We start from the raw sequence: 51,068 nt of genomic DNA on the forward strand, positions 1-51,068 counted from the left end.
GAATTTAAGCAAGTACCTCCGTTTGCGCGTCCGAGGGAAATTGAATTACCGGCGCCTTATGGTAAGGCAACGCAGTATATAATCCCGCATTCTGAAACGAATACGTTAGCGAAAGCACTAGAAAGTAAAGGCGTCAAACTGATAGAGACGAGAGGAACTTGGCCAAAGCAAAATATGCAACTCGTACGTGCTTTATATGATTATGGTATATTGCGTAATGATCAAGTTGAAATAAATGGAGAAGCGATTGGCATTATGGATTGTATTTCGAAGTATTTATTGCAATCGAAAGAAGGACAAGAAACGGAAATTTACGGTTACGCACTTCATGTAGAAGTAATAGGTATGAAAAATAATGAGAAACAAAGGCACGTATTATATCATACACACCCGCTATCTGATGGGTCTGTTGTAGGATGGGAAAAATTAAGGGCTTATACGAGAAACGTCGGTATTCCATTTGGGATAGCTACAGAGTTAATCGCAAAAGGGAATGTAAATCAAGCTGGTGTTGTGACACCTGAGGAAGCTTTTCTAAATCCACAAATTATTTTTGATGAACTAAAAAAGCGTGGTATTCATATTCATGAAGAAGTTTTTACTGAAAAAGAAAATTATAACTTTGTATAAGTAAGGCAGTTTATGAGGTAGAAATCAATGGGGTGAGGCTATGTCTGTAGTAGGTGAAGAAAGAAAGCGAACCATTCTTGAGAAGGTAGAGTTTAAAGGGAAAGTAAAAGTTTCAGAGTTAGCGAGAGAATTTGCTGTATCAACAGAGACGATTCGCCGTTATTTAGAAGAATTAGATCGTGAAAAGAAGTTGAAGAAAGTGTATGGTGGGGCTGTACAACTTCCGGGAGCTGGAATAGAGGCACCGATGTTAGAACGAGAGATGCTGCATATAGAAGAGAAGAAGAGAATTGGGTATAAAGCAGCAACATTTGTGGAAGATGGGGATGTTATTGCGATTGATGACGGAAGTACACCGCTTCAAATGGTGCCATATCTTGTCCATCGTAAAAATTTAACGATTGTAACAAGTTCATTTCCAGTAGCGACACAATTAATTTCTTCTATCAATAAAAAGATGTTTCACGGTGAAGTTTTATTTATTGGTGGAAAAGTATCTCCAAAGCATTCACGTGTATCAGGATCTATTTCACAGCAAGTGATCCAGCAATTTCATTTTCATAAAGCATTCGTTTCGATTGATGGATTGTTACCTGGTTTTGGGGTTTCTAGTTTTGAATTAGAAAAGGCAAAACTGTCAGAAGCGATGATGAAATTAGCGGAGAAAACATATATTTTATGTGATCATACAAAAGTAGGGGTAAAAGGGAATTACCGAATAGCAGCGTTTTCACGTATTCAACACGTAATTTGTGATAAGAAAATGCCTTATAGTTTTGAAGAGGAAGTTAGAAAGCATAATATTCAATGGACAATTTGCTAAATAAATTGAACTCCCACCTGATTTTGAGGTGGGAGTTTTACTGCTTGTAAATAGCGAGGATAAAAGATTTGTATTTATGCAAAAAGTGGACACATTTTCTCATCTCTTTCATATAATTTACCAATACAAAAAAAGTTGGTCGAAGGAAAGAAGGGAGAATTATGTCAGAACGGATATATAATAAACTTGTATTGTATGCAAATATTTTGCAAAAAATTGGTGTTATTAATGAAAAAGAAAAAAGTGAAATCCTTCATACGATAAGTAAAAAGGCTCTCTGAATAAAGGGCCTTTTTATTTTTTATCCCGCTATTCGCCGGGCAGTAAGACCCCCGCCTCAAAATTCAGCGAAAGCAAAGAAGTTAGGTGGGGGGGCGGGCTGCCCGTAAAAGCCCGATTGGTGAGGGCTGATTAAAGTTTCACTTTATCTTTGGAAATATAAATTTAATGTAATATTCTCATTGACAATGATAATGATATTCATTATCATTTATTAGTAGTTAGTTGATAAATATTATCAATTACAAAATTTATATATGATAGGGGACATTATTTTGAAAAAAAAATATATGAAGGCGTTAGTAGTAGCCACAACATTAGCAATTCCATTTGCCGCATACTCTACTCCAGCATTAGCAGCACTAAAAGTTGAAGCAAATCAATCAGTCGTAGCAGCGAGTGAACGTACATACGATACTGAGATTAGAATATATAAGGACCAAAAAGACGAGCCATCTATGGTTTCTCAATATATAAAAGATCCTAAAGTAACGATTGCAGACGGGAAAAAAATTGTTACTGTAACAATGCAAGATAGCGATTATTTTCAATATCTTAGAATAGAAGATAGAAACCAGCCGGGTGTATTTCATGATGTGAAAGTTTTGTCAGAAGATAAGAGGAAGAATGGAACGAAAGTAGTTCAATTTGAAATTGGCGAGTTTGAGAAGAAGCACAATATGCAAATGCATATACTTATTCCGGCTATCGGATATGATCACAAATATCAGGTTCAATTTGAAATTAAAGATCCAACTGTAGGTGAGAAAGAAACAGAGAAAACAGATGATAACTCTAATTCAGGCAATACGGAAACGGATAATCCAGTTGATAATCAAAATATGATAACAGATAATAAATTAAGAGAACTCGTTAATAAAAAAGTATTTAATAGAAAAGATTTAAATACACCTATTACGAAAGAAGAGTTATTACAAGTAAAGAACTTGTTTTTAAATACGAATGAGATTCTTGATTATAGTGCATTAAAATATATGCCAAATTTAAAATCTTTAACAGTTGCGAATGCGAAGATAAAAGATCCGTCGTTCTTTGCGAACTTAAAGCAATTAAATCATTTAGCTTTGCGTGGTAATGAATTTTCAGATGTAACGCCACTTGTTAAGATGGAGAATTTAGAATCTCTTGATTTAAGTAATAATAAAATTACAAACGTTGCACCATTAGTTGAAATGAAAAATGTAAAAAGTTTATATCTATCAGGCAACCAAATAGAAGATGTAACAGCATTATCGAAAATGGAACAACTAGATTACTTGAATTTAGCAAATAATAAAATTACAAATGTTGCTCCATTAAGCGCGTTGAAAAATGTAACATACTTAACTTTAGCGGGTAATCAAATTGAAGATATTAAATCGTTATATTCATTACCTTTAAAGGACTTAGTATTAACGCGTAATAAAGTTAAAGATTTATCGGGTATTGAACAAATGAATCAATTAAATAAATTATTTATCGGGAAAAACAAAATAGAAGATGTGACACCACTTGCTAAAATGACTCAGCTTACAGAATTAGATTTACCTAATAATGAGTTAAAGGATATTACGCCATTATCAAGTCTAGTAAACTTACAAAAGCTTGATTTAGAAGCAAATTATATTTCAGACTTATCGCCAGTTAGTAAGTTGAATAAGTTAGTATATTTAAGTTTTGTTGCAAATGAAATCCGCGATGTTAGACCAGTAATAGAACTAAGTAAGAAAGCTTATATTAATGTTCAAAACCAAAAAGTCTTTCTAGAGGATACAGAAGTAAATAAAGAAGTAAAAGTACCGATATACGAAAAAGACGGTAAGGTCTCTACAAAAATCCATTTGAAGAGTGATGGTGGTACGTATAGTAATGGTGTAGTGAAATGGAATACACCAGGTGAGAAAGTATACGAATTTGGAGTGAAAGACCCATTTAATGATACAGGTATTTTCTTCACTGGTTCTGTCATTCAAAAGGTTGTAAATGAAAAAGTAACCGAAGAAGTAGTAGAGTTTAAAGATGTGCCAAAAGGACATTGGTCAGAAGAAGCAATTAAATATTTAGCGAAAGAAAAATTATTTGTAGGCTATGGAAATGGGAAATTTGGATTTGGTGACAATATTACGCGTGGTCAAGTAGCAGTTTTAATACAAAAGTACTTGAAGCTGGAGCGTAATCTAGAACAGAAAGCGAAGTTCACAGATACGGAAGGGAATGCGTATGAAGGGGCTATTGAGGCAGTTACACAAGCTGGAATTATGGCTGGATACGATAATGGCCAGTTCCGCCCAGATGGAGTATTAACTCGATATGAAATGTCAGTAGTATTACAAAAAGTATTTCAGCTAATGGGAAATGAAAAGAGTGTAGTGAGCTTTACGGATGTACCAAAAGGTCATTGGGCAGAAGGATATGTGAAAGCTTTAGCGGATAATAATATATCTAAAGGTGATGGAAACGGAAACTTTTTAGGTGATGATTTCGTAACACGTGAACAATATGCACAGTTCTTATATAACGCAATAACGAAATAAAGATGAGAAAATACGCTATTCTTTAATGTAAAAAGAATAGCGTATTTTTTATGTATAAAATGAAATAGTCAATAGACAGGAGTATAGACATATGAATGGCCCATTTTATAGAAGAGCTGTGAAACTATATTGACAAAAAAGCGTTCTCATGTGATAATTCAATTAAATTTTTAGAATAATCAAAAAATATTCCTTTTACATAGAAAGGATTCGAACATTATATGAATATTACGCCGGGGGTGACGAAATGTTATTTTTTCTAAAGAAATGGAATGAATTAAAAGATGTGAAATCTGAGTTGGCACTTCGTGATTGGTTTTATGGTACAAAGATTAGTTTATCACTCTGTACGTCAAAAGAGCCGTTAACTTTTTTAGTAAACGTTGAGGGAAGAGATAAAGGGTTATTTTCAGAAGAGGATTTTATTGTTGTAAATTGTATGTGTGAGCCAGTATTTGAAAATGAAGAAAAGCCAGCTGTCGAATCATTTATGCATGCGGATATTTATAAAAAAAGTAGTGCAGAATGTATTTTGCAAGTGCAAACTGTAGATAGTCATTTAATATCAGAGTTGTATGGAGAAATAGGAGAAGTAACATTCGATAAACGTAGCGTGGAACGTGTTTTTGGAAAAGAAGGTATAACAGAAATGACAATTCCTATTGTAGAAGATGAGAAAAAATTCGCTGATTTATTAGAAAATAAAGTGCCGAATTTTATTGAAGGTGGGGGTGTAGTTCTCGTTCATAATTATGGCATGATCGTGTGGGGGAAAACTCCAGAATACGCGAAAAAATGGCTAGAGGGTATAGAATATTTAATGAATTATCATGTAAAGTTGTTAATGATAAAAGGTGCAAAGAGCTCTGTTATATAAAGTGTTTGTGACGCTGTTACGATTTAATAAATAAATGAAAGCGTTTTAAAAATAAATTTACTCATAAAATATAGGTCTCCTTATTATATATAGATTACATGTTGACATGTAAGGAGGAACATATTTTGCGAGTTAAATATCATTTTCTGCCAAAACAGCAAGTAACATTTTGTAAACTGAACGATTCAGGTGAAAAGGCTCTGCAAATTATGAATGAAACGGGATTTCGAGCAATCCCTGTATTAGCAGAAGATGAAAAGAAATTCATGGGAATTATTTATAAAGTAGATCTTTTAGAAAAGAAGTGTAATAGCGGATTAGAGGAATTAAGTACGGAACATATGCTGGAAGATTCCGCTGCATTTATTTTTGAAAAGGACTCTTTTTTCAGGGCATTTTATGTTATTCGTCGTCTTCCGTTTTTAGCTGTACTAAATGATTATAATGAATTTGTCGGTATCTTAACGCATTCTAATATATTTGATGTTATTGAAGATTCATTCGGTATGCGGACGGGTGGTTATATATTAACAATTGCAACACAAGATTGTAAGGGAACGATTAAAGAACTTGGGACATTGCTGAAAGCATTTCATATCGGTGGACTATTTACGCTAGATAACGGTGATCAATATATTCGCCGCGTTATCGTAAATATAACAGATGAGTTAAATGAAAAAAGATTAAAGCAATTAATCGAAAAAATAGAGAAAAAAGGATTCAGGGTCAGTCATGTAGATTATATTTAAGATGAAAAAGAGAGCCATTTGCTAAATGCAAATGGCTCTCTTTTTTAGTTTGAGTCATGAATCTTATTTTGAAACAGGAGGCGGAGATAATGCTAAATCGGATAAAAAAATAAAATCTGCATGTTCACGAATGTTAGGAATAGAAGTTTCTATAACACGTGATGTGATTTCACCTGGAGGTCCAACATGTCCGATAGCTACCATAATCGGTTTCTCTTGAATTTTTTTAATGAGTAATTGGGCTTGTTTTGAAATGTGTGCCGCTGTGTACACATCATCAAAAAATAATTGGTTTTCAATAATTGGTACTCCTAATTCTTTCCCGATTTTTGGGACAACACTCTTAGGATTTGTTTTGCTATCTAAATAAAATAAACCGTGTTTTTTACAAGCTGTAAGTATAAGTCGTACAATTCTTTCGTCCGCGGTCACTTTTGATCCCATATGATTGTTCATCCCAATTGCATGTGGTACTTCTTGAATCGCTTGTTCGAGTCGGTTATTTATTTCTTCGTCGCTTAAATCGGTTGTAATTGCTTTTGGTCCCAGCCATTCTTTTTTACCTTTAATAGGTTCCATTGGCATATGTATAATAACTTCGTGCCCTTTCTTATGAGCTGCTATCGCATCTTCCTTTGTGGAAGGGAGGAAAGGCATAACGGCAACAGTAAGTGGAATAGGAAGTGATAACATTTTATCAGTCCCCTTCATATTATTTCCGAAGTCATCAATGACAATAGCTACTTTGTTTGTATGAGCCTTTGCTTGAACAGGAAACAAGAAGGATGGTAAGAACATCGTAAACATAAGCAATGCAATCGTATATTTGCGCATATAAATATTTCCTTTCTATTTTATCCCACTATGTGTGGGTATTGGGGAATGAACAAAATTCCCAATGATTAAATTTGCATTTTATCAATCATCATTATGTTTTGCGTTTTTGTATAAATTAAACAAAAAATGTCGAAGAAAAGTATAGCGAAAATAGAGAATCCGCTATTTAATTGGTGTTTGTAAAAAAAGAAGATGAAAAAAATGTCTATTATTGCGAATGTATTTACAAAGATAGAATAATTTGTAATAATTCTCAAAGTGAGGGTAAAGATTTGTAAATTACAGGGAGAAAATGTTAAATTTTCTGATTCTTCAAATTCAAATATGATTAAGCAGTTAAAAGGCTAATGGAGAAATGAAGTAGAGAGCATGGAAGTATAATAAGGGGGATATGAATGTTTACTGTAAAAAGGAAGTACACATTAGAAAAGCTTTCACGTGATATTCATATGAAACGTGAAGAGATGATTCAATTAGGTTTAACGAGTGGGTTAAATAGTATGGAGACAATTCAAGTTAGTCAAGAATTGGACAAGCTTATTTTACAGTACCAGTGTTATAAAGAAAAGCAAACGCCAAAATGGTTATCCATTATAAAGGTACCTATTTTTCAAATTGGGTATGAAGGGAAATCAAGTAATTTTTGGCGAATGCTTGTTGCTGGTTTTATGAAATAAGTATAATTACCCTTTTGGGATAAGGATAATTATACTATGTGTAATGGAATCTCGATATGAACTGTCGTTCCTTCGTTTTCTAGACTATTAATAAAAATATGCCCATTGTACATCTCTATAATTCGTTTACATATGACAAGTCCAAGGCCTGTTCCAGTATCTTTATTAGTAAAGAACGGATGAAAGAGGTGTTTTTGAATATGTTTTGGAATCCCTTTTCCAGTGTCTATAATTTGCAATTGTGCGTGTGTTTCATTGTTTGTTACGAAAATAGTTAGTGTGTCACCAGAAGTCATGGCTTCAATTGCATTTTTTGTAATGTTTAAAACCACTTGTTTCATATGGTCTTTTGAGCAACGGATATGAACAGGATGGTCTGGCAAATGTAAATTGAATATAATGTTATATAGATTCGCCTCAGATTGAATAATTAATGCTACCTCATTTAGAATGGTTCTCACATCATATGTTTGTTCAATAATAGCAGTTGGCTTTCCAAGAATAAGAAATTCGCTGACAATTTCATTAATCCGTTCTACTTCTTGTTCGATGATGGAAAAATAGAACTGATCTTGTTCATCTTTATATTTCTCTTTTAATAGAGCGACGAGCCCTTTAATTCCAGTAAGAGGATTACGGATTTCGTGGGCTGTACTAGCTGCAAAAGTTCCAACTAATTCAATTTTTTGTAGTTCATTTTGTTGTCTTTCTAGTTTTGTTTGACGTTTTAACAACATATATTGAACAAGTAAAAATAAAATAGACATTAAAAATAAGGTAGCTATACATTCTATTGCAACCCACTGGTATAAAGTTTTGTGATGAATCGGCAATGGAGAAACAGAGACCTTCCAATTTAATCTTTTGAGTGGCGTAGTAAGCATATTAAAATGTGCATCACTTATTTTGTTATTGTCATCGGTTAGAAAAACTACATCATATTTATCAGTTACTTCAAAATGGTATTGTGGCTTAATGGCATTTAAAGATGATGAAATATAGTCAAAGCGTAAACTTGCTAATAATAAGCCTGAGATTTCCTTCTGTTTATTGAAGATGGGAGAAGCAATGATGATAGCTTGATGTCCGAGAACACGATCTGTAATGACTGATGATACAGTTGTTTTCTTCGTTTTTAATACATCTTGAATATATTTCCGATCTGAGACATCAACAGGTGGTCGGTCACCTTCGGATGCAATTGTAATGATGCCCTCTGGAGTAGCGTAATATAGACCAGAAAAGCGTGCATCGTTTTCATCTGTATCATGTACAATTTCTTTAATTCCATTTATATTTCCAGTCTCGGTTTCAACGACCTTTGCAAGCATTTCTAATGCGGAAATTGCTTCGCCAAGGTGATAATCTAAATAGTCTCTATATAAGAAGAGAACCGTGTGAGCAGATAGTTTGTTTTCCTGTTTCATTTTATACGAATGATATGAATAAAATGTAGCGCCAATCCCTATCGTTGGTAGGATAACAAGTAATATATATAAAACTATGCTGTGGAATTTGACTTTCAAATTTGGTACTCCTTCTTTTTTATTATCATTATATATAAACTATGTTAAAATTGTCATGTTTTTATTCAAGAATCATTCATAATATATTGGGGGAGAGGTAATGAATGAGTGAATACTCATTCGGAATTCACATGAAGTACTATTTCTTTCTTTTTATTACTGAGAATTTAAGTGAAGGGTTGAAAGTTGTATGACATCAAATAATGGACGAGAAGAAATTTCTCAATCTTTAAAAGTATTTATTGCATTATCTCGTGTACATCGTTCTGTTATGGATACTACAAATAAATCTATACAAAGTAACGGGTTAAATCCAACTGAATTTGCTGTATTAGAACTGCTATATCATAAAGGCGGTCAACCACTTCAGCAAATTGGTGAGCGTATTTTAATAGCTAGTGGCAGCATTACATATGTTGTGGATAAGCTAGAGAAAAAGGGACTAGTAAAAAGAATTCCGTGCCCGAATGACAGACGTGTTATTTATGCACAATTAACTGAGGCTGGAGAGAACTTTATTGCTTCTATTTTTCCAGGGCATGAACAAGTTATACATCAGTCTTTTGAAATGTTAACGAAAGAGGAAAAGGACGAATTACTGGATTTATTAAAAAAGATTGGAAAGTATGAAAAGTAATAGTATGTTCCAAAGGAGCTTTGGATAAAGAAATCCAAAGCTTTTTTGTTTACATGTAATGTTGGCAGTATATGCCGTATTCTGCTGAAGAATAAGAGGAGATTTGTAAGTAAGCATTGAATTATAGTAAGGATGCATATAATGGAGAGGAGGCTCGTTCATGTCATTTAAAGACTATGAATATAAACGGCCAAATATTGAAGAATTAAAAGAGAAGTTTACGGTTGCTTTAGAGAAGTTTGATAACGCAAAAACTGTAGAAGAACAAAAACAAGTCATCAATTCAATTAACGAAATTCGCAATGACTTCGGTACAATGGGAAATCTTTGTTACATTCGTCATTCTGTTGATACGACAGATGCATTTTATAAGGAAGAGCAAGATTTCTTTGATGAATACTCTCCAGTTGTACAAGGATATGGTACAAAGTATTATAATGCGTTAATTCATTCGCCATTCCGTGAAGAATTAGAAGCGTATTATGGGAAACAATTATTTGCTCTTGCGGAGTGTGATTTAAAAACATATTCTGATGAAGTCGTGAAAGATTTACAATTAGAGAATAAATTGTCTTCACAATATACGCAGTTATTAGCATCTGCAAAAATTGACTTTGCAGGAGAAGAAAGAACGTTATCGCAGCTTATTCCATTTATGCAAGGGAAAGAAAGAAGTGAACGTAAAGCAGCAAGTGAAGCATATTACGGATTTTTAGCTGAGAATGAGGAAGAGTTAGATCGTATTTATGACGAGCTTGTTAAAGTAAGAACGAAAATCGCAAAATCTTTAGGTTTCAAAAACTTTGTTGAACTTGGATATGCAAGAATGTACCGTACAGATTATAATGCGGAAATGGTGGCGAATTATCGTCAGCAAGTGCTAGATTATATCGTTCCTGTTACGACGGAATTAAGAAAACGACAACAAGCACGTATCGGTGTAGAGAAGTTAGCGTATTACGACGAAAACTTTGAATTCCCTACAGGTAACCCAACTCCAAAAGGAGATGCGGATTGGATTGTTAATCATGGGAAAACGATGTATAAAGAGTTATCGGCTGAAACAGATGAATTTTTCAATTTCATGTTAGATAATGATTTATTAGATTTAGTTGCGAAAAAAGGAAAAGCTGGCGGTGGATATTGTACATATATTGAGAATTATAAAGCGCCGTTTATTTTCTCAAACTTTAACGGAACATCTGGCGACATTGACGTATTAACACATGAAGCGGGCCATGCTTTCCAAGTATACGAAAGTCGTAAATTTGAAATTCCAGAATACAATTGGCCAACATATGAGGCGTGTGAAATCCACTCTATGAGTATGGAATTCTTCACATGGCCATGGATGAAGTTATTCTTTGAAGATGATGCAGATAAATATTACTTCTCTCACTTAAGTTCAGCACTTCTGTTTTTACCGTATGGTGTATCTGTTGATGAGTATCAACATTATGTATATGAAAATCCTGAAGCATCACCAGAAGAGCGTAAGACAGCATGGCGTAATATAGAGAAAAAGTATTTGCCGCATCGTGATTATGAGGATAATGATTATTTAGAGCGCGGTGGATTCTGGCAACGTCAAGGGCATATATATAGCTCACCGTTCTACTATATCGACTACACGTTAGCACAAATTTGCGCACTGCAATTTTGGAAACGTGCAAGAGATAATAGACAAGAGGCGTGGGAAGATTATGTGAATCTATGCCAACAAGGTGGAAGTAAATCATTCTTAGAATTAGTAGAAGTTGCAAATTTAACATCTCCATTTGCTGAAGGCTGTGTGAAAAGTGTTATTACAGAAATTGAAGCATGGCTACATGCAATTGACGACACAAAATTGTAAAAAACATGCACTTTTTTCACATGTTTAACATCGACATAACGAGAAAATGATGAGATAATAAAAGAAAATTCAGAATAGTAAAGAGGTGTTTCTAATAAGGAGCACCTCTTTTCACCAACAAAAAGGGGGGAAAGAAGTATGCTTCAATCTAATATGGATGTGAGTTTAGAAAGTTTGGTGAACTCATTACAGTCTACTCGAAGCACGCTATTATCAGAAATTGAAATGTTAAATGATACAGAAGTGAATGTAAAGCCACGCCGTGATAAATGGAGTATTATTCAAATTTTGCATCACTTGCATTTAGTTGAACAATCTGTGACGTCTGCCCTTGTATATGCTTTACAAAAAAACGAAAGAAACACGACTCCATTTAAAGACCTCCAACTTACACTTGATCGCACACATAAACGAGAAGCTCCTCAGCAGATGAAACCAACAGAAACGTTAATGAAAAAACAGCAAGGAATTCAATTACTAGAACATTCACGACAAGAACTATTACACGCGCTTCATAGTGTGATAGATGAAAAAGATTTATTTGAAAATGGATTAAAGCATCCTGTTTTTAATGATTTGAATTTGTATCAGTGGGTTCAATTTCTTGATTTGCATGAACAAAGACATCTTACGCAGTTAAAAGAGGCGAAACACGCAATTTTACAAAGATAATTAGGAAGAAGTGGGAGACCACTTCTTTTTTGATATGTGCATAGTTTTCTTTCTTATTTTGGAATACTACATGGAGAAAGGAAAGAAGGAGTTGAAAAGTATGTCCAAGAAAAAGAAAGAAGAAGAGCGCGCTTGGAAAGCACGTAAAGAAAATCAAAAACCACATGGAAAAGTGAAAGCTTTTGCTGAATTAGTTGAAGGAACAGAAAAAACGTGATGATTATTTCATCACGTTTTTTGTATGAGTGGAAAAGTTAATAAGAAGGTTGTACCGATTCCTTTTTCACTTATAATATCAATTTTTCCATTCATAGCTTGAACTACACTGAATACGACCATCATTCCAAGACCAGTACCTTTCTCTTTCGTTGAGTAGAAAGGGGATCCAAGGCGTTTTACTTGTTCTTGATCCATACCAACTCCTGTATCTTTTATATATAACTGAATATGCTTATGATCAGGAACTAATGTGAAATAAAGATCACCGCCTTTTGGCATGGCCTCAATGCAGTTTTTTAAAATATTTAACAAGCATTGATTTAGTTTTTGTTTTTCTCCCGCGATAAAAAAAGAAGTGCTTTGCTTTATATAATGTGTACGCACATTTGCTAAATTAGCAAGCGGTGTAATTAACGATAATGCATGTAGTAGTTCTTCTTCTAACTGTAATCTTTGTTCTTTTTCAATACTTGGTTTTGCAAAGGTTAAATAATCTGTAAGAACGTGGTTTGCTTGTTCGATTCCGTTGATGGCTATGTCAATATATAATTTTCGCTCCTGCTCAGTACATGTATCTGATTGTAAAAGTTGCAAAAATCCTTTCGTTGAAGTTAATGGATTGCGAATTTCATGAGAGATAGACGCTGCCATTTCACCAATTAAATGAAATTTTTCAGCATTCATAAGTTCGTTTTGGAGACGCACTTGAGTTTGTAATATGTGTAGTAAATATAAAATAAGGATTGTACCAAGTATCGTACATAACTCATACACAATAATATGTGGTATATAATCAGCCTTGTTTGTAACCTTTGAAAGGAAGAAAGGTATCCAACTAAATCCGTATGTGAGACTGTAGATAATAGCAAGTATTATTTTTATACGATTAGAAGTTCGATTGAAAAATTTGTATGTAAATAATAGGACAATAAATAGAAGGATAGAACCGATAATCGATGGGAAAACACCTATTCCTCCTAATAAGAAGCGGTATATATTTAATACAACTAATATAGATCCACCAGCAATAGGACCTCCGGTTAATGTACCGACAATTAATACGATATGACGCATATCAAATTGAAATCCATAATTTGTTTTTGCTGCGAAAGTGATACATAGTATAGTAACGAGGCAACATAATACAATAAATATTGCTGAATTTAATTTAGGAGAACGTTTCCCTTTTTGATTCCAAAATAAATGGTATACGAGCATTGTAACAAGGATGAATAATATATTTAAAAAGAGATAAATAATAAAGGGTTTCAGTGGGATGCCTCCTCTCTTCTCACATTAAATTAATCATACTATAAAATGAAAGAAATGAAATGAGAAATGGCGGAAAAATCAGAAATTTTTTCTGGTAGTATACAATATGTTACAATAACCTTTGTCAATGAAAGAAGGAATTCCGTGCAATGCACGGGAGAGGTTCGCGAACTCCCTCTATAAAAAACTATGGAAACAACAATATCTTTAGGTATTGTTTTGTTTTTTTATTGTGACAGTTCAAGAACGTTCTTTCTTCTTATTCGTAGTAGAGAAGGAGAATGAGTGAAATGAAAAAAGAAAAGGCAGTTGTTGTTTTTAGTGGAGGACAAGATAGTACGACATGTTTATTTTGGGCAATAGAGCAGTTTGCAGAAGTAGAGGCTGTAACGTTTAATTACAATCAACGTCATAAGCTAGAAATTGATTGTGCAGCGGAAATTGCAAAAGAGCTAGGAATTAAACATACGGTACTAGATATGAGTCTATTAAATCAACTTGCTCCAAATGCGTTAACAAGAACGGATATGGAGATTACACATGAAGAAGGGGAATTGCCATCGACGTTTGTAGATGGACGAAATTTACTATTCTTATCATTTGCTGCTGTATTAGCAAAACAAGTAGGAGCACGTCATATTGTAACGGGTGTATGTGAAACTGATTTTAGTGGTTATCCAGATTGCCGTGACGTGTTTGTGAAATCGTTAAACGTTACTTTAAATTTATCCATGGATTATCCGTTTGTAATTCATACACCGCTTATGTGGATTGATAAAGCGGAAACATGGAAATTATCAGATGAACTTGGAGCATTCGAGTTTGTTCGAGAAAAAACATTAACATGTTATAACGGAATCATTGGTGATGGTTGCGGTGAATGTCCAGCATGTCAGCTTCGTAAAGCAGGATTAGATACGTATTTACAAGAACGCGAAGGAGCAAATAACTAATGGATAATTTCTTTGGATTTCGCATCGTAGAAAATTTGCAAAAAATGGACAAGGATATTCAGCGTAAACAGCTTAAATATCATAATAAAAGAGTAATGGTCAGCAAGGAATTTACATTTGATGCAGCACACCATTTACACTGTTATGAAGGGAAATGTAAAAACTTACACGGTCACACATATAAAGTTGTATTTGGGATTAGTGGGTATGTAAATGAAATAGGTCTTGCGATTGACTTTGGAGATATAAAAGAAATTTGGAAGAATGAAATAGAAATTTATTTAGACCATCGTTATTTAAACGAAACGTTACCAGCGATGAATACGACTGCTGAAAATATGGTCGTTTGGATTTACGAGAAGATGGCAGAAGCATTAATAAAAGATAATCGTGTGAACGAATATAAAGGAGCTCGTGTTGAATTTGTTCGTCTATTTGAGACGCCAACTAGTTATGCGGAAGTAAGACGGGAGTGGATGCTCGATGAGTAAAATCCCTGTCTTAGAAATATTTGGTCCGACTATTCAAGGTGAAGGAATGGTTGTAGGACAAAAGACGATGTTTATCCGTACAGCTGGCTGTGATTATAGTTGTGCTTGGTGTGATTCTGCTTTTACGTGGGATGGATCGGCTAAAGATCAAATTAGACAGATGACAGCAGAGGACGTTTGGAATGAGCTTGTAGAAATTGGTGGGGAAAATTTTTCTCATGTTACGATTTCAGGTGGAAATCCGGCATTGCTGAAAAATATTGAGTTTCTCCTTTCTATATTAAAAGAGAATGGAATGCGAACGGCAATCGAAACGCAAGGGAGTAAATGGCAAGACTGGTTACTTCAAATTGATGAGATAACAATTTCTCCAAAACCACCAAGTTCGGCAATGAATACTGATTTTCAAAAGTTAGATGATGTAATTCAGAAACTAGCAGGAAAAGATATTAGTTTAAAGGTAGTAGTATTTGACGATTATGACTTCGAGTATGCAGTTAAGATGCATGAACGTTATCCAGATGTACCATTCTTCTTACAAGTAGGGAATGATGATACAAAAACTGTGGATGATGCGATGTTGATTAAAAAGCTATTAGATAAGTATGAGTGGCTTATTGAAAAAGCAGTTAACTGTAAAGAAATGAATAATGCAAAAGTATTGCCGCAGCTTCATGCGTTAGTATGGGGAAATAAACGCGGAGTATAATGAGAAGGGATGTTTAAAATGGCAGGAAGATTAGATGAAGATTTAAAAGATGTAACATTATTAGGAAATCAAAATACAAAATATTTATTTGAATATAGCCCAGAAATTTTAGAGGTATTTGATAACAATCATCCAAACCGTGATTATTTTGTTAAATTCAATTGTCCTGAATTTACAAGCTTATGTCCGAAAACAGGCCAACCAGATTTTGCAACAATTTATATTAGCTACATTCCAGAACAAAGAATGGTAGAGAGTAAATCTTTAAAGCTATATTTATTTAGTTTCCGCAATCACGGTGACTTCCACGAAGATTGCATGAACGTTATTATGAATGACTTAATTAAATTAATGGATCCACGTTACATTGAGGTATGGGGTAAATTCACTCCGCGTGGAGGGATTTCAATTGATCCTTACTGCAACTACGGTCGCCCAGGGACGAAATATGAACAAATGGCAGACTATCGCATGATGAACCATGATCTATATCCAGAAACAATTGATAATCGTTAATATATAATAGAAAGAAAGGATCTGTATGCCATACAGATCCTTTCTTTCTATTATATTATGCATTTTGATTAATGACAGTATAGTTTTTATGGCTTACAACTGTAAGAGGTTCCATATCTAGTTCTCTAAAATTTTCCATAATTGTTATATCTACAATAACGGAGTTTTGATTTACTTTTTGAACACGGCCTTGCATTCCACCTTTAAATTCAATGATATCTCCAGTTTCTGCGATCTGCATAAGCAACTCTCCTTGTTACAGTTTTCCAAAAAAAGAATAATTTTGGGTTTTTTATTTCCTCTTATTTTGAACCATATTTTCTATTTTGTAAATGTTTCCAAAGTAAAAATTCGAAAAATATTCACTTTTTGTAAGAAAATATGCAAGAATGTCATGTTATTAGAAAAAAAGAAAGGTTTAAATGCAGACATCTTTATATAGGGGTATAATAAAAAAATATACAATAACCTACTAAAGTGGGAGAAATTAGAGGCGGTAAAATGATGTTTGAATTTGTGGGGAGTGTTATAGCGTTAACTTTATTTGTATTTTCTTATATAAATTTAAAAAAGATTCGTCATCATGAAACGACTACATATTTTGATGGGATGGATGGAGTACATGCTGGGGTCACGTATGAGAGTAGCGGGGATATGTAAAGCTGTATAACTTTCTTTTTTTGCGTGGTATGATATGTAAAAATAGTACATAATAGAGTTCGTAAGTGATGAATGGAGAGTGGAAAGAATGAAGATTTCTTTTATTCGTCATGGTCGCTTAGATCGTACTATAGAACCAATGACGGTTACATCCTTTCATGAATGGATGAAAGGATATGACTTACATACTATAATAGAAAAAGCACCTATACCAATGGAAACAAGAGAAGCGGTTGAGGGAGCAAAATTGATTGTAACGAGTGATCAAAGGTGTGCTGTACAGTCAGCAGCTGAATTAGTGGATTCTTTATCCTTTATCCAAAATTCTCTTTTTAGGGAAGCTGAAATTCCGACGAGTTTTTATGCTCCAAAATGGTTGAAGTGTAAACCTAACGTATGGATGTTTATCGGACGAACATTATGGATACTTGGTTACCATAAAGATGTTGAGTCTTATAAGGAAGTAAGAGAGAGAGCAAAGCAAGCGGCTTACGTATTACACCGTTACGCTCTCGTACATGGAAGTGTTGCTCTTGTAGGTCATAATTATGTGAATGTAATGATTGGTGCGGAACTGAGAGCGATAGGATGGTCTGGTACGCCTATTTTGCACAGAGAGCCATGGGGATGTACAACATATACGTTCCACGAAGCGATGAATGGGAATGTATTGAATACGAATTTAACATAAGAGCACACGATTTATATAAATCGTGTGCTTTCTTTTTAAGAGATAGAAATTTTGATGTTTAATGGTTTTACGAGATGCGCATAAGGTTCGCCTACGAGCATAACGATTTGATCTTTTTTGTAACCTAGTTTTTCGTATAGTGAATAGGCACGTTTGTTTTCTAAATTAACAAGTAATGCGATTTTTTCATGCTCCTTTTCAGTTGCATGGATTTCAGCAGCTTCAATTAATTTAGAACCGATCCCTTTTCCGCCATGTGCACTTGAAACGGATAAAGTATCAATGTAATATTCATCAAGTTCAGCTTCTTTTTCTAACGTAATCGATTCATCTTTATGTAATTCTCTTAAGTGATGTACAATTGGTGCATCAAGCGTTGTTGCTTCACTACCGTGATAAGCGACAATAACTCCAACTGCATCCCCGTCTTGCTCATATACAAAACAGTTTTCATAGCTCAGTCGATTTCTCTCTTTTGAGAACCATGTTTCAAGTCCTAGTAATACTTCTGTCTCAACTGTGCTACCTGTGATTTTTTCAGCAATTTCGTGCAGAGCGTTATACAATAAAGGTGCTACCAGTTTCGCATCTGTCTTTTTTGCTTTCCGAATCATAGTATCCCTCCTAGTTCTATTTATATATTGTAGCATAGTGGTATGGAATTTTGCATAATTGAATGTCGAAATGATTGATATAGAGAAGTAGCTATGTTAGTATATGATATTTAGTGGACATATACTAAAGAGATCTTTTTTGAAAAATAATGAAAATGAAATAAAGGTATAGCACCTGGATAATTTTACAGTTGTTGACCTATAAAATATACGATAAAATAAAATATTGCATAGAGGTGAAATACATGGATAAAGAATTAGCAAATACAATTTTGGATCAGCTGAAAAATGGTGAAATAAAGGAGTATGTTGTTACGAAAGATGTATTTTATACGTTCAGAGAAGTTTTAGTAAGTCGAGAAGATTTTAAACATTTCATTGGTAACGCACAGCGCGGCGGACAAGTAATTTATACATATTCAGAAACGCCACGTTCGTAACTAGAAGAATATAGGGAGGAGAATTATGGGCGATTTTAAACAAGGCATATTACCGCATTGGGATTATATGTGGAAAGATAGAGCCGGCAATAGGTTTATGGGGATGGTCATGTATCCAGAGAAACGAAAGTGTTCGGCAAAAATGCTTCAGAAAATAAAAAGAGCATATGAAGAGGCTGTAGAAATTAAAGTAACTGTACAGGTTCAACATACATATCAGTATGTAGAAGGAATGATTGTGTACTTTGATGAAGAAGCTCCTGTATGTACAATGATTGATAAAGATGAAAACCCACATCATATATTTGTAAAAGATATTTTGCGTATTGAGCACTCTGCATAATCTTTTCATAAATAAGTTAAATTTCCATAATAATAATCTTTTTCTATAATAGTTATCTTTTAGTATGTAACGCGAACCGAAAGTATATGTATAATATTTAATAAAGTAAAATTGATAAATGTAATCGTTTTTTAGAACAGATTATCGTTTCATGTCTGTTCTTTTTTGCGTGATGCTGGAGAAATATATTCCTCCAGCATTTGCCGTTTTATGACAAAATATATTGGTAACTTTTTTAAAAATAAGGTTAAATTCGTTGACAACTTTTTTGAAAAGCACTTTATTGACATGAGTTTTAGAATGTTGTTTCATAGTCATTGTATTGAAAAAAATCGACTGTCTTGTCGAAAAGTAAAAGTTAAAAAAAGAAAGAATTTATACATATATCTTGTGTCTTATTTTGAAACGTAATACAATATATAGAGAAATCAAGAACAACATACAGAGAGTATAGATTGGAGAGGGAGGGTCGGAAATGTTAGTTGCATATGATTCTATGACAGGAAACGTGAAGCGTTTCATTCACAAATTAAATATGCCGGCCGTTCAAATTGGTGAAGATCTAGTAATAGATGAAGACTTTGTTTTAATTACGTATACAACAGGTTTTGGCAATGTACCAGAACGTGTTTTAGAATTTTTAGAGCGCAATAATGAAAAATTAAAAGGCGTATCTGCAAGCGGCAATCGTAACTGGGGAGACATGTTCGGTGCAAGTGCTGACAAAATTTCTGCTAAATATGAAGTGCCTATTGTATCAAAATTTGAGTTATCAGGAACAAATAACGATGTAGAATATTTTAAGGAAAGGGTGCGGGAGATTGCGACACATTGAACTGAATAATGAAATCACGCAAATGCAGGACGGTTTTTATCAGCTTCATAAAGATAAAGAGGCATTAGAAGTCTTTATGGAAGAAGCTAGAGAGAATACCGTTCATTTTAATAGCGTGGCAGAGCGAATGGAGTATATGAAAGAACATGATTACTATTACAACGTTCTGGACGAGTATAACTTGGAGGAAGTAGAAGAGGTATATAACATCGCTTATGGTGAAAACTTCGAGTTCCAATCTTATATGGCAGCATCTAAGTTCTACAAAGATTATGCGTTAAAAACAAATGATCAAAAACAATACTTAGAAAGCTATGAAGATCGTGTAGCAATTGTGTCATTATACTTAGGACGCGGTGATGTTGCGAAGGCAAAACAATTCGCAAGCATGATTGTAAAACAAAACTACCAACCAGCGACACCAACCTTTTTAAATGCGGGAAGAAGCAGAAGAGGAGAAATGGTGTCTTGTTTCTTGTTAGAGATGGATGATAGCTTAAATTCAATCGGCTTTAACATTAATACTGCAATGCAATTATCGAAAATCGGCGGTGGAGTAGCTTTAAACTTATCTAAGCTACGCGCACGCGGTGAGCAAATTAAAGGTATCGATAATGCAGCAAGTGGTGTAGTACCTGTTATGAAATTACTTGAAGATTCGTTTTCATATGCAAATCAGCTTGGCCAACGAAAAGGTGCCGGCGCAGTATATTTAAACATTTTCCATTGGGATATTATTGAATTCTTGGATTAATTGGTAGTCCCTCTATACAGTAATGTGTATGAGAAAACCTTGTGAACCTAACCAATAGGGTGTCGCATTAGCGGCTAACGGTATCAGTTGAATAAGGGGTAAAAGAAAAAGAACCCGCGAAGAAGCTGACTAAGAGAGCCTACGGTCCATGTATGTGGATAGCAGGTAATACCGTGCCAAGCTTGAAAGAAATGCTATTTGGGTGAAGTGGAATCTTATATTCACCGGAGGCGAGATTCCATGAATTGTGGAATTTATTTGATAATTAATAAGGAAAATAGGAAGTTTTATATTGGCAGTTCTAATAATTTTAAAGTACGATTTAAAACTCATAGAAATCAATTAAATGCTAATCGGCATCATAGTAAACATTTACAAGCAGCCTGGAATTTATATGGTGAGAATAAATTTGAGTTTAAAGGGATAATCGATTTACCTGAGGATAAGCTTATTCTTCATAAGATTGAGCAAAGTTTATTAAGTCAGTATTATGGAAAACCGTATTGCTATAATGGACATCCTATCGCTAGAGGTGGGGCGTTGAGTGGAGAAAAGAACCATATGTATGGGAAAACGCACTCAAAGGAAGTAAAAAAATTCCTTTCTGAAATTAATACTGGCCCTAATAATTATTGGTATGATAAACCTCAACATATGGAGAATATGAGATCTAAGATTACTAAACGATTTCATGGTAGAAAGCATACCGATGAAACAAAAGAAAAAATGTCTAAATCTAGTAAAGGTAAAAAACATACAAAAGAAACATGTATGAAGATAAGTAAAGCTCAAAAACACCAATATAACTCTGGAAGAGAAAAGCAAAAAAAGCCGATTGTTATAAATGACATTTACTATGAGTCTTTAGCGGAGGCAGGACGAGCATTTAATGTGCCTGCTAATACGATAAAATATAGAGTGCTATCAAATAACTTCCCTAATTATCAATACTTTCAAGAAGGTGTAGAGACTATCGAACGCACGTCATTAGACGAAAGCTAGTAGAGTAGGCTGGAAATAGGTACCAGTCGAAGTGCAAGGCAACCAGTTACAGGTTGATGATATAGTCCAACCTTCATAGAAATATGAAGACGAGTTGACCAAAAAAATAAATGCCGACGAGAAGAGCCGTATTCAGTCTCTATCAATCGGAATTATCGTTCCAAGTAAGTTCTTTGAGCTTGCTGAGAAAAACGAACCTTTCCATGTTTTCGCGCCTTATACGGTGTATAAAGAATATGGCAAGCATTTAGATGATATTGATATCGATGAAATGTACGATGAATTAATGAGCAATCCGAAAGTGAAGAAGAAGCCGCTAGATATTAGTGCGCGTGATATGCTTATTAAAATTGCTATGATTCAGCTTGAGTCAGGTTATCCGTACTTAATGTTTAAATCAAATGCAAATAACCAACATCCACTGAAGGATATTGGAACTGTGAAGATGTCGAACTTGTGTACAGAAATCTTCCAGCTACAAGAAACTTCTGAAATAAATGATTACGGTACAGATGACATTATCCGTCGTGATATTAACTGTAACTTAGGATCGTTAAATATCGTAAACGTAATGGAAAATAAAGAAATTCGTGAAGCAGTTCATGCGGGAATGGAAGCTTTAACAGCTGTTTCTGATATGACAATCATTCCGAATGCACCGACTGTGAAAAAAGCAAATGATGAGCTTCATTCAGTTGGGCTTGGCGCAATGAACTTACACGGATACTTAGCAAAAAATAAAATCGCTTATGAAAGTGCAGAAGCGAAAGAGTTTGCTCGTACATTCTTTATGATGTTAAATTACTACTCTATTGAGAAAAGTATGGAAATCGCTAAAGAAAAAGGCGAAACATTTAAAGACTTCGATAAGTCTGATTATGCGAACGGCACATACTTTGAAAAGTATGAAACGACAGATTATAGCCCAGTAACTGAAAAAGTTCAGGAATTATTTGAAGGAATTCATATTCCAACAAAAGAAGATTGGACAAGTTTAAAAGAGCAAGTACAGAAGAATGGTTTATACAACTCATATCGTCTTGCTATCGCTCCTACGCAATCAATCAGTTACGTTCAAAATGCAACTTCAAGCGTAATGCCAATCGTAAGTCAAATCGAATCAAGAACATATGCAAATGCGACAACATATTATCCAATGCCGTATTTATCAAAAGATACGTTCTGGTACTATAAATCTTCTTACGATATGAATCAGTTTAAATTAATTGATTTAATTGCAGAAATTCAAGAACATATTGACCAAGGAATTAGTACAATTCTTTACGTTAATAGTGATATTTCAACGCGTGAATTAGCACGTTACTACATCTATGCACATAAAAAAGGCTTAAAGAGTCTGTATTATACGAGAACACGTAAGTTAAGCGTGGAAGAGTGTGTGGCTTGTACCGTTTAATATAAAAAGTAAGACATGATGAGCAGGGTTTTTCTGAACCCTGCTCATGCTCAGTTATTAATTTTTCATGTTTATTTAGAGAAGGGGCGATTGAATGCGTGCGGTAAACTGGAACAAAAAAGAAGATGATTTTAGTTTAATGTTTTGGAAGCAAAACATCGCTCAGTTTTGGACAGAAGAAGAAATCGCAGTGTCTTCTGACAAAAATACTTGGGTGCAATTATCAAAAGAAGAGCAAATTGCTTATAAGCGTGTATTAGGTGGTTTAACACTTTTAGATACGAAGCAAGGCGGCGAAGGGATGCCTCTTGTACTTGTTCATCTTGAAAATTTACAAGCGAAAAGTGTATTAGCTTTCATGGGTGCTATGGAAGAAGTACATGCAAAGAGTTACAGTCATATTTTCACAACGTTAGCTACTGAAGAAGAAATCGATGATATTTTTGACTGGGTAGATAATCATCCGTTACTTGAGAAAAAGGCTGGTATTATTACGAGTTACTATCGTCGTTTATTAAAGCCTGAAGTAACGAAAAAAGAGTTATATATGGCAATGGTAGCAAGTGTGTTCCTAGAAAGTTACTTATTCTATAGTGGATTCTTCTATCCGCTTTACTTAGCTGGTCAAGGAAAACTAACAGCAAGTGGTGAGATTATTAACTTAATAATTCGTGATGAGTCAATTCACGGCGTATTCGTCGGTATTTTAGCACAACAAATCTTCGCGGAACTTTCTGCAGAAGATCAACAAGAAGTGCAAAAAGAAACGCAAGAGTTATTAATGGAACTATATGAAATCGAAATGGCATACACAGAAGAAATTTACACTTCTATCGGTCTTGTAGAAGATGTAAATCGTTTCGTTCGTTACAATGCGAATAAAGGACTTATGAACTTAGGACTTGAGCCGAAGTTTGAAGAAGAAGAAATTAACCCAATCGTTTTAAATGGATTACGTACAGATACGAAAAACCATGATTTCTTCTCTGTAAAAGGAAATGGTTACGTAAAAGCGACGAACGTTGAAAAGTTATCGGATGATGACTTCGTGTTTAATTTTTAATATATGATTATAAAGAAAAGCTGTCTTATTCATTAATAAGACAGCTTTTCTTTATGATTTTGTTTACATAACACTATTATTTTTGTATAACGATGTTTGTTTGAAAAGTTCTATCCGGCTAAAGGATAGAACTTTTTTGTAATTAAATGGGTATTTACAATCCTTTTGTATCAGTGTATTATTTAACTAGTACACCGATACAAAAGGAGGGAAGAAATGAAAATAGAGTTTTCTCCAAATACACCAATTTACATTCAGGTAATGGAATACATAAAAAAAGAAATCGTAACAGGACATTTATTGCCTGGTGATAAAATTCCCTCTGTACGTGAGTTAGCGAGTGAATTACAAGTAAATCCAAATACGATTCAGCGTACATTTCAAGAGCTAGAACGAGATGGGGTTGTTGTAACGCGTAGAGGAATGGGACGATATGTAACGAATGAAGGGGAGAAAATTATGGAGCTGCGAAAAGAGATGGCGAAAGAATTACTTCACTCTTTTATAGATGGAATGGACAATTTAGGTTTTTCAGAAGAAGAAATTCTTACAATTCTTCGTTCTTCATTACATGAGAAAAGGGAGGAGAGCGAATGACAGAGTTATTAAAAATAGAAAACTTATGGAAGAGATACGGGTTAAAAGCAGTGATCCGTGAATTAAACATAGAGATTACGGAAGGGAAAATTATAGGGCTCGCTGGAGATAACGGAAGCGGAAAAACGACGTTATTGAAAATGATTGCCGGTCTGCAGCATCCTTCCGAAGGGAGTATTACAATCGCTGGTAAAAAGGTCGGATTGGAAACGAAAGAAATTGTTTCTTTTATGTCGGATAAACCAGTATTTGATAATTGGATGACGGTAAAAGATTCTTTATTTTTCTATCGAGATTTTTATAAAGATTTCGACATTCAAAAAGCGGTAGATACGATTGCGGAATTTAAAATACCGTTAGAAGAAAAAATTACAGCTTTATCAAAAGGGATGGTTGAAAAGCTACAAATTATTTTAACATTTTCAAGGAAAGCGAAGTTATACGTACTAGATGAACCGCTTGGCGGGATTGATCTCGTTTCTAGGGAACATGTACTGGAACTTATTTTACAGTTTTATCGTGAAGATTGTACGATACTAATCGCGACTCATTTAATAAATGAAGTTGAAAATATTTTTGATGAAGTAATCTTTTTAAAAGATGGGGAAATTGTATTGTATGAAAATGTAGAGGAACTACGTTTCCAACGAGGAAAAGCTGTTACGGATTTGTTTAAGGAGGTGTTTAGTAGATGAAAGCCAGTTTAATATATATGTACAATGCGAATAAAAAACAAATTTTCATTTCGTTATTGTCATTCATATTTATTGTAGCTGTCGCTTTTGTAAGTATGGGGAATTATATTAAACAAGAATCAGGAGAAGTAAGGCAAATGATTACAATTGCTTTAGTATTCTTAGTTTATTTAATTTTTGCGGTATTAGTATTTCTGCAGGCGATGTCTGCTTTTGGGAAAATGACTGAAAGTAAATTATTTCGGTTAACACCGATATCTGGTAAAAAAATTATTTTAGCAATATTGTCATATGCAGCAATTAGCTTAATGTGTTTTGAATTAATAGGTGCTATGTTTTTCTATGGTATTTCGATGAAAGTAATAAAAGGTACAGAACTCCATGAATTGTTATTCACCGAAAGTACACTTACACTAGATATGGTAAAGCAGTTATTTAGTAGCGTGTTATATGTATTTAATTTATTAAGTATATTGTTAGTCTTACTTTTTATAGTAGCTGGAGTTAAAATATTTTCTTTGAAAAAGAAAAAAATGGAGTATGTAATTATTTTCTTCTTATTTTTACTAGTAACGAAAGTAATCAATCTGATATATGAAATGCTGGGTCGACTTGCGCCTATACCTAATTTTATTAAAAAAATCGTTTATATAGATGAAACAATGGATATGAATCTTATATTATATCCAGAAAATTTTATAAATTTATATAGTATTGCTTTTTCAATCGGTATATTTGTTTTACTTGTTTATATAACCGGTCGCATAATCGACAAAAAACTAGAAGTCTAAAGGAGGAATGGGCATTGGGAAACGTAGTAGTAAAGTTAGAGAATGTTCGAAAAAAGATTGGTGGAACGGAAATTATTGGTGGTTTATCATTTGAAGTTCGTGAAGGGGAAGTGTACGGGTTTCTTGGACCGAACGGTAGCGGTAAAACGACGACAATTCGTATGATGACAGGCCTTATATCAATGACAGAGGGCGACATTACAATTTGTGGCCATAGTATTCGCACGGAGCGTGAAAAGGCACTAGAGCAAATTGGAGCGATCGTAGAAAATCCTGAACTATATGATTATATGACTGGAATGCAAAACTTAAAGCATTTTGCGAATATGGCAATTACACCAATTAGTAAAGAGCGCATTGCTGAGATTGTTAAGCTTGTTGAGTTAGAGCATGCGATTCATAAAAAAGTGAAAACATATTCACTTGGTATGAAACAACGTTTAGGAATTGCACAGGCATTACTTCATCAGCCGAAAATCTTAATTTTAGATGAGCCAACAAATGGATTAGATCCAGCTGGTATTCGCCAAATTCGTGATTATTTACAACGTTTAGCGAAGGAGGAGAATATTGCCGTAATCGTATCAAGTCACTTATTAAGTGAAATTGAACTTATGTGTGATCGCGTCGTTATTATTAAGCAAGGTGAGTTTGTACAAGAGTACAACTTACATGAACAAGCGAAACATGATGAGACAGTCGTCGTAGCGTTTGAAGTAGATCAAGTACAGAAAGCAAATGAGATCATTAAAGGTAAGTCGCAAGGAAATGTAATTGCAGTATCTGTAACGAAAGAGGAAATCCCGCAACTTGTAAAAAGACTTGTGAATGACGATGTGCTTGTATACGGAGTTACTGTTCAAAATAAAACGTTAGAGGATGAGTTCTTAGCGATTACAGGGGGAGTGAAAGCGTAATGTTTAAATTAATTCAAAATGAATTTTTAAAGTTACATGCGAAAAAGGGTATGTATATTTTAATTGGTGTCATTGCAGTATTGGAGATCTTGGGAGTTTTAGCGATGCTGAAATGGGGAGACGGAAGTGAATTTAAAGGATCATATTTAGATTTTGCAAGTTCAGATATTGGTTTAATTACTTTACTTGCAACAATTTTTGGTATTACGATTGCTACTCGTATGATTACTGATGAGTTCCAAAAAGGTACAATTAAGCAATTATTAATCCGTCCAAGAAAAAGAATTACCGTTTTATTCTCTAAATATATTACAGTATTACTTACTATAGTATTTATCATATTTGCTAACACGATCATTTCAATGATAATTGGCGGAATTGTAATGGATGGTAGTAAAACAGAATTAACGATAGGAATCGTAATGAAATCTACTTTATATCAAGTACTTTCACCGTTCTTCTTTGCGACGCTTGCATTTTTCTTAGCAAACGTATTTAGAAAGTCTGTATTACCATTAATTATTACGATGTTCCTCTTCTTTTTACAAGGACCAATTAATATGGTACTGATGATGTTTGCAAAAGGTGTAGCAAAGTTTGTAGTGTTTTTCCATTTAAATTTAAGTGTGTATGATAGCAATAAACTAGTAAGCGGCGGATCAGAACCGACATTTACAGAGTTTACATTTACAACTTCATTCTTACTTGTAGCTGCATACTTTGTTGTATTACTTGTAGCATCAAGTGCATTATTCCAAAAACGTGACGTATTATAATAAAAGAAATCCCCGCTTGTAAAAACGGGGATTTTTATTACATAACTTTCTCGTATATTTCAACTGCAAGAAAAGAATGATTACTATATATGTTGTTCGAAAGTATTTGAGAAAAATAGGAAGAATTTCAACTATATTCATATTATAATTTAGTTATCACACCATTTATTTTTACTATCTTTGGAGGTGTTCTATATGCACTATGCATTTTCACACATAAGACTACGCAGTTTTTTTGGATGGATGATTATAGGATTGTTCCTTACGATGATCCCATTAAGTCTAGCAAATGTTTCTGAGAATACGATGGAGGTTATTTCACAAATAACTGTATTTTTTGTATTTCCGTTATTTTGGTTATACGTAAAAACAAATAAAAATAATGTTGTATTCAATAGTTTTTTTGATAAACCAGGACGTTTACCGTGGGGATTAATTGTATTAGCAACGATAATGGGAATGATTTTTTCAGTTGGTATATCTCATATTCAATTTTACATATTAGCACATACGTTACCGAATTTCTTAGTTACTATGTTAGAAGACGGAAATGTTATTAACACGAGTAACGTATATATGACGATATTTACTTTCATTTCAGCGTGTGTGTTAGCACCTATTATGGAAGAGGTTATTTTTAGGGGATTCTTTTTACAGCGAATGGCTTACAAATGGGGAATTAAAAAAGCTGTAATCATATCTTCACTGATTTTTGGTCTAGGACATTTTGATGTTATTGGCGCGTTCATGTTTGGCGTTGTTATGTGTCTTTTATACATAAAGACGAAAAATATATGGACGAATATCGCTGTACACGCTCTAAATAATTTCATTGCAACAAGTATGCAATTTGTCGGTGGAGAAGAGAGTAGCGCAATTTCAATTCCTGAATTACAAGCGCAAAGTAATTTATGGATCGGTATCGGTCTTACAGTTGTTGGGTTACTTTGGTTAATTCCTTACGTTTGGAAACAATGGCGCAAGGTAAAAGAAGTGGGTGTGCCACCAGTGCGTTTTATAAATGAGGAAAAAGCAGTGAGTGCATTACAAGAAAATGAAGTGTATAGTCAAGTGATCGTAACAGATAGACTAATGGCTGTAGAGCTACCAGATGAGGCTGTAAATAAGCTCGGGTTAGAAGAAAATAATTATGTAACAGTATCTGTAGAAGAAGATAAAATCGTTATAAAGAAAGCGCGTGATAGATAATTAAAAAGTAGCTCTTAGGAGCTACTTTTTAATTTGTAATAATTTCTACACGAAAATTATTACCGTTCTTTACATATTTAATATCTGTAACAGTGCGGACTGTTTTTAAAATCTCAACTTTTTCACCAATTCGAGGGATAGTCGGAACATTATCCCAAATGCCAAGCAATTCATCTAATTGTGCCGTTTTTTCATAAAACCAGATTTTCAATGTAAAGCCCCTTTCTAGAACTTTATGTATTTTAATACATAATATATTATTTTTATTCTTATTGTAAGGGGTTTTTTTATATTTTATGAATAAAAATTAATTAATTTTCTGGGAAGATATGTTCAATATCAGGAGTAAGAGATACTTCTGATAATACGATATGAGAAACAGTAGTTGCATATGAGGAAACATCATTGATAAATTCTTCAAGTTCAACGAGTGAAGGAACAGAAATTTTTACAATGTAGCATAAGCTTCCTGTAACGCGGTAACAAAAACTTGCAGATGGATAAGACTGAATAAACTGTTGCATACGTGTTGTATCACCATTTTTTAAAGTGATTTCTAAAATACAATCTAAAACAAGTCCTGCTTTTTTATAATCGATATCGATTGTGTACTTTTGAATCACGCCTTCACTTTCCAGTTTACGAACACGTTCTGCAGTAGATGGAGCAGATAAATTCACTCGCTTTGCCAATTCACGCATGGACAGGCGACTATCATTATATAATTCATTTAAAATTTTTCGATCAACACGGTCTAGTTGCATTTGTAAATATACCTCCAGTAAAATAATGATTTTTGTAAAGGGAAAATATAAATTAAGATTCATATGAAATGTAAAGTGAACTTTATTTATTTTACAATAAAACAGAAGGAAATAGGAGGGGAAATGATGGAGAGAATTTTATTATCAAATGTAGGAGATACAAAGTTTCAAAGGTTATTAGGTCATAATCCGGAAATATTACATTCGTGGAGTACATTAGAAAATACATTATACAATAAAGGAACTCTTTCAGCAGAGTTAAAGGAGCAAGTGAGAAGAACATTAGCGTATGGGAATGAATGCCCGTACTGTATGGCAAAGGGAAGGCCTGATGATATGCAAAAGGTAGAAGAAATTGGTGTAGCAGTTACTTTTGCGCATACATTTATTCATGACAAAAAGGCGATAGATGATACTATGTTTCATGTATTGAAACAATATTGGACGGAAAAAGAAATTGTAGAGCTTTGCGCTTATATTTGTTTTATTACTGCGTCACAACAATTGGGTTTTCTGTTTCAATTACAGCCGAAAGAAGGAGAAAATGATGAATAATCAAATAGCACTTATCATAATTGATGTACAAAAAGCATTTCAATTACCATACTGGGGTGAGAGAAATAATCTTTTTGCTGAAGAAAATATGAGAATTTTGTTAGCAGAATGGAGAAAAAGGAAACGACCAGTTTTTCATATTCAACATGTAAATAAAGAAAATGATCAGTCGATGTTTTATGAGGGAGCAGAAACTGTTAACTTTAAAGAAGAAGTGAGACCACTGTCAGGTGAAGTGGTTATTCAGAAAACCGTTAACAGCGCGTTCATTGGAACAAATTTAGAAGAGCAATTAAGAGAAAACAAATGTAATGCAGTAGTGATTGTAGGATTAACGACAAATCACTGTGTGGAGACTACGACACGAATGGCAGGGAATTTAGGATTTACAACGTATGTAGTGCGTGATGCGACGGCTACTTTTAATCGTAAAGGTCTAGATGGTAAAGAGTATAGTGCAGAAGATATTCACAATATGACACTTGTAAATTTACATGAAGAGTTTGCTACGATTGTGACGACAAAAGAAGCGTTAAAATTATTTTAAGAAAATAATTGCGAATTATGTAGAAAAAAATAAGAATATTTCGTATAATCTAAGTACAATCATTTTGAAATAGGGGTGGCATCATATGGAGCAAATTCCGGTAAAGAGAATAGAAGAAGTACTTGTTGTAGCAGGGAACGATAAACAGAAGCAAAAGGAATTTTATGAATTGCTCTTATCTACTGAGTTTTATGTTGCTGGTTCACTAGAAGCAGAGGACGGGGCAACAGAAGGAATACTTCGTTTGCGTCATTTCCAAGGAGAGGATAGATGGATCGTTCCGTTCTTTACACAAATGGAATTTGTAAAAGATGTGTTGCCAGAAGGAACGCCCCTTATTACGATACGTGGGAAAGAGTTATTTGGTAGTATTGAGAAAGATGCTACAGCAGTATTAAATGTTGGCACTGATATTAGTAAAACATTTATTCCAGAAGAAATTGCAGATATCGCATCTGGACGAATCTTTAATTATTATAAATAAAAGGAAAAGCGGAATCGCTTTTCCTTTTTAATTTGAAAACGGAGTGACTATGCCAGAGGAAATAGAGAGTGTTTTATTATTTGTATTTATTGTCGCTGTAGCTCCAAGAGGAATCCCGATGTTTGGGCTTATATGACCGATCGGTAAATCGAATAGAACAGGTATATGATATGGTGCGAAATATTCATATAGTATTGTTTGTAATGATTGAGATGGTTTAGAAGGAGTACAGTCGTGACAACTTGTAAAAATAACGCCACTACATTCATTGAATTTTCCAGATAAAAGTAGCTGATTTAACATACGGTCAATGCGATATGGTTCTTCTCCAATATCTTCAAGGAGCAAAAGTTTATTAGCCGTATTTATCTCATAGGATGAGCCAATTATACTCGTTAATACAGTTAAATTCCCTCCTGTCAACGTGCCTGTAACAGTACAGGAAGAGGTAGGTACGATACATTCTGAAGCAGATAAGATGGTGGAATACGGATGGAATAGTTGATTGAAAGAAGATAAAGAAAGAGAATCTACCCCTTTACCTAACTCTTCCACCATTGGGCCATGAAAAGTAACGAGCTTTGCATAACGTGAAAAGGCAGTATGTAAAGCTGTAATATCGCTATATCCCCAAAAGATTTTTGGATTTTGCCGAATGATTTCATATTGAATGTGAGGGAGGAGACGGGCACTTCCGTAACCACCTCGTGCGCAGAAAATGGCCTTTACTTCATGATTTGAAAAAGCTTCATGTATATCATCGAGCCGAACTTGATCACTTCCAGCTAAATATCCATATTTCTCATAAACACTTTTTCCGATTACTACAGATAACCCCATTTCTTGTAGTACGTTTCCCCCTTTTAATACATTTTCAATTGTTGGTGGGCCGGACGGTGCAATAATCATTACTGTATCACCTTGTTGTAAAGCTGTTGGATATATCATTGTTTTCAGCCTCCTTCACTTTCAATATATTCGCTTCATAGGAAGTTCAACCCTTGTAAAAGAAGGGGAAAGTTTGTCAAATAAAGAAGATATAAGGGGAATAGGAGGAAGAAACAGTAAACAAAAGCATAGACAAAAGTAGGCATATATAGTGAAAAGTAATTATGAAACAATATAAACCAAAAGAATTTTCAGAAATGCTTAATGTCTCTGTTAAGATATTGTAAAGGTGGGACAATCAAGGTGTTTTAACTGCTTACCGAAACCCAAAAGGAAGAAGATATTATACAGAAGAACAGTATAAGGAATATATGGGTATTCAAGAAGAAAATAAAGTAGGCAAAGTAGTTATTTACACAAGAGTATCAAATTCAGGTCAGAAAGATGATTTAGAAAATCAGGTTGAGTTTTTAAAAACATTCGCAAATGCACGAGGAATGATTGTAGATGAAGTTATCAAAGATATTGGTAGCGGATTAAACTACAAAAGAAAACAGTGGAATAAACTGATTGACAGTTGTATGGAAAGAAATATTTCGACGATCATCATTGCACACAAAGATAGATTTGTATGTCTTGGATATGATTGGTTTGAAGGGTTTCTTTGTAAAATGGGAGTGGAAATTATGATTGTTAACAATGAGAAACTATCTCCTCAAGAAGAACTTGTTCAGGATTTAATATCTATCATTCATGTATTTAGCTGTAGAATATATGGGTTGAGAAAATACAAAAAGAAAATGTCGGAGGATGAAGACTTATGAAAAGAGCATATTTAATAGAAATCAAACCGACAACTGAACAAGTTAGTAAAATCCGTCAAACTATTGGGGTGTGTCGATATGTATATAACCTGTATATCTCTAAAAATAAAGAGGTATATGAGTCGGAGGGGAAATTTCTTAGTGGCTATGACTTTTCCAAATGGCTAAACAACATTCATATAAAAGAGTGTGACCAGTGGATTAAAGAAGTGTCGAGCAAAGCGGTAAAACAAGCGATTATGAATGGAGATAAAGCTTTTAAGCGATTTTTTAAAGGTTTATCTAAGTTTCCACGATATAAAAAAAAGAAGAAGCAAGATGTGAAGTGCTACTTTCCGAAAAACAACAAAACAGATTGGACAGTAGAAAGACATAGAGTAAAAGTCCCTACAATTGGTTGGATAAGGTTAAAAGAGTATGGATATATTTCAAAAAATACAACTGTAAAAAGTGGTATAGTATATCAAAGAGCAGGAAGATACTATGTGTCTATACTCTGTGAAGTGAAAGAGGTAAAACCAAATTCAATTCTCAATGCAGTAGGTATAGGAATTGATTTGGGAATTAAAGACTTCGCTGTACGTAGCGATGGAAAAACTCACAAAAATATAAATAAAACAGTACAAGTAAAAAAGATAGAAAAACGGTTAAAACGTGAACAACGCTCTTTATCACGCAAATTTGAAAATATAAGAAAGAGAGGTGAACAACCTGTTACTAATAAAAGAGCGAATATAAACAAAAATATTCTTAGGGTGCAAAAACTACATGCTAGGCTAGCAAATATTCGATTAGCGTATGTAAAGTCTATTGTAAATGATGTGGTGAAAACCAAGCCAATGTTTATTACAGTAGAAGATTTGAATGTGAAAGGTATGATGAAGAACAAACATCTATCTAAAGCTGTAGCGCAACAATGTTTTTATGCTTTTAAAACATGGTTATTAACGAAATGTAGGGAATATGGAATTGAACTACGGCAAGTGGACAGATTCTATCCATCTTCTAAAATATGTTCATGTTGCGATCAAAAAAAGTCGGATTTAAAGCTGTCTGACCGAGTATATACATGTGATTGTGGAAATGTAATGGATAGAGATTTAAATGCATCTATCAACCTTTTACAAGCAAAAAAATATACAATACTAACGTAAATAGATTGTATATATGTACGGTGGGCTACATCGGAATTTACGCCTGTGGAGTGTCACAGCAAACTGTAGTAGCAAGTGATTAGCGAGGCAGGGCACGTAGAAGCAGGAATACTCTAAGAATATACATTTGTCTATATTTTTAGTAGCAGGAGAAATGATGTTTACAAGTCGAGTTATAGATATATTACAAATTAAGTATCCAATCATTCAAGCAGGTATGGCGGGTGCGATTACGACGCCAGAACTTGTTGCAGCTGTAAGTAATAGCGGAGGATTAGGAACGCTTGGAGCAGGCTATATGAGCCCTGAACAAATTCGTGACGCAATTTATAAAATAAGGGAACGAACGGATAAGCCTTTCGGTGTTAACTTACTGTTAACGAAAGAGATACAGATAGAAGAAGAGAAGGTAATCTTGGCAAAAAGATTACTTAGCGGAGTGAATAGAGAATTCGGTATAGAGGAAGAAGAGCAGGTAAAGCTTCCAAAAAGTTATAAAGAACAATTACAAGTGTTAGTAGAAGAAAACGTGCCAGTCGTTAGTTTTGCATTTCAAACGTTAGAAAAAGAAGAAATAGATGACTTAAAAAGAAGAGGAATAAAAGTCATCGGAACAGCTACTCATGTGGCAGAGGCGAAAGTACTTGCTGAATTAGGAGTAGACATTATTGTCGGTCAAGGTAGCGAAGCAGGAGGGCATAGAGGGACATTTATCGGAAAAGAACAGGACGCTATGATTGGGACATTCGCATTAATTCCGCAGTTAGTAGCAACAGTCCCGCATATCCCAATTGTTGCAGCAGGTGGTGTAATGAACGGACAAGGGCTTGTTGCGGCATTTACACTGGGGGCAGAAGCTGTACAAATGGGATCTGCTTTTTTAACGAGTGAAGAAAGTATTACGCATGATGTATATAAACAAGCGGTTTTACGTAGTACAGATACAAGTACAACTGTGACTCGTGCGTTTTCCGGGAAATATGCACGGGGTATTCGTAATGAATTTATAGAGAAGCATGAAGGGAAAGAAGAAGGGCTTCCGATGTATCCAGTACAAAATGTATTAACCTCTAAAATACGCCAAGAAGCAGCAAAACATAATAAAGGAGAATATATGTCGCTTTGGGCAGGACAAGCGTCATCATTAGCACGAATAGAATCGGCCCAGCATGTAGTGGAGCGAGTGATGAAAGAAGCAGATAGCGTAATCGAACAATTGCAAAATGTATATAGAAAAAGACCACTTGAATAATTCAAGCGGTCTTTTCATTAGTTTGCTTTATAAAATTGTTGGACGGCCTCATCGATATAAACCCAGCCTTTCCAACCTAAGTGCATATGATCCTTTAAGAAGTATTTATCATACTCATGATTTGAGAAGTCGGCAATTGGATAGCCAGCTTTCTCAATTTGCTCATGAACTTTCTTATAGTACAATTCACGGCGTTCTTTCGGGAAGCCAGCGTAATCGTACCAAGGACCTTTTACAGGGACAGAAATGAAGAGTGGTTTTGCACCAGATTGTTTTAATAAATCAAGTACAATTTGTAAATCTTCATATTCTGGCGATTGATCATAAGCATCATTTTTTAAGTAGCCTTCACGTTGCTTTAATTTCTTCTTGATTTTGCTATTGAAGTAACCATCTTCGATACCATATTCATTAGATCCAGATTCTGCTGCACCTGTTTGATCTGCATGTTTACGAGCTTCATCCCAGTTCATTTGTTTTAATGAAGGATCAAGCTTTTCTTTATGCGGTTTAATATCAAACATTGCTGTAAATAAATCTTTGCGATCTAAAATGTTACGATAAATATAAGCGAAAGGTTTAGCAGCAAGTGCTTTTATTTTATGCTTTGTATCATCGTAAACGATACCTTCAAGCGAAATTTTAAGTAAAGTTTCTTTCTTAACAATCTCAAAGTTTAATAAGCGCTTTGCAATTTGCTTTTTCATTTCAGGTTTTACATCATCGTTGAAAATGAAGTGGTAACCTTGTTGTTTTGAAAAGTTAGGTGCAAAGTGTGTTTCATCAATACCTTGTGGAACAAACCATTGCGGAGAAAGAACGAATACCATTTTCTTATCCTTCAATTGATCCATTGTAGATGCAAAGTTTAATACATGTACAAGGTCTTGTGTTCCACCGCGTCCAAGTAGGAATGGTGTGAATCCTTCAGGCTTTACTTTAAAATAATTCGATGGATGGTAAGCATCCATACGTGCGAACTCCGATGATCCATACATCGGAAGGTATTTCGAGTCTGCTAACATCTTTTGCTGTAAAATCATACTTTGAATCTTTTCTTCTTTTAAAGAAGTGGCAGCTTGTTCTACTTTTTCATCACTTAAAAGTGGAAGTAGGAAGCGCGTTGGAATAAGTAAGAATACAGCAAAAAGGGCCAATGCTAAAAGCATCGGACCAAATTTTGCTTTGTTCATCGGATTTCTTCCAACTTCTTAATAACCATGTTTGGAGTAGCCCACTCGTCACGGTCAAAATCAGAAATAGAAACTTCAATATCTAAACGCTCTTGGAATTCAACTAATAAAGATACTACAGCGAAAGAATCAAGAATACCTTCTTCAAATAACTGAACATCTAAGTTTTCTTTCACAATATCGTTTTCACATACTTCTTCTAAAATATCTAATACTTGCTCTTTGAATTCTGCCATTTTTAAAATCTCCTTTATATCCGAAATATATTATATGTGCAACTTCTTACTAGTTATAAGAAGGGTGCATTAAAAGTATCTGTTAAGGTGTCCAGAGAAAATGAGGAAACCGAAACATACAACGTGGAACGTAATTACAATCGCAAGGACGTGTGTAAATTTATTGTTTGGCCAAAACTTATGCTTCTTGTTTTTTCGTTCGAAAATATCGAATAAAATGAACAGTGCGGCATGATAGAGACCATAAATAATGTATTGATACACATGCTCACCAGTAATATGCCAAATTCCCATGATGAAAAAGTTTAAAAATGCACCGATATACGAAATTGTGTAACGGTTCTTAATTAACTTTTTCTTCGTTGCAAAAAAGACGAAACGCATGTAAATAAAATCACGGAACCAGAATGATAAACTCATGTGCCAGCGGTTCCAGAAGTCTTTAATATTACGGCTAATGAATGGCTTATTAAAGTTTTCTGGCGTTTTAATTCCCATCATATAACTTACACCAATTACAAATGAGCTATAACCAGCAAAGTCAAAGAATAAATATAAGCTATAGCTATACATGTAAATTATATTAGATAGAATTGTATCTTGCTGTGCAAATGCCGGATCCATAAAATATTGCTTTATTAAGTAAGCGATAATAAATTTATACAAGAAACCTTGGAAAATACGGTTTAATCCTGTATATAGTAAATTTTGATATTCTTCTGCACTAGGTGGCTTTTGAATATCTTTTTGGAATCTACGGTAACGATCGATAGGGCCCGTTGAAATAGCTGGGAAGAATAAAACGAATTCCCAAAAATTAAAGAAGGATAGTTCTTTAATTAAACCATCACGAACTTCAAATACCATTTGTACGGCCCTAAATGTTACATAAGACATACCTAAAAATACAATGAACTTTAGATCAGGTGCAAATGGTGCGATTTTTGCCAAAATAAGTGGCAAAATTGATAAAATAACAGCTATACAAAATGTGAATGTACTATTATTTTGTTTTCTTAAAAGTAAATAGCCTTTAATTAGGGCATATTGCCAAATGATAAATGCGGCTAACATAATCGCTTGCTTCGGTTTATCCGAGAAGATAATAGCAAGCATGACTAATGTTAAAAAGGCATTATATTTACGCAACATTTTACCTTTTAATCCAGCTATGATAGTAGGTATTAATAAAATGCCCACTATAGCGAAAAAATAAAATGATCCATATGCGGTCATGCTGTAACCTCACTCAATAATTTTTTGCGATCTACCTTTCCATTTGGTGTCATTGGAATAGAAGATTGATACATGAATTTACGTGGAATCATGTAGTTTGGTAATCGCTCATTGAGTTCTTTTTTGATTGCAGATGTTAATTTGAATTCTTTTTCAAATGAATGTTCGCCAGGAACAACAACCGCTAATAAATAATCGTATTTCTCACCTTTTTTAATTGGAACGATAACTGCTCCTTCTACGTAAGAACACGCACGAAGGTGATGCTCAATTTCTTCTAATTCCATTCGATAACCATGCAGCTTAATTTGGAAATCAAGACGACCATTATAGAATAGAAGACCATTTTCAACATAGCCAGCATCGCCTGTTTTATAGGCGCGCTCACCGTCAATCATAGTAAATGCTTTTTCTGTTAATTCAGGGCTTCCTAAATATCCAACGCTTACGCTTGGACCGACAATTACGATTTCACCTTTTTCACCATCAGGTGCGATCGTGCCATCTTCTTTCATAATAAGAAGGCGGCAATCTGATTTACAGTAGCCAACTGGAAGTGATTTGTATTGATCAAGCACTTCTTCTGTAACGTGAATACCTGTTACAGCGACAGTAGCTTCAGTTGGACCGTACGTATTCATAATTGTTGCTTTCGGGAAACGCTCAATTAATTTTCTAGCTACTTCATTTGGTAACACTTCACCGCAGAATAGGAATGTTTTCATGTTCGGTAGCATACTCTCAGAGAAAGATGCTTCCATTAAACACATCTCTGCGAAAGATGGTGTTGAAGTCCATACTTGTATATCCGATTGCTCTAAAGAAGCAAACAAGTCTTTTGGACGTGCAATCATATCTTTATCGATTGCCCAAAGTGTACCACCTGTTACTAATGATGGGTAAATATCCATGACAGATAAATCGAATGAGAAAGGTGCTTGATTTAAGAATACTTGCCCTGTTTGTAAGATGAAATCTTCTACAGCCCATTTTGTAAAGCTTACAAGACAGTTATAAGTAATCTGAACCCCTTTCGGATTACCTGTGCTTCCTGATGTGTAAATAATGTAGAAGTTCTCATCACCTTTTACCGCATGTTCAGGATTTGGAATGTTCCCTTTATGAGTAAAGAAAATATCTTTTAAGTTGTCTTCACTTACAATGCGAACTGGTAAATCAGTAACAGTTACTTCAGTTCCTGATAAAAGTAGTTTCGCACCAGAATTTTCAGCGATACGTTGTACACGATCAGCTGGGATAGATAAATCTACAGGAATATAAGCATGTCCAGCTTTTACACATCCTAAAAAGTTAATAATCATTTCAGGTTGCATATGGCCATACACCATAATTGGTGAACGATCATCTGGATACGCAGAAGAAATCCAATGTGCTAACGCATCAGAATCTTCCTTTAATTGTTTGTACGTAATTTTCGCATCTCGCCAAACAAAAGCAGTTTGATCAGGCGTTTCAATAGCCCATTTTTCAATTTGTTCTAATAACTTCATAACGTTCCCACCCTAGAATTCATTGTAAATAAATGTACTTGTGTTTGTATCATGGAATCCATACAACCAAAGTAATGCAAATAAAATTGCAAGGTAATAAACCGTCTTTGCAACCCATTGTGTGAGTGGTCGAGACCATATCTCTTTTAATCTTTCCATGTCTTTCCCTCTCTTAATAAAATAATAGCTCTTTGTAGGTATCATGTCCTACATTATTGTGAAAAAAACAAAATTCCACATTTTAGGTAAAAATAAGTCAAAAGGCTCTTTTCTGATATTAGCACTAAATACTAAAAAAGAAAATCCCTAACTTAGCAATTATATTACATTCAGCACCAATTTGTAATGGGTTTGATATGTAAATAGGAAGTGGATTGTGTGAATGTATAAAAGTGGTCTGGGAGAATGGATAGGAATGTAATATTTGTTTGAATTTTTGAGTTTTTCATAGTTAATGTATGAATTGTTAAAGTTTCGTAAAAGGAGGAATTTCTGATGAAGAGAATGTGGAAGGATCTTATTTCAGAAGACAACATTATGAAATGGAGACGGTATTTTCATAAACATCCGGAATTATCATTTCATGAAAAAGAAACTTCACAATTTATATATGATACATTATGCTCATTTTCTTCTTTTGAAGTAACGAGACCGACGAAGTATAGTGTACTAGCAATTAAAAGAGGAACAGAAAAAGGGAAAGTAGTTGCGATTCGGGCTGATATAGATGCTTTGCCAATTCAAGAGGAGACAAAGAAATCTTATACGTCTATAAATAAAGGAGTGATGCATGCCTGTGGGCATGATGCTCACGCCGCTATTTTGTTAAGTACAGCAGAAGGACTATCAAATATAAAGGAAGATTTTGCAGGTGAAATCCGTCTATTCTTTCAGCACGCAGAAGAGGAATATCCTGGCGGCGGACAAGAAATGGTTGAGGCAGGCGTGATGGACGGTGTTGATTATGTAATTGGTTTACATGTTATGTCAGGGCTTGAGAGTGGGAAGATTGGAATTGCTTATGGTCCGATGATGGCGGCGCCAGACGTATTTACAGTTGAAATTCAAGGGAAAGGAGGGCATGCGGCGAGGCCAGAAGAAACGATAGATCCTATTGCTATCGGAGCGCAGATTATTACAAATCTACAACATATCGTATCAAGAAATACAAGTGCTTTCATGCAAAGAGTCGTTTCAGTTACGCAGTTTCATGGAGGAATGGCTGATAATATCATTCCTAGCACAGCAACTTTAATGGGAACTGTTCGTTCATTTAATCAAGCATTAAGGGTGGAAGCAGAAGAGAAAATTGAGAAAATCGTGAAAGGAATTACAGAAGCACATGGAGGGGAGTATACATATTCGTATCGATATGGATATGATCCGGTTATTAATGATGAATATATTACGAAAGTAGTAGAAGAAAGTGCACTACATTTGTTTGGGAATGAGCGTGTTGTGAAGCTTGAACCTTCTATGGGAGGAGAAGATTTTTCAGCATATTTAAGAAAAGCACCTGGTTGTTTCATTAAACTAGGGACTGGTAATAAAAAGATAGATACTTGCTACCCGCATCATCATCCGAAATTTGATGTAGATGAATCAGCTTTAATTTATGGAGTGGAACTATTTTTAGAGACAGCGATAAGACTACTAAAATCATAAAAAAAGGCAACTGCGCTCTATCGCAGTTGCTTTTATTTCTTTCCGTCAGAGAGGGCTGAGAAAGAACTATGCTCATTTATAGTATATGAATAGCTAACGGACAAGCTTGTACATTTTAATCATTTTTTAAAAAATAGTTGTTGACAGTGATAATCAATGTCAATTAATCTAAAAGTAGTTGAAATTGATAATTATTATCAATAGGATGGATGCGACATGTTAATGAGAAAAAAATTTCACCTTCTGCGGAGGGGATTAAAAGATAAAAATAAAGAAGTTGATCAGCATATGGAATGGCAACGAAATGTAATTCGTTCTGAATATGTAGATGAGAAGAGTACGCTTCTAACAGAAAAAGAGATACAAGGTAAAAGGAGAGATTCAGTTGAGTAAGTTAGTAATGATTTTTGCAAGTATGAGTGGAAATACAGAGGAAATGGCTGATCATATTGCCGGCGTGATTCGTGAAACAGAAAATGAAATTGAGGTTATTGATATTATGGATTCACCAGAAGCTTCTATACTAGAACAGTATGATGGAATTATTTTAGGTGCATACACTTGGGGAGATGGTGACCTTCCTGATGATTTCTTAGATTTTTATGACGCAATGGACTCTATTGATTTAACTGGGAAAAAAGCGGCAGTCTTCGGGTCATGTGATTCAGCTTATCCAAAGTACGGCGTAGCGGTTGACATTTTAATAGAAAAGCTACAAGAGCGCGGAGCTGCAGTTGTGTTAGAAGGACTAAAAGTAGAATTAACGCCAGAAGATGAAGATGTAGAAAAATGTTTACAGTTTGGAGCTGAATTTGTAAAACACCTTTCTTAATGGCAGAAGGGAGATGAAGAGCAAGTGCACGAGAAAATCGCAATCAAAACGATGACAGATTATCATTTGTATGATTTTATGCGTTGCCCGCATAAATTTTATTTTCGTCATATAAAAAGAAGAGAACCTTCTTCGTTTGAATGGCAACAAATCGCACAAATGATTGTGAATCGAATTATTAACGAATATTACACACTACCTGCGGGCCAACAAACTAAAATCGTACTTTTAATATTAATAGAAAAGTATTGGAAAAAAGTAAGGATTAATATGTTTGCTTCGAAGACGGAGTATTATATTGTGTTAGCGAAGCTAACAGATCACTTATTACAGTTTGTTGAAAGAGATGATAGTCAGACACCGCCGTTATTTTTATATGAAAAATTTCAAACATATATGGAAGAGTTAGGTGTCCACATGTCATTGACATTAGAAGTTGGTGAGTGGAGTACTGAGTCGTTTGTAATTAAAAAGTATGTTGTCGATGCGGATGAGGAAATGCTTGCTCTTTGTCAAAAGTTAATGACAGTATTTAGTTATAAAGCTTTCGGCATTCTTCCAGGAAAAATTGAAGTAATTAATTTAATAGAAGGAACTAAGTACGAGTACATTCCGAAACAGGAAGATATTATAACTGGAATGGCTGATTTATCTAGAATGAAAGAAATGTTACAGCAACCTGAGCATTATACAGAGCGTCAGTTTCGTTCTGAGTGTATAAGTTGTGCATTTCGTAGCGAATGCCAAGGGGAAGAAGTAAAGAAAGAAGCGAAGCAGAAGAAAAATATCGTACATTAAAGGATGCAATGTTGCATCCTTTTTTGTTATTGACATGAAAAGCTTTTCATCATTTACCGTATATTTGTAGCAGATTTTAATAAAGGGAGGAATAATCAATGAAAGATGAAACGAAAGTATTTCAATGGTTAAAAGAACAGAATGCTCCTTTTGGAATTCAACTGCAAATTTTACAGGCATTTCAACTGTATAAAGTTATTGTTGAAATGGATAAAAAGTTAATGTTGTATGAGGAGAGAGAGCATAGGGAGAGAATGTAATCTCATCTCTGTAGTATTACTTTTAGTTGTTCTATGCCAGCTATGAATTCAAGTTCATTCTTTTTTCAAAGTTATAAATTATATTATGTAGTAAAGGGCTGTATTGATAAAAGGTAGTGATGCGGTGAATGAGTAATGGATCATGGTGTGAAGTAAGTGTACAGTATTGTTCATATACTGATGTAGTAAATTCATGCCCGAAATCATAATATAGCCCAGCAAAGTCAAAGGCGGGATCTCCAATTTGAGCATCACCAAAATCGATAATCCCTGAAATATCTTTATTTTGGTTATCAAATAAAATGTGATGATGTGTAAAATCAGCGTGAATAATTGTATTTTGAAAAGTGGTTGTATGGATACAAGTAAAGAAATTTTCGAACAAACGATTTAAAGATGAACGCTGTAACAAAGTAAGACTGTTAGTAACATACTGATTTAACTTAGTTTGTAGCTCTTTCCAGTAGGTAAGTGTTTTTTCAACAGGGAATCCTAACGTTGTACCTTGTTTTAAAGGAATACTATGTAGGGTCGCAAGGAAGGTAGCTAATTGTGTAATAATTATTTTCAGTTCTTTATCCTCAAGCTTAATTACTATGTCTGTTTTTAATGGTTCACCATGAATGAGAGTATAGTAACTACAAAACGGAATAGTATCAGTATCTTTTCTATAGAATAGGTGATACTGTGGGACCTCAATTTCATGTAGTGAATAAGAGAGACGTGTGCATAGTTCTTTTTCTAACGGAATGCGCATTGCATAATCCTGTTTTCGTGGGAAACGAAACAGTAACTCATCATTTACGATAATCGCTACATTATCCCATCCTTCTTCATTTTGTTTATAGGAGTGTATAGAAAGATTAGGTAAAGCTTCTTTTATATATTGTTTGTAAGAGTCCATCATTGTTCCTCATTTCAAAGATAAGTTATTCCACTTCATGATATCAGAATTTTCTTTCTAAATGTTAAAATATAACTATCATTATGAAGAGGGAGCGGGATTGTTATGAAGAAAAGAATACTAATCACTTCTTTATGTATCGCTTTTGGAGTGTTTTGGTCATATAAAGAGGCGGTTTTTGCTAGCTATAAACCGATTGATCAGTACGGGTTAAATAAGGGATTACAGAACAAAAGTATAGAAACTTTAACTCATAATGAAATGAAAAAGGTAGGAGAACATTTTGTGACAGAGCAACTATCAGTGTTTGAGTTTCATAATAAAGAAGATGTGAAACGAAAAGGTGAAGAAATATTTGTAAATAGAGGGTATGAGCAATTAATGAAAAATTATTATCCAAATCGTTTTCAGGATTTAGAGTATAAATTTATAAACGAGGAGATACGTGAAGTGAGGGATGAAAGTTTTCTCTATAAAACTGTAGCATACGTTGCGGGTACTGAAAATGGTAAGAGAAGCGAAATGAAATTGAATTATGAAATGAAACTTGTAAAGATTAATAATATATTTAAAGTGTTAGAACAAAAGCAGTACGTACAATAAAGTGAAACATGAACCAGTACCATAAATAGCGGTATAAAAAAATCCCCCAGTTCTTTGAGGGATTCTAAAGGTTTTCATTTTGCTGACCAAGTTCTTTTTGAGCAATATATAAATTGCCTTGCTCAACTTGTTTCTGAGTAAGAACAGAATCACCTGCATATCCTTTTTCTGTTTTTACAGTTCTTTTTGAACGATTGGAATTTTGTTTCTTCATATTAATAAATCACCTTCCATCAAAAATAAACGAAAATGATAAGCACAAGTAATACAGCAGCAAAGATAGTAATACCCATTAAAAACGAAGTGTTTTTATATTTAGGTGGCTTATGTACATCTTGCCGATATCCAGGTGAAATTTCAGGGGCGAATTCTTCATCGAATGATTGCTTTTTCTCTTTTTCGTCCATATGCATCCACCTTTCTTTTTCATTATGTTATACGTTCATAGAAAAAATATGCATAAAGAAAACCACCCTCTATCGCGAGCGGTGGTTTTCTGTTGTGTATTGTCTTTGCACTTGAAAGAGGCGGACAAGAAGGAAGATGGCGCCAAATGCTAGACCGATAATAAGACCAATCCAATATCCTTTTGCTGCCCAGTCCGTATACGTTGCTAATATGTAACCGAGAGGGAGACCTATTACCCAATAAGCGATTAATGTCATAATTAAGGCAACATTTACGTCTTTATAACCACGTAGAGCCCCTTGTACAGGCGTTGCAATTGCATCTGAAATTTGAAATAAAATCGCAAATATAAGAAATTCTTTTGCTAAATGATGAACTTGTACATCTGTCGTATAAATAGAAGCAATTTCATCATCAAAGAAGTAAAGAAGAATGGAATACAATAGGGCGAATGCAAGTGCTAAGCCAATTCCAATAAATCCATATTGTTTCGCGTTATTATATCGTTTTGCTCCAACTTCGAATCCAACAGCGATGGTCATTGCCATTGCTAAACTTAAAGGAGTCATATATAACAAGGAAGCGAAGTTCATAGCTGCTTGGTGGGCTGCAATTGTTGTCGTACTAAAATTACTCATCATAAGTGTTACCGCAGCGAAAATACTCGTTTCAAAAAAGATAGCAAATCCGATAGGGACACCAAGTTTTAAGAATTCTTTCCAACTTGAAAGAGAAGGACGATACAATTGTTTAAAGATATGGAAAGATGCAAAAGGCTCTTTCGTACGAATAATTATAACGGTAATAATTAAAATGCACCAATAGGTTGCTGCAGAAGCAATTGCTGCTCCGACACCACCGAGTTTTGGAAAACCGAAATGACCGAAAATTAATACATAATTTAATACTACGTTAATTGGTAATGATAGTAATGTAATGATCATCGTTGTACGAGTTTTTCCTAATGCATCAATAAATCCGCGTAAAACAGTGTAAGTAAATAAAGGAATAATTCCAATTGCAATAATACTTAAAAACTGTGCTGCAATACGTTCCACAGGCTCTTCTAATCGCATGCCGTTTAAAATAGGTGAAACAGCGAAGAATCCGATAAGGATAACAACAAAACTAGCACAAATAGCTAAATATACTGCTTGTATAACAACGTGAGGAACATCCTCTTTTTTCTTAGATCCAACGAGTTGTGCAACAATTGGAGTAGTGGCCATCAAAATACCTGTTAATCCCGTACTAACTGGAATCCATATACTTGTTCCAATCGCGACACCTGCTAAATCAATAGGGCTTGCATGTCCTGACATTGTCGTATCGAAAAAACTCATTGCAAATAATGACATTTGCGTTACGAAAATCGGGAAAAATAGTAATACAAATTGCTTTAATTTTTGTGAGAATGAATTAGTTTCTTTCATAAAATCCCCTTTCCGCTAAAAAAACAAACTCTTACTATCATACAATTTAATCAAAAAATAGAAAAGGAATACGCGTATACAACATGTACAATCAATAAAAAAAAGATGCACTTTAAAAGGGGATAAGGTATTATGATAAGGTGTGAAAAATTATATATTCGTTATTAAGGAGGCACTACTCGTGGCTGATTGGTTAATTGGAATAATCATGGGTGCTGTTGAAGGTTTAACAGAGTTTTTACCAGTATCATCAACAGGACATATGATTTTAACAGGTCATTTACTTGGATTTAACGACGAGAGAGCGAAAGTTTTCGAAGTTGTTATTCAATTGGGATCGATTTTAGCAGTTGTTGTTATATTTTGGAAGCGTCTATGGTCTTTAGTAGGTGTAGGGAAAGTAACAGAAGGACCATCGTTAAATTTATTACATATTATTATCGGGATGATTCCTGCCGGCGTACTTGGCGTATTGTTCCATAGTACGATTAAAGAAGTTTTATTTGGGCCAGGCCCAGTTGTCATTAGCTTAGTGGCTGGTGGTATTTTAATGATTGTTGCTGAGAAGTTTTCAAAACCAAGTACAGCAAGAACATTAGATGAAATCACATATAAGCAAGCATTTACAATCGGAATGTTCCAATGTTTAGCGCTTTGGCCAGGATTTTCTCGTTCTGGTTCTACAATAAGTGGTGGTTTATTAGCTCGCGTGTCACATACAGCCGCGGCTGAATATACATTCATTTTAGCAGTACCAATGATGGTAGCTGCAAGTGGCTTAGATTTAATTAAAAGCTGGGATATATTAAGTGCGGCTGATATACCGTTATTTGCAACAGGATTTATTACAGCATTCATTGTTGCGATGCTTGCAATTGTTTCATTCTTAAAATTATTATCTCGTGTAAAACTAACACCGTTTGCTTACTACCGTTTCATTTTAGCTGCGGTATTCTATTTCTTCATTATGTAATAAAAAAACTGCCGAGTTCGGCAGTTTTTTTTATTTTACTACTTTTTCCATCATGCTTTCCATTACATGTTCCCAAAGAGAAGTATCATCGGCTAATGTAGCCCGGAAATTAGCGTACATTTCTTTCTGTTTCTCTTCGAATGTTGGATCCTCTTTTTCAGGCAATGTAGCGCGCATTGAAGTTACTAACTCTTGTACTTTTGGAGCGCGTGGTCCCCAAACGGCTTGTTCATTTCCATCTTTATCAATGAAAATAAAGATTGGAATCGCACGAGCTGTTCCATTTGTTAAATATTGATCCATTAATTCTAAGTTTTCATCGCGAATTAATAATGACATTTCAATGTTTGCAACTTCAGAAATTCGTTTCATAACAGGTACGCATAAAAGAGCGTCACCACACCAATCAGCTGTTAATACGATAACACGCCAGCCATCATTTTGACGTTCTTCTAATACAGGAAGTAACTCATTTGGAATTAAAAAGTTATTGTAAATGTGCAGTAGCTCGTATTGATTTACTTTCATTTCATTCACATATGTATCAAAGGACATACCTTTATCAGCCCATTGTAGTAAGTTCATAAATAACACCTCTTTAGTATGATTTGTTTTCATTGTACCAATTTTTATATAGAAAAGCTTGTATTCTTACTCTTTCTTGTCGCTTAATAATTTATTTAATAGAAAAAGGAATAGTACGACACATACTTCAGCAATGTTGGATAGTTGTACGCTCTCTATCCAATCGTCAGCGGTATGAATGACGAACCAATTTAGCGTAATTTCAATGATTGCGAAAAGGGTAATAGAAAGCCAATTTGGTATGTTTTCTGTCATTGGATATAACACTGCCTTGAAGAAACTGAATATGAAAAATATAATACCGTCTAAGAAAGTAATTAATAAAAAAAATAGAAGTAAGGCAGTGCGCGACCTAGACTCTACACCAGTAATATGAAAGATTCCTACATATACAAAAAATATAAATGCAAAAATTATAATGAGGAACAGAATAACAAAACCAATAAGCAAAGTTTTATCTTTTAGATTGAAATTAGAAAATTTGTCTTCTTCACCCACTATTCCACCCCCTTTTTTTGGAAATGCAACTTCATTTTATCATGAAATGTTTATTAAAAAACTACGAATTATGGGAAAATAAGATGACAAAAAGTAAGATTTCATGTAAAATTATTAATAAGGTTTTTATTTAACTAAATGAAATAAAAGGAGCTGTCAAAGTTGTCTCAAAATCGAGAGCAATTAATGGAAGAACTATCGACAAATGTTTTTGCTATGTTCCGCACGTTGCGTAATGATATCGGAAAAATATTTGGTGGTTACATACCGTGGAATGAGTTCATCGTCCTTAGAATATTGAATCGTACGAATAAAGAAATGGTATCACGTGTAGCGAATGAGTTAAATGTGTCGAATAGTCATATTACAGCTGTTACAGAAAAATTAATTAATAAAGGTTTTGTAACTCGTTCACGTTCTACGTCAGATCGACGAGTTGTATATTTGGAGATTACAGAACAAGGAAAAGATTTAGTTGCGAAAATGGAAGGTGCGAAAAAACAATATTTACAAGAAAGATTTTCTACGCTTTCAGAAGAAGAAATGAATATAATGATATCTATTTCTAAAAAACTTATTTAAGTCATTATTAGTAAGAAAACGCTTACGAAGAAAAGATGAAGACTTTCCTTATATGAGGAAGGTCTTCTTTCGTATGTAAAAGATTATAAAAAAGAAAATATGTAACATACTACTAGTAAAGAAAGGGGGCAGAAATATGACAAATCGTAATGGTAGTAAAGGGAGTGGAAATCAAGGCTCACCGAAATCAGGTCAATTTCAGCAAGAGTTTAGTTCTGAATTTGAGACTGGTAATGATAATAAAGGAAAAGAATATCGTTCGAAAAAAGGAAGTAAATCAAAAAAGGAGTGAATTAATTCACTCCTTTTTTGATTTAAGATGCTGCAGATTGATCCGTATTATATTTTTCTTCTGATTTTGCGACAATCATTGCGCAAATTGCATCACCAGAAATGTTTACAGCTGTTCGTGACATATCTAGAATACGGTCAATACCGATAATTAAAGCAATACCTTCTACTGGTAGATTTACTTGATTTAAAACCATCGTCAGCATTACTAGTCCAACACCTGGTACGCCCGCAGTGCCGATACTAGCTAGTACAGCAGTTAATACGACGATAGCTAATTGGGACATAGTAAGTTCAACACCATATACTTGAGCGATAAACACAGTTGCTACGCCTTGCATAATGGCAGTACCATCCATATTAATCGTTGCACCTAGTGGTTGTACAAAAGAACTTATCGCTTTTGGAACGCCAAGTTTTTCTTGTGCTGTTTTCATTGCAAACGGAAGAGATGCATTAGAGCTAGATGTACTAAATCCAATTGCCATTACCGGTCCGAAATGTTTAAAGAAACGGACAATGCTTTCTTTTGCTAATACCTTTAATAATCCGCCATAGACGAAGACGCCGTGAATAATAAGTACTAGCATAACGACAATCATATACTTGAACATCGCAGCGACGCCTGCAAGACCCATTTTCCCAACGGATGAAGCAAGCAACCCAAATGTTCCGATTGGAGCTAATTTCATAACGAGATTAACAAGATACGTCATTAATTCGTTGCCCTGTTCAAGTAATGAATGAATACCTTGGACACGTTTTCCTAAAATAGCTATACCAAGTCCAATTAATACGGCAAAGGCAATAATTTGTAACATGTTTCCATCAGCCATCGCTTTTGCTGGGTTATCTGGTACGATATTTAGCAATGTATCAACGAAAGATGTTTCGGTTTTTGCACCTTCATATTTCAGCCCTTCGGTTTTAAAATTACCACCAGATCCTGGTTGTATAATAAGTGCAAATGTAACTGCAATAGAGATGGCAACGGCTGTAGTTACAAGAAAGAATGAAATTGATTTTAAGCCGATTCTTCCAAGTTGCTTCGGGTCCCCAAGCCCAGCAGCTCCAAGTACGATAGAAATGAATACAACAGGAACAACTAGCATTTTAATGAGGCGAATAAACAATTGACCAAGTGGATTGAATACATATTGATTTAATGGTTCAAAAATGGATGGTGCAGCTAAATTTAAAGTGAGTCCGACAACTAAACCGAGAAATAATGCAATTAAGATTGCTTTTGTTTGTTTCAATAAAACCCCCTCCTTATTTTTGTGAAATTACTTTCTAAATTAATTGTACCGAAAAATTACCTATTTTGACAGTTTTTTCTGAATATTTTGTATAAAAGTATCTATTTAAATATAGATTGCCTTTGCTAAAGTAAGCGGAAAAAGTTAAATAATCTATTTAGAAAACAAAATAGACCATCGCATAGGATGGTCTAGGGAAGGGGACAATTTATGTCAATTTAATTAGGGATGGAAGTTGTTCAAGACACTGGGGAATGTCTTATAAATTAGGGA

60 protein-coding genes, 4 pseudogenes and 1 riboswitch (1 of these 65 running past the window's edge) are annotated in these 51,068 nt (G+C 34.3%); of the genes and pseudogenes, 44 read left to right on the forward strand and 20 right to left on the reverse strand.

Annotation, left to right across the window (positions count from 1 at the left end; all coding sequences use genetic code 11):
* The 5 genes from AC3WVA_RS10665 to cbpA all read left to right on the forward strand — a co-directional run.
* Window positions 1-630: the 3' portion of a saccharopine dehydrogenase family protein gene (locus AC3WVA_RS10665; protein ID WP_098344492.1), read on the forward strand. The gene continues 555 nt to the left of window position 1, outside the view; 630 of the gene's 1,185 nt are visible here — the last part of the coding sequence; its start codon lies beyond the left edge, outside the window; the stop codon is at window positions 628-630.
* A gap of 40 nt (window positions 631-670) precedes the next feature.
* Window positions 671-1,453 (forward strand): DeoR/GlpR family DNA-binding transcription regulator, encoded by a 783-nt coding sequence (locus tag AC3WVA_RS10670; RefSeq protein ID WP_048526802.1) that lies wholly within the window; start codon window positions 671-673, stop codon window positions 1,451-1,453.
* 554 nt (window positions 1,454-2,007) lie between these two features.
* Window positions 2,008-4,266: an NEAT domain-containing leucine-rich repeat protein gene (locus AC3WVA_RS10675; protein WP_142342017.1), complete on the forward strand. Its 2,259-nt coding sequence runs from the start codon at window positions 2,008-2,010 to the stop codon at window positions 4,264-4,266.
* 247 nt (window positions 4,267-4,513) lie between these two features.
* Window positions 4,514-5,143, forward strand: a complete 630-nt coding sequence (locus tag AC3WVA_RS10680) for a class II aldolase/adducin family protein (RefSeq protein ID WP_048526804.1) — start codon at window positions 4,514-4,516, stop codon at window positions 5,141-5,143.
* 125 nt (window positions 5,144-5,268) lie between these two features.
* Window positions 5,269-5,892 carry a cyclic di-AMP binding protein CbpA gene (gene cbpA, locus AC3WVA_RS10685; RefSeq protein WP_048526805.1) on the forward strand — a complete coding sequence of 208 codons (624 nt, stop codon included), beginning with the start codon at window positions 5,269-5,271 and terminating at the stop codon, window positions 5,890-5,892.
* Window positions 5,893-5,955: 63 nt separating this feature from the next.
* Here the strand turns inward: cbpA and AC3WVA_RS10690 are convergent, their stop codons facing one another.
* Window positions 5,956-6,726: a divergent polysaccharide deacetylase family protein gene (locus tag AC3WVA_RS10690; protein WP_048526806.1), complete on the reverse strand. Its 771-nt coding sequence runs from the start codon at window positions 6,724-6,726 to the stop codon at window positions 5,956-5,958.
* Between the two features lie 398 nt (window positions 6,727-7,124).
* Between AC3WVA_RS10690 and AC3WVA_RS10695 the strand changes: the two genes are divergently transcribed.
* Complete coding sequence (locus AC3WVA_RS10695) at window positions 7,125-7,406, forward strand: aspartyl-phosphate phosphatase Spo0E family protein (protein WP_000495532.1); 282 nt, start codon at window positions 7,125-7,127, stop codon at window positions 7,404-7,406.
* A gap of 29 nt (window positions 7,407-7,435) precedes the next feature.
* Here the strand turns inward: AC3WVA_RS10695 and AC3WVA_RS10700 are convergent, their stop codons facing one another.
* Window positions 7,436-8,932, reverse strand: a complete 1,497-nt coding sequence (locus tag AC3WVA_RS10700; RefSeq protein ID WP_048526807.1) for a DUF3149 domain-containing protein — start codon at window positions 8,930-8,932, stop codon at window positions 7,436-7,438.
* Between the two features lie 190 nt (window positions 8,933-9,122).
* Between AC3WVA_RS10700 and AC3WVA_RS10705 the strand changes: the two genes are divergently transcribed.
* The 4 genes from AC3WVA_RS10705 to AC3WVA_RS10720 all read left to right on the forward strand — a co-directional run bounded on the left by AC3WVA_RS10705 (window position 9,123) and on the right by AC3WVA_RS10720 (window position 12,313).
* Window positions 9,123-9,569 carry a MarR family winged helix-turn-helix transcriptional regulator gene (locus AC3WVA_RS10705; protein ID WP_048526808.1) on the forward strand — a complete coding sequence of 149 codons (447 nt, stop codon included), beginning with the start codon at window positions 9,123-9,125 and terminating at the stop codon, window positions 9,567-9,569.
* Window positions 9,570-9,729: 160 nt separating this feature from the next.
* A complete protein-coding gene (locus tag AC3WVA_RS10710) occupies window positions 9,730-11,424 on the forward strand; it encodes a M3 family oligoendopeptidase (protein ID WP_098344487.1) in 1,695 nt (564 codons plus the stop codon).
* Window positions 11,425-11,562: 138 nt separating this feature from the next.
* Window positions 11,563-12,096, forward strand: a complete 534-nt coding sequence (locus AC3WVA_RS10715; RefSeq protein WP_000941973.1) for a DinB family protein — start codon at window positions 11,563-11,565, stop codon at window positions 12,094-12,096.
* 100 nt (window positions 12,097-12,196) lie between these two features.
* Window positions 12,197-12,313, forward strand: coding sequence for a DUF6254 family protein (locus AC3WVA_RS10720; protein WP_000038254.1), 117 nt, complete (start codon window positions 12,197-12,199; stop codon window positions 12,311-12,313).
* An 11-nt stretch (window positions 12,314-12,324) separates the two neighbouring features.
* Here AC3WVA_RS10720 and kinB read toward each other — a convergent pair whose 3' ends face one another.
* The gene (gene kinB, locus AC3WVA_RS10725) at window positions 12,325-13,533 is read right to left on the reverse strand and encodes a sporulation sensor histidine kinase KinB (protein WP_098521113.1); all 1,209 of its coding nucleotides are present in this window, start codon (window positions 13,531-13,533) and stop codon (window positions 12,325-12,327) included.
* A gap of 207 nt (window positions 13,534-13,740) precedes the next feature.
* Window positions 13,741-13,784, forward strand: a riboswitch (PreQ1 riboswitch).
* A 93-nt stretch (window positions 13,785-13,877) separates the two neighbouring features.
* On the opposite strand from kinB, the gene queC reads away from it, so the two are divergent.
* Genes queC through queF form a run of 4 tightly spaced genes read left to right on the forward strand, consistent with a single transcriptional unit; the run spans window position 13,878 to window position 16,256 of the window.
* Entirely contained in the window at window positions 13,878-14,540 is a 663-nt protein-coding gene (gene queC, locus AC3WVA_RS10730) for a 7-cyano-7-deazaguanine synthase QueC (RefSeq protein ID WP_000711595.1), read from the forward strand.
* Window positions 14,540-15,031, forward strand: coding sequence for a 6-carboxytetrahydropterin synthase QueD (gene queD / locus AC3WVA_RS10735; protein WP_048526811.1), 492 nt, complete (start codon window positions 14,540-14,542; stop codon window positions 15,029-15,031). Before queC ends, queD begins: the two co-directional genes overlap by 1 nt.
* Window positions 15,024-15,740, forward strand: coding sequence for a 7-carboxy-7-deazaguanine synthase QueE (gene queE / locus AC3WVA_RS10740; RefSeq protein WP_048526812.1), 717 nt, complete (start codon window positions 15,024-15,026; stop codon window positions 15,738-15,740). The genes queD and queE overlap by 8 nt, the downstream gene beginning before the upstream one ends.
* Before the next feature lie 18 nt (window positions 15,741-15,758).
* Complete coding sequence (queF, locus tag AC3WVA_RS10745) at window positions 15,759-16,256, forward strand: preQ(1) synthase (protein WP_000918895.1); 498 nt, start codon at window positions 15,759-15,761, stop codon at window positions 16,254-16,256.
* 55 nt (window positions 16,257-16,311) lie between these two features.
* Here queF and AC3WVA_RS10750 read toward each other — a convergent pair whose 3' ends face one another.
* Window positions 16,312-16,497, reverse strand: a complete 186-nt coding sequence (locus tag AC3WVA_RS10750; protein WP_001165081.1) for a YkvS family protein — start codon at window positions 16,495-16,497, stop codon at window positions 16,312-16,314.
* 263 nt (window positions 16,498-16,760) lie between these two features.
* On the opposite strand from AC3WVA_RS10750, the gene AC3WVA_RS10755 reads away from it, so the two are divergent.
* Together AC3WVA_RS10755 and AC3WVA_RS10760 are read left to right on the forward strand one after the other, a co-directional pair.
* Entirely contained in the window at window positions 16,761-16,916 is a 156-nt protein-coding gene (locus tag AC3WVA_RS10755; protein WP_048526814.1) for a hypothetical protein, read from the forward strand.
* A gap of 88 nt (window positions 16,917-17,004) precedes the next feature.
* The gene (locus AC3WVA_RS10760) at window positions 17,005-17,607 is read left to right on the forward strand and encodes a histidine phosphatase family protein (RefSeq protein ID WP_048526815.1); all 603 of its coding nucleotides are present in this window, start codon (window positions 17,005-17,007) and stop codon (window positions 17,605-17,607) included.
* Between the two features lie 35 nt (window positions 17,608-17,642).
* Here the strand turns inward: AC3WVA_RS10760 and AC3WVA_RS10765 are convergent, their stop codons facing one another.
* A complete protein-coding gene (locus AC3WVA_RS10765) occupies window positions 17,643-18,221 on the reverse strand; it encodes a GNAT family N-acetyltransferase (RefSeq protein WP_098881112.1) in 579 nt (192 codons plus the stop codon).
* Window positions 18,222-18,466: 245 nt separating this feature from the next.
* On the opposite strand from AC3WVA_RS10765, the gene ykzS reads away from it, so the two are divergent.
* From ykzS to AC3WVA_RS10830, 13 genes and pseudogenes are all read left to right on the forward strand, one after another.
* Window positions 18,467-18,661 carry a protein YkzS gene (ykzS, locus tag AC3WVA_RS10770; RefSeq protein ID WP_071758925.1) on the forward strand — a complete coding sequence of 65 codons (195 nt, stop codon included), beginning with the start codon at window positions 18,467-18,469 and terminating at the stop codon, window positions 18,659-18,661.
* 25 nt (window positions 18,662-18,686) lie between these two features.
* Window positions 18,687-19,004 carry a hypothetical protein gene (locus AC3WVA_RS10775; RefSeq protein WP_098344482.1) on the forward strand — a complete coding sequence of 106 codons (318 nt, stop codon included), beginning with the start codon at window positions 18,687-18,689 and terminating at the stop codon, window positions 19,002-19,004.
* 475 nt (window positions 19,005-19,479) lie between these two features.
* Complete coding sequence (nrdI, locus tag AC3WVA_RS10780) at window positions 19,480-19,839, forward strand: class Ib ribonucleoside-diphosphate reductase assembly flavoprotein NrdI (protein ID WP_048526818.1); 360 nt, start codon at window positions 19,480-19,482, stop codon at window positions 19,837-19,839.
* Window positions 19,826-20,590: pseudogene (locus tag AC3WVA_RS10785) on the forward strand (ribonucleoside-diphosphate reductase subunit alpha); the annotation flags it as partial. The gene nrdI and the pseudogene AC3WVA_RS10785, both read left to right, overlap by 14 nt.
* Before the next feature lie 243 nt (window positions 20,591-20,833).
* Window positions 20,834-21,595, forward strand: coding sequence for a group I intron GIY-YIG endonuclease (locus tag AC3WVA_RS10790; RefSeq protein WP_492321906.1), 762 nt, complete (start codon window positions 20,834-20,836; stop codon window positions 21,593-21,595).
* A gap of 97 nt (window positions 21,596-21,692) precedes the next feature.
* Window positions 21,693-23,012 (forward strand): annotated as a pseudogene (locus tag AC3WVA_RS10795) (ribonucleoside-diphosphate reductase subunit alpha); the annotation flags it as partial.
* Window positions 23,013-23,106: 94 nt separating this feature from the next.
* Window positions 23,107-24,075: a class 1b ribonucleoside-diphosphate reductase subunit beta gene (nrdF, locus tag AC3WVA_RS10800; RefSeq protein ID WP_048526819.1), complete on the forward strand. Its 969-nt coding sequence runs from the start codon at window positions 23,107-23,109 to the stop codon at window positions 24,073-24,075.
* A gap of 216 nt (window positions 24,076-24,291) precedes the next feature.
* A complete protein-coding gene (locus AC3WVA_RS10805) occupies window positions 24,292-24,672 on the forward strand; it encodes a GntR family transcriptional regulator (protein ID WP_000687513.1) in 381 nt (126 codons plus the stop codon).
* On the forward strand, window positions 24,669-25,367 hold the full coding sequence (locus AC3WVA_RS10810) for an ABC transporter ATP-binding protein (RefSeq protein ID WP_098344479.1): 699 nt from the start codon (window positions 24,669-24,671) through the stop codon (window positions 25,365-25,367). Before AC3WVA_RS10805 ends, AC3WVA_RS10810 begins: the two co-directional genes overlap by 4 nt.
* Complete coding sequence (locus AC3WVA_RS10815) at window positions 25,364-26,158, forward strand: ABC transporter permease (protein WP_098344478.1); 795 nt, start codon at window positions 25,364-25,366, stop codon at window positions 26,156-26,158. The genes AC3WVA_RS10810 and AC3WVA_RS10815 overlap by 4 nt, the downstream gene beginning before the upstream one ends.
* 14 nt (window positions 26,159-26,172) lie before the next feature.
* On the forward strand, window positions 26,173-27,075 hold the full coding sequence (locus tag AC3WVA_RS10820) for an ABC transporter ATP-binding protein (RefSeq protein WP_098344477.1): 903 nt from the start codon (window positions 26,173-26,175) through the stop codon (window positions 27,073-27,075).
* Window positions 27,075-27,851, forward strand: coding sequence for an ABC transporter permease (locus AC3WVA_RS10825; RefSeq protein ID WP_098521118.1), 777 nt, complete (start codon window positions 27,075-27,077; stop codon window positions 27,849-27,851). The genes AC3WVA_RS10820 and AC3WVA_RS10825 overlap by 1 nt, the downstream gene beginning before the upstream one ends.
* Window positions 27,852-28,046: 195 nt before the next feature.
* The gene (locus AC3WVA_RS10830) at window positions 28,047-29,060 is read left to right on the forward strand and encodes a CPBP family intramembrane glutamic endopeptidase (RefSeq protein WP_098344475.1); all 1,014 of its coding nucleotides are present in this window, start codon (window positions 28,047-28,049) and stop codon (window positions 29,058-29,060) included.
* Window positions 29,061-29,088: 28 nt separating this feature from the next.
* Here AC3WVA_RS10830 and AC3WVA_RS10835 read toward each other — a convergent pair whose 3' ends face one another.
* Both AC3WVA_RS10835 and AC3WVA_RS10840 read right to left on the reverse strand, forming a co-directional pair.
* The gene (locus AC3WVA_RS10835; RefSeq protein ID WP_030024226.1) at window positions 29,089-29,271 is read right to left on the reverse strand and encodes a DUF3913 family protein; all 183 of its coding nucleotides are present in this window, start codon (window positions 29,269-29,271) and stop codon (window positions 29,089-29,091) included.
* Window positions 29,272-29,371: 100 nt separating this feature from the next.
* Entirely contained in the window at window positions 29,372-29,824 is a 453-nt protein-coding gene (locus AC3WVA_RS10840; protein ID WP_001175499.1) for an Lrp/AsnC family transcriptional regulator, read from the reverse strand.
* A 63-nt stretch (window positions 29,825-29,887) separates the two neighbouring features.
* Here AC3WVA_RS10840 and AC3WVA_RS10845 point away from each other — a divergent pair, with 63 nt between their 5' ends.
* The 3 genes from AC3WVA_RS10845 (at window position 29,888) to AC3WVA_RS10855 (ending at window position 31,410) form a co-directional block, all read left to right on the forward strand.
* Window positions 29,888-30,379, forward strand: coding sequence for a carboxymuconolactone decarboxylase family protein (locus AC3WVA_RS10845; RefSeq protein ID WP_141539624.1), 492 nt, complete (start codon window positions 29,888-29,890; stop codon window positions 30,377-30,379).
* Window positions 30,372-30,926: a cysteine hydrolase family protein gene (locus tag AC3WVA_RS10850; RefSeq protein WP_098344473.1), complete on the forward strand. Its 555-nt coding sequence runs from the start codon at window positions 30,372-30,374 to the stop codon at window positions 30,924-30,926. The genes AC3WVA_RS10845 and AC3WVA_RS10850 overlap by 8 nt, the downstream gene beginning before the upstream one ends.
* Before the next feature lie 85 nt (window positions 30,927-31,011).
* On the forward strand, window positions 31,012-31,410 hold the full coding sequence (locus tag AC3WVA_RS10855) for an SseB family protein (RefSeq protein ID WP_087958001.1): 399 nt from the start codon (window positions 31,012-31,014) through the stop codon (window positions 31,408-31,410).
* 27 nt (window positions 31,411-31,437) lie between these two features.
* Here the strand turns inward: AC3WVA_RS10855 and AC3WVA_RS10860 are convergent, their stop codons facing one another.
* Window positions 31,438-32,358: a S66 peptidase family protein gene (locus tag AC3WVA_RS10860; protein ID WP_098521120.1), complete on the reverse strand. Its 921-nt coding sequence runs from the start codon at window positions 32,356-32,358 to the stop codon at window positions 31,438-31,440.
* 164 nt (window positions 32,359-32,522) lie between these two features.
* Between AC3WVA_RS10860 and AC3WVA_RS10865 the strand changes: the two are divergent.
* The 3 genes and pseudogenes from AC3WVA_RS10865 to AC3WVA_RS10875 all read left to right on the forward strand — a co-directional run bounded on the left by AC3WVA_RS10865 (window position 32,523) and on the right by AC3WVA_RS10875 (window position 35,528).
* A pseudogene (locus AC3WVA_RS10865) lies at window positions 32,523-33,122 on the forward strand (IS607 family transposase).
* Window positions 33,119-34,276, forward strand: coding sequence for an RNA-guided endonuclease InsQ/TnpB family protein (locus AC3WVA_RS10870; RefSeq protein ID WP_098344471.1), 1,158 nt, complete (start codon window positions 33,119-33,121; stop codon window positions 34,274-34,276). Before AC3WVA_RS10865 ends, AC3WVA_RS10870 begins: the two are co-directional and overlap by 4 nt.
* Window positions 34,277-34,433: 157 nt before the next feature.
* On the forward strand, window positions 34,434-35,528 hold the full coding sequence (locus tag AC3WVA_RS10875; RefSeq protein WP_048526832.1) for an NAD(P)H-dependent flavin oxidoreductase: 1,095 nt from the start codon (window positions 34,434-34,436) through the stop codon (window positions 35,526-35,528).
* Window positions 35,529-35,545: 17 nt separating this feature from the next.
* Here AC3WVA_RS10875 and dltD read toward each other — a convergent pair whose 3' ends face one another.
* From dltD to AC3WVA_RS10900, 5 genes are all read right to left on the reverse strand, one after another.
* Complete coding sequence (gene dltD / locus AC3WVA_RS10880) at window positions 35,546-36,721, reverse strand: D-alanyl-lipoteichoic acid biosynthesis protein DltD (RefSeq protein ID WP_098344470.1); 1,176 nt, start codon at window positions 36,719-36,721, stop codon at window positions 35,546-35,548.
* Entirely contained in the window at window positions 36,718-36,957 is a 240-nt protein-coding gene (gene dltC / locus AC3WVA_RS10885; RefSeq protein WP_000807310.1) for a D-alanine--poly(phosphoribitol) ligase subunit DltC, read from the reverse strand. Before dltC ends, dltD begins: the two co-directional genes overlap by 4 nt.
* A gap of 69 nt (window positions 36,958-37,026) precedes the next feature.
* Window positions 37,027-38,193, reverse strand: coding sequence for a D-alanyl-lipoteichoic acid biosynthesis protein DltB (gene dltB, locus AC3WVA_RS10890; RefSeq protein WP_341013746.1), 1,167 nt, complete (start codon window positions 38,191-38,193; stop codon window positions 37,027-37,029).
* The gene (gene dltA / locus AC3WVA_RS10895) at window positions 38,190-39,704 is read right to left on the reverse strand and encodes a D-alanine--poly(phosphoribitol) ligase subunit DltA (RefSeq protein WP_492321907.1); all 1,515 of its coding nucleotides are present in this window, start codon (window positions 39,702-39,704) and stop codon (window positions 38,190-38,192) included. Before dltA ends, dltB begins: the two co-directional genes overlap by 4 nt.
* Window positions 39,705-39,716: 12 nt before the next feature.
* Window positions 39,717-39,863, reverse strand: coding sequence for a teichoic acid D-Ala incorporation-associated protein DltX (locus AC3WVA_RS10900; RefSeq protein WP_000440293.1), 147 nt, complete (start codon window positions 39,861-39,863; stop codon window positions 39,717-39,719).
* A 336-nt stretch (window positions 39,864-40,199) separates the two neighbouring features.
* Here AC3WVA_RS10900 and AC3WVA_RS10905 point away from each other — a divergent pair, with 336 nt between their 5' ends.
* The 5 genes from AC3WVA_RS10905 (at window position 40,200) to AC3WVA_RS10925 (ending at window position 43,259) form a co-directional block, all read left to right on the forward strand.
* Window positions 40,200-41,369 carry a M20 metallopeptidase family protein gene (locus tag AC3WVA_RS10905; protein WP_098344468.1) on the forward strand — a complete coding sequence of 390 codons (1,170 nt, stop codon included), beginning with the start codon at window positions 40,200-40,202 and terminating at the stop codon, window positions 41,367-41,369.
* A 216-nt stretch (window positions 41,370-41,585) separates the two neighbouring features.
* Complete coding sequence (locus AC3WVA_RS10910; RefSeq protein WP_063261919.1) at window positions 41,586-41,762, forward strand: hypothetical protein; 177 nt, start codon at window positions 41,586-41,588, stop codon at window positions 41,760-41,762.
* A complete protein-coding gene (locus AC3WVA_RS10915; RefSeq protein WP_000041153.1) occupies window positions 41,755-42,201 on the forward strand; it encodes a flavodoxin in 447 nt (148 codons plus the stop codon). The genes AC3WVA_RS10910 and AC3WVA_RS10915 overlap by 8 nt, the downstream gene beginning before the upstream one ends.
* Window positions 42,202-42,225: 24 nt before the next feature.
* Entirely contained in the window at window positions 42,226-42,999 is a 774-nt protein-coding gene (locus tag AC3WVA_RS10920; protein WP_195756170.1) for a hypothetical protein, read from the forward strand.
* Between the two features lie 98 nt (window positions 43,000-43,097).
* Complete coding sequence (locus AC3WVA_RS10925) at window positions 43,098-43,259, forward strand: hypothetical protein (protein WP_048526840.1); 162 nt, start codon at window positions 43,098-43,100, stop codon at window positions 43,257-43,259.
* Between the two features lie 2 nt (window positions 43,260-43,261).
* On the opposite strand, the pseudogene AC3WVA_RS10930 reads toward AC3WVA_RS10925, so the two are convergent.
* Window positions 43,262-44,163: pseudogene (locus tag AC3WVA_RS10930) on the reverse strand (aminoglycoside phosphotransferase family protein).
* Between the two features lie 105 nt (window positions 44,164-44,268).
* Here AC3WVA_RS10930 and AC3WVA_RS10935 point away from each other — a divergent pair.
* A complete protein-coding gene (locus tag AC3WVA_RS10935; RefSeq protein WP_098344465.1) occupies window positions 44,269-44,766 on the forward strand; it encodes a biotin transporter BioY in 498 nt (165 codons plus the stop codon).
* Between the two features lie 64 nt (window positions 44,767-44,830).
* On the opposite strand, the gene AC3WVA_RS10940 is transcribed toward AC3WVA_RS10935, so the two are convergent.
* The 3 genes from AC3WVA_RS10940 to AC3WVA_RS10950 form a co-directional block, all read right to left on the reverse strand.
* On the reverse strand, window positions 44,831-44,980 hold the full coding sequence (locus AC3WVA_RS10940; RefSeq protein WP_000744621.1) for a hypothetical protein: 150 nt from the start codon (window positions 44,978-44,980) through the stop codon (window positions 44,831-44,833).
* 19 nt (window positions 44,981-44,999) lie between these two features.
* The gene (locus AC3WVA_RS10945) at window positions 45,000-45,173 is read right to left on the reverse strand and encodes a hypothetical protein (protein WP_000343559.1); all 174 of its coding nucleotides are present in this window, start codon (window positions 45,171-45,173) and stop codon (window positions 45,000-45,002) included.
* 69 nt (window positions 45,174-45,242) lie between these two features.
* Entirely contained in the window at window positions 45,243-46,607 is a 1,365-nt protein-coding gene (locus tag AC3WVA_RS10950; RefSeq protein ID WP_048526841.1) for an MATE family efflux transporter, read from the reverse strand.
* 181 nt (window positions 46,608-46,788) lie between these two features.
* On the opposite strand from AC3WVA_RS10950, the gene uppP reads away from it, so the two are divergent.
* The gene (uppP, locus tag AC3WVA_RS10955; RefSeq protein ID WP_048526842.1) at window positions 46,789-47,580 is read left to right on the forward strand and encodes a bacitracin resistance undecaprenyl-diphosphatase; all 792 of its coding nucleotides are present in this window, start codon (window positions 46,789-46,791) and stop codon (window positions 47,578-47,580) included.
* A gap of 30 nt (window positions 47,581-47,610) precedes the next feature.
* On the opposite strand, the gene AC3WVA_RS10960 is transcribed toward uppP, so the two are convergent.
* Window positions 47,611-48,198: a thioredoxin family protein gene (locus AC3WVA_RS10960; protein WP_116746392.1), complete on the reverse strand. Its 588-nt coding sequence runs from the start codon at window positions 48,196-48,198 to the stop codon at window positions 47,611-47,613.
* 33 nt (window positions 48,199-48,231) lie between these two features.
* Window positions 48,232-48,663: a YrvL family regulatory protein gene (locus tag AC3WVA_RS10965; protein WP_492321908.1), complete on the reverse strand. Its 432-nt coding sequence runs from the start codon at window positions 48,661-48,663 to the stop codon at window positions 48,232-48,234.
* A 162-nt stretch (window positions 48,664-48,825) separates the two neighbouring features.
* Here AC3WVA_RS10965 and AC3WVA_RS10970 point away from each other — a divergent pair, with 162 nt between their 5' ends.
* Both AC3WVA_RS10970 and AC3WVA_RS10975 read left to right on the forward strand, forming a co-directional pair.
* Entirely contained in the window at window positions 48,826-49,245 is a 420-nt protein-coding gene (locus AC3WVA_RS10970; protein ID WP_000081439.1) for a MarR family winged helix-turn-helix transcriptional regulator, read from the forward strand.
* Window positions 49,246-49,381: 136 nt separating this feature from the next.
* Window positions 49,382-49,537: a hypothetical protein gene (locus AC3WVA_RS10975; protein WP_042982698.1), complete on the forward strand. Its 156-nt coding sequence runs from the start codon at window positions 49,382-49,384 to the stop codon at window positions 49,535-49,537.
* A gap of 22 nt (window positions 49,538-49,559) precedes the next feature.
* Here AC3WVA_RS10975 and AC3WVA_RS10980 read toward each other — a convergent pair whose 3' ends face one another.
* Window positions 49,560-50,795 carry a dicarboxylate/amino acid:cation symporter gene (locus tag AC3WVA_RS10980; protein ID WP_071758901.1) on the reverse strand — a complete coding sequence of 412 codons (1,236 nt, stop codon included), beginning with the start codon at window positions 50,793-50,795 and terminating at the stop codon, window positions 49,560-49,562.
* Window positions 50,796-51,068 lie beyond the last annotated feature (273 nt).

It is taken from the genome of Bacillus sp. EB106-04-02-XG92 (assembly GCF_058791995.1).

Coding starts and splice junctions, on each gene's coding strand:
- AC3WVA_RS10875 (WP_048526832.1), top strand. CDS start 34,434: ATGTTTACAAGTCGAGTTATAGATATATTACAAATTAAGTATCCAATC.
- AC3WVA_RS10840 (WP_001175499.1), bottom strand. CDS start 29,824: ATGCAACTAGACCGTGTTGATCGAAAAATTTTAAATGAATTATATAAT.
- AC3WVA_RS10925 (WP_048526840.1), top strand. CDS start 43,098: ATGAAAGATGAAACGAAAGTATTTCAATGGTTAAAAGAACAGAATGCT.
- dltC (WP_000807310.1), bottom strand. CDS start 36,957: ATGGCAGAATTCAAAGAGCAAGTATTAGATATTTTAGAAGAAGTATGT.
- AC3WVA_RS10790 (WP_492321906.1), top strand. CDS start 20,834: ATGAATTGTGGAATTTATTTGATAATTAATAAGGAAAATAGGAAGTTT.
- nrdF (WP_048526819.1), top strand. CDS start 23,107: ATGCGTGCGGTAAACTGGAACAAAAAAGAAGATGATTTTAGTTTAATG.
- AC3WVA_RS10935 (WP_098344465.1), top strand. CDS start 44,269: ATGAAGAAAAGAATACTAATCACTTCTTTATGTATCGCTTTTGGAGTG.
- AC3WVA_RS10830 (WP_098344475.1), top strand. CDS start 28,047: ATGCACTATGCATTTTCACACATAAGACTACGCAGTTTTTTTGGATGG.
- AC3WVA_RS10850 (WP_098344473.1), top strand. CDS start 30,372: ATGAATAATCAAATAGCACTTATCATAATTGATGTACAAAAAGCATTT.
- AC3WVA_RS10815 (WP_098344478.1), top strand. CDS start 25,364: ATGAAAGCCAGTTTAATATATATGTACAATGCGAATAAAAAACAAATT.
- AC3WVA_RS10860 (WP_098521120.1), bottom strand. CDS start 32,358: ATGATATATCCAACAGCTTTACAACAAGGTGATACAGTAATGATTATT.
- AC3WVA_RS10910 (WP_063261919.1), top strand. CDS start 41,586: ATGTTAATGAGAAAAAAATTTCACCTTCTGCGGAGGGGATTAAAAGAT.
- AC3WVA_RS10695 (WP_000495532.1), top strand. CDS start 7,125: ATGTTTACTGTAAAAAGGAAGTACACATTAGAAAAGCTTTCACGTGAT.
- AC3WVA_RS10760 (WP_048526815.1), top strand. CDS start 17,005: ATGAAGATTTCTTTTATTCGTCATGGTCGCTTAGATCGTACTATAGAA.
- AC3WVA_RS10940 (WP_000744621.1), bottom strand. CDS start 44,980: ATGAAGAAACAAAATTCCAATCGTTCAAAAAGAACTGTAAAAACAGAA.
- AC3WVA_RS10810 (WP_098344479.1), top strand. CDS start 24,669: ATGACAGAGTTATTAAAAATAGAAAACTTATGGAAGAGATACGGGTTA.
- queE (WP_048526812.1), top strand. CDS start 15,024: ATGAGTAAAATCCCTGTCTTAGAAATATTTGGTCCGACTATTCAAGGT.
- AC3WVA_RS10705 (WP_048526808.1), top strand. CDS start 9,123: ATGACATCAAATAATGGACGAGAAGAAATTTCTCAATCTTTAAAAGTA.
- queD (WP_048526811.1), top strand. CDS start 14,540: ATGGATAATTTCTTTGGATTTCGCATCGTAGAAAATTTGCAAAAAATG.
- AC3WVA_RS10690 (WP_048526806.1), bottom strand. CDS start 6,726: ATGCGCAAATATACGATTGCATTGCTTATGTTTACGATGTTCTTACCA.
- AC3WVA_RS10975 (WP_042982698.1), top strand. CDS start 49,382: ATGACAAATCGTAATGGTAGTAAAGGGAGTGGAAATCAAGGCTCACCG.
- AC3WVA_RS10680 (WP_048526804.1), top strand. CDS start 4,514: ATGTTATTTTTTCTAAAGAAATGGAATGAATTAAAAGATGTGAAATCT.
- AC3WVA_RS10960 (WP_116746392.1), bottom strand. CDS start 48,198: ATGAAAACAAATCATACTAAAGAGGTGTTATTTATGAACTTACTACAA.
- AC3WVA_RS10750 (WP_001165081.1), bottom strand. CDS start 16,497: ATGCAGATCGCAGAAACTGGAGATATCATTGAATTTAAAGGTGGAATG.
- kinB (WP_098521113.1), bottom strand. CDS start 13,533: ATGCTCGTATACCATTTATTTTGGAATCAAAAAGGGAAACGTTCTCCT.
- AC3WVA_RS10870 (WP_098344471.1), top strand. CDS start 33,119: ATGAAAAGAGCATATTTAATAGAAATCAAACCGACAACTGAACAAGTT.
- AC3WVA_RS10710 (WP_098344487.1), top strand. CDS start 9,730: ATGTCATTTAAAGACTATGAATATAAACGGCCAAATATTGAAGAATTA.
- nrdI (WP_048526818.1), top strand. CDS start 19,480: ATGTTAGTTGCATATGATTCTATGACAGGAAACGTGAAGCGTTTCATT.
- AC3WVA_RS10670 (WP_048526802.1), top strand. CDS start 671: ATGTCTGTAGTAGGTGAAGAAAGAAAGCGAACCATTCTTGAGAAGGTA.
- AC3WVA_RS10715 (WP_000941973.1), top strand. CDS start 11,563: ATGCTTCAATCTAATATGGATGTGAGTTTAGAAAGTTTGGTGAACTCA.
- dltD (WP_098344470.1), bottom strand. CDS start 36,721: ATGAACAAAGCAAAATTTGGTCCGATGCTTTTAGCATTGGCCCTTTTT.
- AC3WVA_RS10805 (WP_000687513.1), top strand. CDS start 24,292: ATGAAAATAGAGTTTTCTCCAAATACACCAATTTACATTCAGGTAATG.
- AC3WVA_RS10720 (WP_000038254.1), top strand. CDS start 12,197: ATGTCCAAGAAAAAGAAAGAAGAAGAGCGCGCTTGGAAAGCACGTAAA.
- AC3WVA_RS10845 (WP_141539624.1), top strand. CDS start 29,888: ATGAAATGTAAAGTGAACTTTATTTATTTTACAATAAAACAGAAGGAA.
- AC3WVA_RS10855 (WP_087958001.1), top strand. CDS start 31,012: ATGGAGCAAATTCCGGTAAAGAGAATAGAAGAAGTACTTGTTGTAGCA.
- ykzS (WP_071758925.1), top strand. CDS start 18,467: ATGGATAAAGAATTAGCAAATACAATTTTGGATCAGCTGAAAAATGGT.
- AC3WVA_RS10755 (WP_048526814.1), top strand. CDS start 16,761: ATGTTTGAATTTGTGGGGAGTGTTATAGCGTTAACTTTATTTGTATTT.
- AC3WVA_RS10900 (WP_000440293.1), bottom strand. CDS start 39,863: ATGGAAAGATTAAAAGAGATATGGTCTCGACCACTCACACAATGGGTT.
- AC3WVA_RS10765 (WP_098881112.1), bottom strand. CDS start 18,221: ATGATTCGGAAAGCAAAAAAGACAGATGCGAAACTGGTAGCACCTTTA.
- AC3WVA_RS10825 (WP_098521118.1), top strand. CDS start 27,075: ATGTTTAAATTAATTCAAAATGAATTTTTAAAGTTACATGCGAAAAAG.
- queF (WP_000918895.1), top strand. CDS start 15,759: ATGGCAGGAAGATTAGATGAAGATTTAAAAGATGTAACATTATTAGGA.
- AC3WVA_RS10775 (WP_098344482.1), top strand. CDS start 18,687: ATGGGCGATTTTAAACAAGGCATATTACCGCATTGGGATTATATGTGG.
- dltB (WP_341013746.1), bottom strand. CDS start 38,193: ATGACCGCATATGGATCATTTTATTTTTTCGCTATAGTGGGCATTTTA.
- queC (WP_000711595.1), top strand. CDS start 13,878: ATGAAAAAAGAAAAGGCAGTTGTTGTTTTTAGTGGAGGACAAGATAGT.
- AC3WVA_RS10905 (WP_098344468.1), top strand. CDS start 40,200: ATGAAGAGAATGTGGAAGGATCTTATTTCAGAAGACAACATTATGAAA.
- AC3WVA_RS10950 (WP_048526841.1), bottom strand. CDS start 46,607: ATGAAAGAAACTAATTCATTCTCACAAAAATTAAAGCAATTTGTATTA.
- dltA (WP_492321907.1), bottom strand. CDS start 39,704: ATGAAGTTATTAGAACAAATTGAAAAATGGGCTATTGAAACGCCTGAT.
- AC3WVA_RS10945 (WP_000343559.1), bottom strand. CDS start 45,173: ATGGACGAAAAAGAGAAAAAGCAATCATTCGATGAAGAATTCGCCCCT.